Annotated in this window: 49 protein-coding genes (2 of these 49 running past the window's edge); 27 read left to right on the top strand and 22 right to left on the bottom strand. The window is 67.8% G+C overall.

The annotated features are described in order from the left end of the window. Positions 1-719 carry the 5' portion of an adenylate/guanylate cyclase domain-containing protein gene (locus tag ACIG5A_RS21555; protein WP_397243944.1) on the bottom strand. Its footprint begins 802 nt before the window's first position, so the window shows 719 of its 1,521 coding nt (coding positions 1-719); the start codon lies at positions 717-719; the stop codon falls past the left edge of the window. 182 nt (positions 720-901) lie between these two features. On the opposite strand from ACIG5A_RS21555, the gene ACIG5A_RS21550 reads away from it, so the two are divergent. Then, positions 902-1,921: a helix-turn-helix domain-containing protein gene (locus ACIG5A_RS21550; RefSeq protein WP_397242609.1), complete on the top strand. Its 1,020-nt coding sequence runs from the start codon at positions 902-904 to the stop codon at positions 1,919-1,921. A gap of 10 nt (positions 1,922-1,931) precedes the next feature. Here ACIG5A_RS21550 and ACIG5A_RS21545 read toward each other — a convergent pair whose 3' ends face one another. Beyond that, complete coding sequence (locus tag ACIG5A_RS21545; RefSeq protein ID WP_397242607.1) at positions 1,932-2,801, bottom strand: alpha/beta hydrolase; 870 nt, start codon at positions 2,799-2,801, stop codon at positions 1,932-1,934. A 565-nt stretch (positions 2,802-3,366) separates the two neighbouring features. Here ACIG5A_RS21545 and ACIG5A_RS21540 point away from each other — a divergent pair. The 7 genes from ACIG5A_RS21540 to ACIG5A_RS21510 all read left to right on the top strand — a co-directional run bounded on the left by ACIG5A_RS21540 (position 3,367) and on the right by ACIG5A_RS21510 (position 9,421). Then, positions 3,367-4,539, top strand: a complete 1,173-nt coding sequence (locus ACIG5A_RS21540; protein WP_397243942.1) for an AI-2E family transporter — start codon at positions 3,367-3,369, stop codon at positions 4,537-4,539. After that, the gene (gene macS / locus ACIG5A_RS21535; RefSeq protein WP_397242605.1) at positions 4,517-5,698 is read left to right on the top strand and encodes a MacS family sensor histidine kinase; all 1,182 of its coding nucleotides are present in this window, start codon (positions 4,517-4,519) and stop codon (positions 5,696-5,698) included. Before ACIG5A_RS21540 ends, macS begins: the two co-directional genes overlap by 23 nt. 220 nt (positions 5,699-5,918) lie before the next feature. Further along, positions 5,919-6,551: a response regulator gene (locus ACIG5A_RS21530; protein ID WP_397243940.1), complete on the top strand. Its 633-nt coding sequence runs from the start codon at positions 5,919-5,921 to the stop codon at positions 6,549-6,551. Positions 6,552-6,674: 123 nt separating this feature from the next. After that, a complete protein-coding gene (locus ACIG5A_RS21525) occupies positions 6,675-7,349 on the top strand; it encodes a DUF1707 domain-containing protein (RefSeq protein WP_397243938.1) in 675 nt (224 codons plus the stop codon). 107 nt (positions 7,350-7,456) lie between these two features. After that, positions 7,457-8,134 (top strand): HEAT repeat domain-containing protein, encoded by a 678-nt coding sequence (locus tag ACIG5A_RS21520; protein WP_397242603.1) that lies wholly within the window; start codon positions 7,457-7,459, stop codon positions 8,132-8,134. Beyond that, a complete protein-coding gene (locus ACIG5A_RS21515) occupies positions 8,128-9,126 on the top strand; it encodes a MerR family transcriptional regulator (protein WP_397242601.1) in 999 nt (332 codons plus the stop codon). Before ACIG5A_RS21520 ends, ACIG5A_RS21515 begins: the two co-directional genes overlap by 7 nt. A gap of 115 nt (positions 9,127-9,241) precedes the next feature. Continuing rightward, positions 9,242-9,421 (top strand): hypothetical protein, encoded by a 180-nt coding sequence (locus tag ACIG5A_RS21510; RefSeq protein ID WP_397242599.1) that lies wholly within the window; start codon positions 9,242-9,244, stop codon positions 9,419-9,421. 54 nt (positions 9,422-9,475) lie between these two features. Here ACIG5A_RS21510 and ACIG5A_RS21505 read toward each other — a convergent pair whose 3' ends face one another. Both ACIG5A_RS21505 and ACIG5A_RS21500 read right to left on the bottom strand, forming a co-directional pair. Further along, complete coding sequence (locus ACIG5A_RS21505) at positions 9,476-10,030, bottom strand: hypothetical protein (RefSeq protein WP_397242597.1); 555 nt, start codon at positions 10,028-10,030, stop codon at positions 9,476-9,478. Between the two features lie 116 nt (positions 10,031-10,146). Then, positions 10,147-11,274, bottom strand: coding sequence for an alkene reductase (locus ACIG5A_RS21500; protein WP_397242595.1), 1,128 nt, complete (start codon positions 11,272-11,274; stop codon positions 10,147-10,149). A gap of 64 nt (positions 11,275-11,338) precedes the next feature. Here ACIG5A_RS21500 and ACIG5A_RS21495 point away from each other — a divergent pair, with 64 nt between their 5' ends. Continuing rightward, entirely contained in the window at positions 11,339-11,710 is a 372-nt protein-coding gene (locus ACIG5A_RS21495) for a MerR family transcriptional regulator (RefSeq protein ID WP_397242593.1), read from the top strand. 5 nt (positions 11,711-11,715) lie between these two features. On the opposite strand, the gene ACIG5A_RS21490 is transcribed toward ACIG5A_RS21495, so the two are convergent. Beyond that, positions 11,716-12,909, bottom strand: coding sequence for a helix-turn-helix domain-containing protein (locus ACIG5A_RS21490; protein WP_397242591.1), 1,194 nt, complete (start codon positions 12,907-12,909; stop codon positions 11,716-11,718). A 149-nt stretch (positions 12,910-13,058) separates the two neighbouring features. Between ACIG5A_RS21490 and ACIG5A_RS21485 the strand changes: the two genes are divergently transcribed. The 4 genes from ACIG5A_RS21485 to ACIG5A_RS21470 all read left to right on the top strand — a co-directional run bounded on the left by ACIG5A_RS21485 (position 13,059) and on the right by ACIG5A_RS21470 (position 16,457). Then, entirely contained in the window at positions 13,059-13,517 is a 459-nt protein-coding gene (locus ACIG5A_RS21485; RefSeq protein ID WP_397242589.1) for a hypothetical protein, read from the top strand. A gap of 144 nt (positions 13,518-13,661) precedes the next feature. Next, on the top strand, positions 13,662-15,611 hold the full coding sequence (locus ACIG5A_RS21480; RefSeq protein WP_397242587.1) for a DUF2339 domain-containing protein: 1,950 nt from the start codon (positions 13,662-13,664) through the stop codon (positions 15,609-15,611). A gap of 116 nt (positions 15,612-15,727) precedes the next feature. Next, positions 15,728-16,195, top strand: coding sequence for a type II toxin-antitoxin system Phd/YefM family antitoxin (locus ACIG5A_RS21475; protein WP_397242585.1), 468 nt, complete (start codon positions 15,728-15,730; stop codon positions 16,193-16,195). Continuing rightward, the gene (locus tag ACIG5A_RS21470; RefSeq protein WP_397242583.1) at positions 16,188-16,457 is read left to right on the top strand and encodes a Txe/YoeB family addiction module toxin; all 270 of its coding nucleotides are present in this window, start codon (positions 16,188-16,190) and stop codon (positions 16,455-16,457) included. Before ACIG5A_RS21475 ends, ACIG5A_RS21470 begins: the two co-directional genes overlap by 8 nt. 20 nt (positions 16,458-16,477) lie before the next feature. Here the strand turns inward: ACIG5A_RS21470 and ACIG5A_RS21465 are convergent, their stop codons facing one another. The 4 genes from ACIG5A_RS21465 to ACIG5A_RS21450 are packed head-to-tail and all read right to left on the bottom strand — an operon-like array spanning position 16,478 to position 22,556. Next, the gene (locus tag ACIG5A_RS21465) at positions 16,478-19,654 is read right to left on the bottom strand and encodes an MMPL family transporter (protein ID WP_397242581.1); all 3,177 of its coding nucleotides are present in this window, start codon (positions 19,652-19,654) and stop codon (positions 16,478-16,480) included. Beyond that, complete coding sequence (locus tag ACIG5A_RS21460; RefSeq protein ID WP_397242579.1) at positions 19,655-20,377, bottom strand: NYN domain-containing protein; 723 nt, start codon at positions 20,375-20,377, stop codon at positions 19,655-19,657. After that, entirely contained in the window at positions 20,374-21,186 is an 813-nt protein-coding gene (trmB, locus tag ACIG5A_RS21455) for a tRNA (guanosine(46)-N7)-methyltransferase TrmB (protein ID WP_397242577.1), read from the bottom strand. The genes ACIG5A_RS21460 and trmB overlap by 4 nt, the downstream gene beginning before the upstream one ends. 59 nt (positions 21,187-21,245) lie before the next feature. Then, the gene (locus tag ACIG5A_RS21450) at positions 21,246-22,556 is read right to left on the bottom strand and encodes a lipase family protein (RefSeq protein ID WP_397242575.1); all 1,311 of its coding nucleotides are present in this window, start codon (positions 22,554-22,556) and stop codon (positions 21,246-21,248) included. Between the two features lie 183 nt (positions 22,557-22,739). Here ACIG5A_RS21450 and ACIG5A_RS21445 point away from each other — a divergent pair, with 183 nt between their 5' ends. The 4 genes from ACIG5A_RS21445 (at position 22,740) to ACIG5A_RS21430 (ending at position 28,391) form a co-directional block, all read left to right on the top strand. After that, entirely contained in the window at positions 22,740-23,522 is a 783-nt protein-coding gene (locus ACIG5A_RS21445) for an SDR family oxidoreductase (protein ID WP_397242573.1), read from the top strand. A 51-nt stretch (positions 23,523-23,573) separates the two neighbouring features. Further along, positions 23,574-24,677: a hypothetical protein gene (locus ACIG5A_RS21440; RefSeq protein ID WP_397242571.1), complete on the top strand. Its 1,104-nt coding sequence runs from the start codon at positions 23,574-23,576 to the stop codon at positions 24,675-24,677. Next, a complete protein-coding gene (locus ACIG5A_RS21435; protein ID WP_397242569.1) occupies positions 24,664-26,280 on the top strand; it encodes a hypothetical protein in 1,617 nt (538 codons plus the stop codon). The genes ACIG5A_RS21440 and ACIG5A_RS21435 overlap by 14 nt, the downstream gene beginning before the upstream one ends. Positions 26,281-26,558: 278 nt before the next feature. Continuing rightward, entirely contained in the window at positions 26,559-28,391 is a 1,833-nt protein-coding gene (locus ACIG5A_RS21430; protein WP_397242567.1) for a phosphoenolpyruvate carboxykinase (GTP), read from the top strand. Between the two features lie 168 nt (positions 28,392-28,559). On the opposite strand, the gene ACIG5A_RS21425 is transcribed toward ACIG5A_RS21430, so the two are convergent. The 5 genes from ACIG5A_RS21425 to ACIG5A_RS21405 all read right to left on the bottom strand — a co-directional run bounded on the left by ACIG5A_RS21425 (position 28,560) and on the right by ACIG5A_RS21405 (position 34,520). Further along, positions 28,560-29,336: a hypothetical protein gene (locus ACIG5A_RS21425; protein ID WP_397242565.1), complete on the bottom strand. Its 777-nt coding sequence runs from the start codon at positions 29,334-29,336 to the stop codon at positions 28,560-28,562. A 161-nt stretch (positions 29,337-29,497) separates the two neighbouring features. After that, the gene (locus tag ACIG5A_RS21420) at positions 29,498-29,797 is read right to left on the bottom strand and encodes a YrhB domain-containing protein (protein ID WP_397242563.1); all 300 of its coding nucleotides are present in this window, start codon (positions 29,795-29,797) and stop codon (positions 29,498-29,500) included. A 49-nt stretch (positions 29,798-29,846) separates the two neighbouring features. Continuing rightward, on the bottom strand, positions 29,847-30,200 hold the full coding sequence (locus tag ACIG5A_RS21415; protein ID WP_397242561.1) for a hypothetical protein: 354 nt from the start codon (positions 30,198-30,200) through the stop codon (positions 29,847-29,849). 9 nt (positions 30,201-30,209) lie between these two features. Then, positions 30,210-33,065, bottom strand: a complete 2,856-nt coding sequence (locus ACIG5A_RS21410; protein WP_397242559.1) for a hypothetical protein — start codon at positions 33,063-33,065, stop codon at positions 30,210-30,212. A gap of 702 nt (positions 33,066-33,767) precedes the next feature. Continuing rightward, complete coding sequence (locus ACIG5A_RS21405) at positions 33,768-34,520, bottom strand: phosphohydrolase (protein ID WP_397242557.1); 753 nt, start codon at positions 34,518-34,520, stop codon at positions 33,768-33,770. Positions 34,521-34,629: 109 nt separating this feature from the next. Between ACIG5A_RS21405 and ACIG5A_RS21400 the strand changes: the two genes are divergently transcribed. Further along, the gene (locus ACIG5A_RS21400; protein WP_397242555.1) at positions 34,630-35,574 is read left to right on the top strand and encodes a GlxA family transcriptional regulator; all 945 of its coding nucleotides are present in this window, start codon (positions 34,630-34,632) and stop codon (positions 35,572-35,574) included. A gap of 233 nt (positions 35,575-35,807) precedes the next feature. After that, entirely contained in the window at positions 35,808-36,002 is a 195-nt protein-coding gene (locus ACIG5A_RS21395; protein ID WP_397242553.1) for a hypothetical protein, read from the top strand. A gap of 1 nt (position 36,003) precedes the next feature. On the opposite strand, the gene ACIG5A_RS21390 is transcribed toward ACIG5A_RS21395, so the two are convergent. Then, entirely contained in the window at positions 36,004-37,449 is a 1,446-nt protein-coding gene (locus ACIG5A_RS21390) for an aldehyde dehydrogenase (protein ID WP_397242551.1), read from the bottom strand. A gap of 210 nt (positions 37,450-37,659) precedes the next feature. Here ACIG5A_RS21390 and ACIG5A_RS21385 point away from each other — a divergent pair, with 210 nt between their 5' ends. Further along, on the top strand, positions 37,660-37,962 hold the full coding sequence (locus ACIG5A_RS21385) for a hypothetical protein (protein WP_397242549.1): 303 nt from the start codon (positions 37,660-37,662) through the stop codon (positions 37,960-37,962). Between the two features lie 8 nt (positions 37,963-37,970). On the opposite strand, the gene ACIG5A_RS21380 is transcribed toward ACIG5A_RS21385, so the two are convergent. Next, entirely contained in the window at positions 37,971-38,768 is a 798-nt protein-coding gene (locus ACIG5A_RS21380; protein WP_397242547.1) for a methyltransferase domain-containing protein, read from the bottom strand. Positions 38,769-38,870: 102 nt separating this feature from the next. Between ACIG5A_RS21380 and ACIG5A_RS21375 the strand changes: the two genes are divergently transcribed. Further along, positions 38,871-40,040: a glycosyltransferase family 4 protein gene (locus ACIG5A_RS21375; RefSeq protein ID WP_397242545.1), complete on the top strand. Its 1,170-nt coding sequence runs from the start codon at positions 38,871-38,873 to the stop codon at positions 40,038-40,040. Between the two features lie 253 nt (positions 40,041-40,293). Here ACIG5A_RS21375 and ACIG5A_RS21370 read toward each other — a convergent pair whose 3' ends face one another. Continuing rightward, positions 40,294-42,384, bottom strand: a complete 2,091-nt coding sequence (locus ACIG5A_RS21370; RefSeq protein WP_397243936.1) for a hypothetical protein — start codon at positions 42,382-42,384, stop codon at positions 40,294-40,296. Positions 42,385-42,706: 322 nt separating this feature from the next. On the opposite strand from ACIG5A_RS21370, the gene ACIG5A_RS21365 reads away from it, so the two are divergent. Beyond that, entirely contained in the window at positions 42,707-43,933 is a 1,227-nt protein-coding gene (locus tag ACIG5A_RS21365; RefSeq protein WP_397243934.1) for a polysaccharide biosynthesis protein, read from the top strand. A gap of 225 nt (positions 43,934-44,158) precedes the next feature. Next, the gene (locus ACIG5A_RS21360; RefSeq protein WP_397242543.1) at positions 44,159-44,506 is read left to right on the top strand and encodes a VOC family protein; all 348 of its coding nucleotides are present in this window, start codon (positions 44,159-44,161) and stop codon (positions 44,504-44,506) included. A gap of 68 nt (positions 44,507-44,574) precedes the next feature. Here the strand turns inward: ACIG5A_RS21360 and ACIG5A_RS21355 are convergent, their stop codons facing one another. After that, complete coding sequence (locus ACIG5A_RS21355; RefSeq protein ID WP_397242541.1) at positions 44,575-45,714, bottom strand: DUF3068 domain-containing protein; 1,140 nt, start codon at positions 45,712-45,714, stop codon at positions 44,575-44,577. Positions 45,715-45,917: 203 nt separating this feature from the next. On the opposite strand from ACIG5A_RS21355, the gene ACIG5A_RS21350 reads away from it, so the two are divergent. Further along, the gene (locus tag ACIG5A_RS21350; RefSeq protein ID WP_397242539.1) at positions 45,918-47,126 is read left to right on the top strand and encodes an acyltransferase family protein; all 1,209 of its coding nucleotides are present in this window, start codon (positions 45,918-45,920) and stop codon (positions 47,124-47,126) included. A gap of 256 nt (positions 47,127-47,382) precedes the next feature. Here the strand turns inward: ACIG5A_RS21350 and ACIG5A_RS21345 are convergent, their stop codons facing one another. The 4 genes from ACIG5A_RS21345 to ACIG5A_RS21330 all read right to left on the bottom strand — a co-directional run bounded on the left by ACIG5A_RS21345 (position 47,383) and on the right by ACIG5A_RS21330 (position 54,292). Then, complete coding sequence (locus tag ACIG5A_RS21345; RefSeq protein WP_397243932.1) at positions 47,383-51,984, bottom strand: alpha-(1->3)-arabinofuranosyltransferase; 4,602 nt, start codon at positions 51,982-51,984, stop codon at positions 47,383-47,385. Between the two features lie 103 nt (positions 51,985-52,087). Then, the gene (locus ACIG5A_RS21340; RefSeq protein ID WP_397242537.1) at positions 52,088-52,258 is read right to left on the bottom strand and encodes a DUF2613 domain-containing protein; all 171 of its coding nucleotides are present in this window, start codon (positions 52,256-52,258) and stop codon (positions 52,088-52,090) included. Positions 52,259-52,525: 267 nt separating this feature from the next. Beyond that, positions 52,526-53,623: an isochorismate synthase MenF gene (locus ACIG5A_RS21335; protein ID WP_397242535.1), complete on the bottom strand. Its 1,098-nt coding sequence runs from the start codon at positions 53,621-53,623 to the stop codon at positions 52,526-52,528. 189 nt (positions 53,624-53,812) lie between these two features. Continuing rightward, the gene (locus ACIG5A_RS21330; protein ID WP_397242533.1) at positions 53,813-54,292 is read right to left on the bottom strand and encodes a universal stress protein; all 480 of its coding nucleotides are present in this window, start codon (positions 54,290-54,292) and stop codon (positions 53,813-53,815) included. A 125-nt stretch (positions 54,293-54,417) separates the two neighbouring features. Between ACIG5A_RS21330 and ACIG5A_RS21325 the strand changes: the two genes are divergently transcribed. The 3 genes from ACIG5A_RS21325 to ACIG5A_RS21315 all read left to right on the top strand — a co-directional run. Next, positions 54,418-55,926 (top strand): ADP-ribosylglycohydrolase family protein, encoded by a 1,509-nt coding sequence (locus ACIG5A_RS21325; protein ID WP_397242531.1) that lies wholly within the window; start codon positions 54,418-54,420, stop codon positions 55,924-55,926. 221 nt (positions 55,927-56,147) lie between these two features. After that, positions 56,148-57,305, top strand: a complete 1,158-nt coding sequence (locus ACIG5A_RS21320) for a glycoside hydrolase family 3 N-terminal domain-containing protein (RefSeq protein ID WP_397242529.1) — start codon at positions 56,148-56,150, stop codon at positions 57,303-57,305. Between the two features lie 91 nt (positions 57,306-57,396). Further along, positions 57,397-57,423 carry the 5' portion of a TetR/AcrR family transcriptional regulator gene (locus ACIG5A_RS21315; RefSeq protein ID WP_397242527.1) on the top strand. Its footprint extends 573 nt past the window's final position, so only the first 27 of its 600 coding nucleotides appear in the window; it begins with the start codon at positions 57,397-57,399; its stop codon lies off the right edge, out of view.

The following is a 57,423-nucleotide window of genomic DNA, read 5'->3' as shown; positions in this document are numbered from 1 at the left end:
TGGCGCACCGGATCGGAGATGCTGGAACCGGTCAGCATGGACAGCGCGAGCGCCTGCATGATGACCACGCCGCAGAGCAGCAGAATCGCGATGGCCAGCGATTCGGCGGAGAACTGCACATCCGAGGAGATCTGGGTGACGCACAGCAGCACGATCGCGATGGTCGGGGCGAAAGTGCCCATGCCCCAGGTCATCGCCATCCTGGTGCCGACGCCCGCGGTGAGCGTGTGATCGAAGCTGCCCTCGGTGAGCGCTTGGGCGGCGACCGGGCGCAGAATGCGTTCGCCGAGCATGTAGGTGAAGCCGAACACGATGGTCGCGGCCATACATTCGGTGACGATGACCGCGCCGGCGAGCTTGGGTGCGCTGGTGATGATCAGCGCGGCGAGCACGGCACCGCCGATCAGCCACAGCACCAGATGCAGAATCGCCTGCCGCAGCGGTGCGTGCAGGGCGGCCATCTGCTCTTGGCGGCTCGGTGGCCCGCCGCGCATCTGCCAGCGCATCACCGGGCGCAGCATCAGCGCCGAAGCGGCCATGCTGAGCAGGCCGCCCGTCGCGAAGACCAGGCCGGGAATCAGCAGGCCGGTGCGCCGGGCATCGGCCGCCTCGCCCGCCGGGGTCGGCAGCCCGTACTGGATGAACGCCCACACCAGGACCGCGCCGAAGGCGTTCGCCAGCAGCATTGATGCCAGGTACAGCGGCCAGCGCGTTCGCATGGTCTGTTTGACCGCTTCCAAAGGCGCTGACACGGTCACCAATCTAGCTGTCCCACGCTGCGGAGGTTTCCGCGCGCAACTGAGAGGCGTTGCCTGTTCAGCACGCGTGCCGACGGTTTGGCCTTGTGGCCGGACCCCAAATTAGAAACCGTGCGGTCTGAAATATTCGCTATGCTCCGGCGATGATCGACGGCACCATCCCGCTGCGCACCGCCACTGTCCTGCGGGAAACGGCGGTACGGGTGGGTGCGACGCCGTGGAGCATCGCGCGTTTCCCGGAGCTGGATCCGGCGCGGCCTGGTGATGAACGGGTGCGGGTGCCCATCGAATCGGCGTGGCGGATGTGGGAACTGATCGGGGCCACCGGGGGGCCGGGAGCCGGGCTGTGTGCGTCCGCGGCCGCCGATCGCGGTGTGCTCGGCGTCTGGGACTTCCTGTTCACCAGCCGGGCGACTCTCGCCGAGAGCCTGCGCGTGGTCATGGACTTCCGGTCCGCCGTGACCGATCCGGCCGTCGAATGGCAGGTCATCGAGAACGGTGGCCTGCTGACGGTGCGGGTCGGGGTGGCCGTGGAATCCGATCCCGTCTTCGTGCCGGTCGAAGAGTTCGTGCTCGCGCTGATTCTGCGCCGCGTTCGCGAGGCCACCGGACGGGACCTCACCCCGGTGCGGGTCGCGTTCACCCACCGCGTCACCCAGCGGCGTCGTGACCTGGTCGATGAATTCGGTACCGGGCATATCGATTTCGGCGCGCCATACTCCGAAATCACCTTCGTGAACGCGGCCGCGGTACCCACCAGTGGTGATCCGGTTTTGGGGGATGCGTTGTGCCGGTATGCGGAGCTGCTGCTCACGACGTCCCGCACGGTTCCGAACTGGCGGGACAGGCTGCATGCCGCCATCTCGGATGCGCTGGCCTGCGGTGAGGCCGGTCTCGAAGGCGTCGCGCAGCGTCTGGCGATGAGCCCGCGCACCCTGCAACGCAGGCTGGCGGAGACCGACACCACCTGGAGTGCCGAGATCGAGCAGGTCCGCCATCAGTACGCCCGGAGCCTGTTGCGTGACACCAGACTTCCGGTGCAGGCGATCGCCACCCGGATCGGCTACACCGACGCCCGTACGCTGCGGCGTGCTTTCCAGCGCTGGTCCGGTCAAACTCCCGACGCCTTCCGCAAACAAGCGGCCGGGAGTTTCACCGGTTGAGTGCTGGGGGTCAGCGGCTCAGCACCGAGCGGAACAGCTCCGCCGCCACATCGGCCGCGGGGTTGATCAGCTTCGGGTCGTCGTAGAAATCGATCTGCCCGATCGACTCCAGCCACAGCTCCGACTTCTCACCGGGCACGGTCGCGAAGAACTTGCGCGCGAACGGCGGCACCAGTGCGTGCTCGGAATGCACCATGGCGTACGGCACCGCGATGCGCGCGGCGGCCTCCATGGAATCGAAATCGCCGTAGGCGAACGACGCCACGGCATACCCGTTGGTGTAGTTCGGCACCGCGCCGCGCGGCGTCCCGTAGAACTCGTAGGCTTCCCGCAGCGGCATCCCCACGTCACCACCGTCGGGCGCCACCGCCGGAATGGTCTCGGACTCACCGGTTTCCCGCCATTGCGCCTCGGCGGCCCGGCCACGCTCCAGCACTGCCGGGTCCGGCGGCATGGCGGAGGTGTCGGAGTAGAACCCCGCGACACCGGTGAAGGCGAGAATCCGCGGATCGTCCGCGACTGCGCGGGCCATGTACCCCGCGCCCGCGCACACACCCACCGCGACCACTGGCAGCTGCGCGGTCCGCTCATCGGTGGTCAGCGCGGTGACCGCATTCCGGATGTCCTCGGCCTTACCGAACCCGTTCTCGAACTGCCGCGGCTGCCCGCCGCTTTCACCGAAGGTCCGATGATCGAACGCGAGCGCGGCGAACCCGCGCTCGGCCAGCGCCGCCGCGTACGCTCCGGCGGCCTGTTCCTTCACCGACGTCAGTGGACCGCTGGTGACCACCGAGGCGATCGGCTCCCCGGCGGGTAGGTGCAGCAGCCCGACGAGCTGATCACCGTTGCTGGTGAAGGTGAATTTTTCGGTTCTCGTCATCGTGATCCCCTCGAACTTGTGTCGACTCCGAGAACCCTAGGGCGGCCCGCGCCTGTGACATCGGACAATCCGAGCCACACCGGGGACGATCCATGCCTGCAACACCAACTGGAAACAGTCCGGCCGTCGGTCAAGCAGCTCACCGGGCTTCGGGACGCGCCGAGGCATTCCCGGCCGGAGCGGTCGAGATTGTCCGGGTACTGGTCGTGGGAGAGCAGCACCACGTCCACGGGCCCGATCCCGGTGGCGGGCACCGCGGGGCCGGTCAGTTTCGAGAGGATGACACCGCCTCCGCCCACATAGCCGCCGGGCTCGTCGAAGGTGGGGTCGGTCACCCAGACGAGGTCGCCGTATCCGAATCTGATTGTGGGACCGCGCGTGCCAATCCAACCGTTTGGAACAATCGGCGGATCGCTACGGTTGCGGACGGACATTCGTCCGGCTGCGCCGTATTCTCGCGATGGTGAGCAAGCCGAAGGCAAGTACCCCACGGAACGCCATCGCAAACCGGTCGGCGGCCGACGGGCGGCATCCCGCATCGGACGCGGTGCATCCGCTGGTGCGGATGGGCGCGGAATGGTGCTGGCGGCTGCTCGTCATCTTCGCCGCGGTGCTCGCGCTGTGGATGATGGTGCAGAAGCTGGCGACCGTGGTGGTGCCGCTCGCCATCGCCCTGCTCGCCGCCGCTCTGCTTGCGCCGCTGGTGGATTGGATGCAGCGACTAGGCGTGCCGCGGTCGGTGGGGGTGTTCGTCGCGCTGGTCGGCTCGCTCGGGCTGGTCGCCGGGATCATGACCTTCGTGGTCGAGCAGTTCGTCGCCGGTGTGCCGCAGCTGTCCGACGAGGTCACCAGCAGCATCCACAAGGTGCAGGACTGGCTGATCAACGGCGCGCCGCATCTGAGCAATGAGCAGATCCGCAATGCGGGCGATCAGATCGTCAAGACCATCCAGTCCAATCAGAACGCGCTGACCAGCGGCGCGCTGACCACCGCGACGGTGATCGGCCACATTCTCACCGGCCTGTTCCTGACGTTGTTCATCCTCATCTTCTTCCTCTACGGCGGCGATCAGATCTGGCACTTCGTCACCAGGCTGGTGCCGACCCCGCATCGGGAGAAGGTGCGCACGGCCGGGCAGCTCGGGTTCGGCACGCTGGTCGGATTCGTCAGGGCCACCGTCGCGGTGGCCGCCGTCGACGCCATCGGCATCGGCGCGGGCCTGGCCATACTCGGGGTGCCGCTCGCGCTGCCGCTCGCCTCGCTGGTTTTCGTCGGCGCGTTCATCCCCATCATCGGTGCCTTCCTGGCCGGATTCATCGCGGTGTTCATCGCGCTGGTCACCAAGGGCCTGGTCACCGCGCTGATCGTGCTCGGCATCATCATCGCGGTGATGCAGCTGGAAGGCCATGTGCTGCAGCCGCTGCTGCTCGGGCGCGCGGTGAGCATCCATCCGCTGGCTGTGGTGCTCGCCATCACCGCGGGCGTGGTGCTCGGCGGTATCGGCGGCGGTCTGCTCGCGGTGCCGTTCGTCGCGGTCATGAATACCGCCATCCGGTCGCTGCTCGCCGACAGCCCGGAGGAGATGTACGGAGAGTTGCAGACCGGGGAGGGACTGTACGACGCCGAACCGGACGAACCGGAACCCGGCCGATTCGATGTCGCGGCGACGCTCGCCGCCGAAAGCGACAGCGCGAGGCTGGACAAGGACGGATCCGATGACGTGGCCCCGAAGGGCTGAGCTGAGCCCGGACGACGCGGCGACCGCACCGCTGTGGCGGGCGGTGCAGGCGCTGCGGCTGGTGACGCTGGTCTACGCGGTCGGCCAGCAGGTCGCCTCGGTGCCGTACTACCAGAATCAGCGGTTGAGCTGGGTGCTCATCGCGTTGATGGCGGTGTGGTCCGGGCTGTCGGCACTCATGTTGTCGCAGTGGCACTTTCCCGATGTCACGCGATTCCGCGGCTGGGTGGTGCTCGGCGATCACGTCGTTGTCATCGCGTTGATCGCCTCGACCAGGCTGGTCGCCGACTACGACTGGTATCACGGGCATCAGACGCTGCCGACCACGCTGTGGGCCGCCAACGCGGTGATCTCGGCGGCCATCCTGCGCGGGCCGGTGCTCGGCGTCGCCTCCGGGCTGCTGATCGCGATGGTGATCGTCACGGTGCGCGAGCAGTGGGGCCAGGACGTGTGGGCGGATGCGACCGCGCCGGTGCTGGTTTCGGTCGGGCTCGCGCTCGGCCTGGCCGCCAACACCGCACGCCGCGCCCAGGAGCAGTTGCAGCGCGCGGTCCGTATGGAGGCGGCCAACGAAGAGCGGGAACGGCTTTCGCGCGAGGTGCACGACGGCGTACTGCAGGTGCTGAGCTACATCAAGCGCCGCGGCAGCGAAATCGGCGGGCCGACCGAGGAATTGGCGCAGCGCGCCGGGGAACAGGAAGTGGCGCTGCGGATGCTGATCTCCGAACAGGGCGAACGCTCGGATTCCGGTGCGCCGGAGGTGGATCTGCGCCCGCTGCTGACCGTGCACGCGACGCCGACGGTATTCGTCTCCACCCCTGGTGATCCGGTGACCATCGGGCGGTGGGCGGCGAGCGAGCTGGCCGCCGCGGTGTCCACCGCGCTGTCCAATGTCGCGCTGCACGCCGGACCCGATGCGAAGGCCTATGTGTTGCTGGAGGATACGGGTGACGAGCTGATCGTCAGCGTGCGTGACGACGGTGTCGGCATCGCGCCGGGCCGATTGGACGAAGCGGAGGCGGAGGGGCGGATGGGGGTGTCCCGGTCGATCGTCGGGCGGATCGCGACGCTCGGCGGTACCGCGGTGCTGCTCACCGAGGACGACGGCGGGGTCGGATTCGGCACGGAATGGGAGTTCCGTGTACCGAGGGCGACCTAGGCGATATGCCTCTGGCCTGGCACGATGAGAAGCGGACCTGGGACAGGGCAGTGCGGATGCCATAGGAGCGACGAGGCGCGACCGGCGCGCGGCAGGTCATCGCGCCGACATGCGCACGAGTTCTGGTGCGATATGGGCGGTAGCGAGACAGGGGGCGGACCGTCCCCGAGAGGCAGGAGTCGTGGTGACCGATAGCGAAGCGGCCGAGGGTATTTCGGTGATGGTGGTGGACGACCACCCGATGTGGCGCGACGGAGTGTCCCGCGATCTCGCCGAGGCCGGGTTCGTGGTCGCCGCCACCGCGGACGGCGTCGGAGCGGCGACCAGGCGTGCGGCGGCGGTCCGGCCCGCGGTGGTGCTGATGGATATGCAGCTGCCGGACGGTAACGGGGCGCAGGCCACCGCCGAGGTGCTGCGGGTTTCGCCGGACAGCCGGGTGCTCGTGCTCTCCGCGTCGGCCGAGCGCGCCGATGTGCTGGACGCGATCAAGGCGGGCGCCTCGGGTTATCTGGTCAAGAGCGCGTCGGCGACCGAGCTCATCGACGCCGTGCGCGCCACCGCGGCGGGGCAGCCGGTGTTCACCCCCGGATTGGCCGGGTTGGTCCTCGGTGAGTACCGGCGCATGGCGACCGCGCCCGCCGAACCCGATGAACCGCACCGGCCCGCCCTCACCGAGCGGGAAACCGAGGTGCTGCGCATGGTGGCGAAAGGCTTGTCCGCCAAGCAGATCGCCTCCCGGCTCAGCCTGAGCCACCGCACCGTGGAGAACCACGTCCAGGCCACCCTGCGCAAACTTCAGCTCGCCAACCGGGTGGAGCTGACGCGCTACGCCATCGAACAGGGACTCGAGTAGCCGCGGGAGCACGGACGCGATCGAGGGTGAGAATCCGGGATTGCCCCGATGCCCGGCGGTGGATTGCTCGGTAATCTCGAAACCATGGGTGGCCCCGAAGTATCCAATGGCGGCCCGGGCGCGGTGGGCGACCGGGAGCTGCGCGTATCCGATGCCGAGCGTGAACACGTCGGCCAGCTGCTGCAGCGCGCGGTCGGGCTCGGCATGCTCTCACTCGGTGAGTTCACCGAGCGGATGGATACCGCGCTGGCCGCCAAGACCCGTGGCGAACTCAACGCCGTTCTGATCGATCTGCCCGGTGTCCGGTTGATCGGCCAGCCCGCCGCGCCGCGCACCGCCTTCGTCAACAATGCCGCGCCGTTCGCCAAGGGCAGGCCGCCGGTATCGCACATCCCGCCGCCGCCCGCGCCGCCGCGCGGCGCCGGCAACGTCATCCGCAGCCGCCTCTCCGGTGTGCACCGCCGCGGCCCGTGGCAGGTGCCGCCGACCCTGCACCTGAACACCTGGCTGTCCGGCGTCACCCTCGATTTCACCGAGGCGATCATGTCGACCCAGGTAGTCGAGGTGTACGTCGACGACTACTGCAGCTCCCTCACCCTCGTCGTCCCCGCCGAGGCCACCGTCGACCTCAACGCCCTCGACCTCATCGGCGCCAGCGTCAACAACAAGGTCCGTACCGGCCCCCCGATCGGCCCACTGCACCTTGTCGTCCACGGCCGCCTCCGCCTCGGCTCGATCACCGCCAAACACCCGCTCGCCACCCACTGGCGCAGAATCCTGTTCGGGCCGGGCGTGTGATGAACACGGCCGAACAGCGCACGCCACTTGGACCGCGCCTCGTCCGGCTCGTGCGCTTGACCTTGTCACTGTGACAAGGTCTTCACTGTCTGTCGGAGGTGGTTTCCATGAACCCGACACAGACGAATCCAGTGAATACACGAGTGCTCGGCGCGCTGGCCGCCGGGGATGCTTCGACGCGGCTGAAGGCGGCCCTGGCAATAGGCACGCACCCCGACCCCGGTTTCGTCGACGTGCTCATCGCGCGGTGCGCGATCGAGCCGGACTTCTTCGTGCGCGACATGCTCACGTGGGCGCTGACCCGTCTGCCGTCTCGGATCACGGTTCCGAAACTTCGTGCGGAACTGTCGTCCGAACTCCCGCAGGCCCGCAGCCAGGCGTTGCACACACTGTCCAAGATCGGTGAATCGAGCGCGTGGCCCGCGATCACGCGGTCGTTGCTGAACGACACCGACGACGAGGTCGCGCGCAGCGCATGGCGCGCTGCTGTCGTTCTCGTGCCCGACGCGGAGAAGGAGAAGCTGGCCGCGGAGCTGGCCACGCAATTCGGCCGCGGGGACCGGGAGATACGGTTGAGCTTGAGCCGTGCCCTCGTCGCGCTCGGCGACATGGTCGAGCCGGTTCTGCACGCGGCGATGGCAAGTCACGACCCGGCGGTGCGCGCGCATGCCGCTGCCACGGAGCGGCTCCTGCACGACCCGGATGCCGGATTCGACCTCGCCGTCGCCGACGCGAGACGGGTCATGGTGCTCGGGCCGGATCGGGAGGAGACGACCAGGTGCTGATCGGTGAGGTGGCGCGCCGCTCAGGGGTGAGCGCACGCATGCTCCGTCACTACGACGCCCTCGGACTGGTGCGGCCGACCGGCCGCACCAGGGGTGGCTACCGGGAGTATCGCCCCGCCGATATCCGGCGGATCTTCCACGTGGAGAGCCTGCGATCGCTGGGGTTGTCACTGCGCGAGATCGGACGAGCGCTCGACGATCCGGGCTTCACCCCGGCCGCGCTGGTAGGCGACCTCATTCGAAAGACCGAGGAACGACTGAAACAGGAGCAGGAGCTCCTCGAACGGCTCCGCGCGGTCGATGCGGCCGAGTCCGCCGGCTGGCGCGATGTTCTCCGCATCGTCGAGCTATTGAACGGACTGGGTTCGGAGAGTGCGGCGCGACGGCAGCAGGCCGTTCTCGCACCCGCCGCGGATGTGCCGATGCCCGCCGAGCTGCTCGGCGAAGCGGTCCTCACCGAGTCCGATCTGAATGTTGCCGGTGCGCTGCGGTGGGCCCTCGCGCGGACCGGCCGCGACGGTGCGGCGAGCGTGGCGTCCGGCCTGCGCTCGGACGACGTCGACATCCGGCGGCGCGCGGTCCTCGCCCTCGCCGAGCTGCCGGGCGACGACGTGACCAAGGCGCTCACGGACGCGCTCGCGGACGCGGACGCGACGCTGCGCAGATACGCGGCACTCGCATTGGGGGCACGCGGCGTGACCCGAGCGGTGCCCGCACTGGTCGGCGTGGTGGTCGAGGGCCCCAACGATGTCGAGGCGGCCGAACTCCTCGGCGCCATGGCCGGCGACCCGCAGTGGGCCGACCGCATCCTCAGTGCGCTCGTCGGCGAACTCGCCTCGCCCACTGCGGATTCCGCGATGCGGATGCGACTGACGCAGGCGCTGGCCGAGATGCCGGGCACCAGCGCGCTGGACACCTTGCGGCAGCTGACCCACGACGACAACCGTGCCGTGGCCATGCTCGCCACGGCCCTGGTGAACAAGCTCATCTGACGGCCGAAGGCCCGGTCCCGCTGGTGTTTCGTCGGCGCGCCGGTAACGACAGTGGCGGCGGAAGCGCTGAAAGGCTATGAGTAACAGGGCGTCTCCGCGTCCCCACGAGTCAGATGTGCACCTGAGTGTGTTCGTCCAGGACGCACGATTCGACTTCGCCGCCTGCCTCACTGCCGCACTGTTGTTCGTCCAGGACTACCGCGAGCGCCACTATCCGGACGCGGTGAACGTCCTCCCGGGCGATACCACGGGGTTGCCGCGTCTGCCCAACGAACGGCTGTTCCTAGAGCCGTGATCGGCAGTTCGCGGGATGGGCTCACACCGGTGGTTCGAGCAGGGAGTGGACGAGTCAGCTGGTGGCCGGTTCGAACAGCGCGCGCAACTTCTGGTCGATGTTCTGGACGTTCTGCAGGTTCTTGCCGTAGTCGACGACCGTGCTCGGCACTCTGGGGCGGCTCTCGATGCGAACCTCGCAGCGGCCCTGGTCCTGGGGAAGCACAGTGACATCGAGCTTCTCGCCGAAGCTCTTCCAGGTGAGTCCTGTCCGGGCTTCGATGCGGCCCCGTACCGGATCCCGCTGTTTCACCGTGGCTCCGCTGGCCTCGATCACCCGCACCGCGGCATCGAACGCCTCGTTCGCATCGGACGCCAGCACGATGGAAGCGTGCTGGCGCACCGGTCCGTACGCGGCATCCGGAACCCCCGCACGACGGGCCGAGATGACGTGCCAAGACCCCATCACCACGGCCATGAACACCCCGAAGATCAGACCGGCTACCACCCCTGCGACGACCGCGCCGCCCGGGTCCTTCGTGGAAAACCATTCTTCCAGCCCGCTGAGGACACCGAACAGCGAGCCGGTTGCCAGAAAGACCCGACCATAGAAACGCAATGAATCACGCATCATCGGACCCTAGCCACTGCCACACCCGGCTGACCCGCCGGATCTTGTTGGGCCACCGATATCGTGGGCACCGGACGAGGGCCGCCGCCATCGCGGCGACGGCCAGTCGCCGGCGTTCAACGGGTTTCGCCGGTGCGACGAGGAGCGGTCGCGAGGGTGGGGTAGTCGGTGTAGCCCTCTTCGCCGCCGACGTACATCAGATGCGCGTCGCGGACCTCGTTCAAGGGGGCGCCGGTGCGCAGGCGGGTGATGAGGTCGGGATTGGCGAGGTAGGAGCGGCCCAGCGAGATGAGGTCGGCGCCCGCGCCGAGGAGGCGTTCGGCCTTTTCGACGCCGCCGTCGGCGGGGAGGGGGACGCCCCAGCCGAGGTTCGGGTTGGCGATCAGGGTGCCCGGCCAGATTTCGCGAATCCGGTTGAACAGCGGCTGATCCGGGTCGGCCCAGACGAAGTGCAGGTAGGCGAGGTTCTTGCCGGCCAGTGCGGTGACGAGGGCGGGGTAGATCGCCTCGGTATCGCCTTCCTCGATGCCGTTCACGGTGTTTCCAGGGGAGATGCGCACGCCGACGCGCTCGGGGCCGATGGCGGCGGCGACGGCCTCGACCACCTCGACGGTGAACCGGATGCGGTGGGCGACCGAGCCGCCGTATGCATCGGTGCGCTGGTTGGTGTTGTTCGCCAGGAACTGGTGCAGCAGATAGCCGTTCGCGCTGTGCACCTCGACGCCTTCGAAGCCCGCCGCGATGGCGTTGCGGGCGGCGTTCGCGAAATCTTCGATGGTGGAGTGGATTTCGTCGATGCTGAGTTCGCGTGGGCGCACCGCGTCCTGATGACCGGTCGGCGTGTGGACGGTGTCGGGCAGCGCGATCGGCGAGGGCGCGACGGGAGTCAGGCCGCTGTTGTCCGGGTGGCCGACGCGACCGCCGTGCTGCAGCTGCAGGAACATCCGGCCGCCCTCGGCGCGGACCGCGTCGGTGACCGTGCGCCAGCCCGCGATATGCGCCGCGGTGTAGATGGCCGGGATGTTCGCGTAGGTCTGCCCGACCCGGTTGGGGGTCGCGGCCTCCGCGATGATCAGGCCCGCGGTGGCGCGCTGAGCGTAGTAGGTGGCCATGATCGGTTGCGGCACACCGTCGGCGGCGGCGCGATTGCGCGACATCGGCGCCATGACCAGGCGGTTCGGCAGGTCCAGCGTGCCGAGCCGAGCGGGAGCGAAGAGTGCCGAGGTGGTTGCTGTGTTCGTCATGCGGGTACGGTAAAACCTGACATCAATGTCAGAATCAAGTCCTGCGGCAAACGACGAGGTGGCGATGCGAATCGGGGAATTGGCCGGACGCACCGGAGTCAGCGTACGATCGCTGCGCTACTACGAGGAGCAGGGCCTGCTGCTGTCCGAGCGTACGGCCGGCGGCCACCGCGACTACGCCGAATGGGCGATCGATCGCGTCATCCATATCCAGGAACTGTTCGCCGCGGGCCTGTCCAGCAAGAAGATCTTCCAGCTGCTCCCCTGCATGCGCGACATCGACGGCGGCGCCAACGAATTCGCCACCCCGGAGCTGGTCGAGGAGCTCGCGGGCGAGCGCGACCGGATCAACGGCACCATCGCCGACCTGATTCGCTCCCGCGACGTACTCGACGAGGTGATCACCAGGGCCGCCGAACGTTTCACGACGGCCTGAGCCGATCACATATTGACGCCGAGGCGGGTCGCGAAGGCGCGCAAAGGAACTCGTCGGTCGTGATCGAGCAGTTCGGAGACGACGTGGCGCGGCAGGGTCTGGTACTTGATCCAGTCGGCGCCGCCGACCCGCTCGGCATCGAGCAGCGTGGTCAGCGCCCGCTGATGCTGACCGGTGCGGGTGAGCGCGACGGCGGTATCGGTGAGGTGCCTGGCGCGCGAGGCCTGTGGGAGCCCGCCGCCGTTGCGCGGCATCGACTTCGCCGCCGCGAGCGCCTCCGGATACCGCTCGGCGGAGACGTTCACATCGACGGTCTGCATGACGACCTGCGAAGGTCCGAAATAGGTTTCGTAATCCCGGCGATCGGTGCCGACGCGCAGCGCGACCTCACCGGCCGTCTCGAGGAGCGACAACGCCTCCGGCACATTCTGTTCGCGCCCGGCGGCGGTGGCGCTCAGCAGCACGAGCGCACCGTAGGTCGACAGTTCGGCGGGCGCGGCATCGCCGGCAGGCGCCACCTGTTCCGCCGCGCGCAACGCGACTCTGCGAGATTCGTTGTATCGGCCCTGCACCAGCAACTGCCAGGCCACCGAACCGCGAATAGTGGCGAGCAGCAACGGGTCATCGCCCTGCTCGGCCGCCGCCAGCGCCTGCCGGATGGCCAGGAACGCCGGATCGGTCTGGCCGAGGTGCACCAGCGTGCAGCCGGTGACCCAGTACATCCGGGCCAGCAGTTCACTCGCGGGTGCGGCCGCGCCGTTGCGTGCGGCGTGCACGGTGGCCCGCAGTTGCAGGAGCCCCGACGGCAGGATGGTGCTGAGCAACTCGTAGCGCCCCGCCCAGTACGCACCCCACGCGTAATCGACCGCGCGTTCGCCTTCTTCGAGGCTGATCGCCGCATCGTCCTCGGTTTCGCCGAGTAGATCGTCGACGGGCGTCAGCGCCCGCCGGATCGCGACGATGCCCGCGTCCGGATTGCCGGAAGGTATCCCGGCCCGCTTGCCGATCAGATCGGAGATATCGACATCCAGTGCGCGCGCGATCTTTTGCAGGCTGGCGATGGACGCCGTTTGCCTACCCCCCTGCTCGAGCTTGCGCACCAGATCCACGCTGACACCGGCCTGGTCGGCGAGCTGACGTTGCGTCAGCGCCTTGCCGCGAAATAGCCGGATGCGCACCCCGATAGACGAATCGTCCATGTACCCAATTCCTTTGTTACATCTGGGTTTCAGGGTACGACGCTAAGTGATCGTGCCGACCCGAAGTGGGACATTGCGTACGACTCGTTGGCTGCCGGTTGGAATACCGTTGCCTTTCTGCAACTTTGAGAACGCAAAGGGCGGCGGCAATGTTCGAGACATGTCATACCCCGCATGAGATCGCGCACCTGCTTCGACACCACTATGGATTACCGGTCCAATTACTCGGTGGCCGACCCGTTCTCACCACGGGTTCCCTCATCGGCGCCGTGGTGATGCCCGCCGAGCTGGGTCGCAAGGTGCTGGCCACGCTGGATCACAAGCACGCCGCACCGGTCGTCGCCGATCCGAGCGAACGAACATGGACCTTCCTGGTGAACCCGCCGACCCCGGCGATCGCCGTCGACGTCGCGGTCCGCCGCTGCCTTGCCGGTCACCACGTGACCATCGTCCCCAGTGGCCGTCAGCTCATGCTCCCCGCCACCGATTCCAGCCTCGGCTGGCACTGGGCGGGTGAGTCGGCGCCCGGCACCGTCCGCATGCCGCCGCGCGCGGCCGTCATCGCCGCCGTCCACCGGGTGACCAGCCTCGAGGCCACCATCCCATGAACCGCCTGTCGCGATGGGCCCCCACCCGGATGGCGGGTGGGGGTCGATCGTCAGGGTCTACCTGCTGATTTCGGGTAGATATCGGCGAGCCGCCGGGGGTTTCTACTCATGTTCCGGCGGGCCGTCCGAACGACCATCGATGCCATGACTACATCTATCGACCCGGCGCTGATTTCGCGGTTGTCCGGTGAATTCACTGCGCTGGGAACGCAGATGGGTGTGCTGGGACGGGATCTCGAATTGCTGCGAGCTCAGGTCGCGGCCGGTTCGGCCGCGGCACAGACCGTCTCGACCGAACCTGCCCCCGCCCATATCCCGATCCCGCCCGTGGCCGCGGCGCCACAACCTCCCGCACCGGTCTATGTGCCGCAGTACGCACCGCCGCCCGGATGGCCCGCCGGGCCGCAAGGCGGACCCGTGGCACCGCAGCGGCCTGCGCTACCGCGGCAGATGCCGATGGGCGCGCCCGCACCCGGCATGCGGCCACCCGTGCGCCGGGAGCCGCGCACGCCGTGGTGGCAGCGCGAGGGCGTGATCAGCCGGATCCTGGCCGTGGCCGGCGTGACGGTCACCCTCATCGGTGTCGTGATGCTGCTCGTGCTCGCCGCGCAGGCCGGTCTGTTCGGTCCGATCCCGAGAGTTGTTGCCGGGGTGCTGTTCTCGGCGGTGCTGGTCGGCGCCGGGATGCGCGTATTCGGGCGCACCGGCGGCCGGGTCGGCGGTATCGCCCTGGCCGGGACGGGTATCGCCGGTGCGTACCTGGATGTCGTCGCGGTGACCACGATCTATGGATGGCTGCCCGAGGTCTTCGGTCTGGCCGTCGCGCTGGCCGTCGCGGCGGGCGGCGTATGGCTGGCCATGCGGTGGCAGTCGCAGCCGCTCGCGGTACTCGTCGTGCTCGGCGCCGCGCTGTTGTCGCCGGTGGTGACCTCGCAGCTGGTGCTGCTGTCCTTCCTGATCGTGTTGCAGCTGGCTTTCCTTCCGGTGCAGTGGCAGCGGGACTGGCCGTACCTGCACGTCACGCGCACTGTGCCCGCGGTACTCGCCGCCTTCTGCTTCTTCGCGATCGCCGGATCGGGTCACCCGGAACGCAGTCAGCTGTACTGGCTGCTCGCCGCCGCCATCGCGATCGCGGCGATCGGTCTGTCCGGCACGCTGGCGGTGGTGCGCAAGCGGGCCGGCGATGTCACGGCCACCGTGGCATTCGGTCTGTCGGCGCTGCCGCTGCTCGCGGTTCCCGCCCTGTTCGAGCGCCGCACGGCGGTGATCGTGGCACTGGCGTTCGCCGCGGTGCTGCTGACCGTCGCCGCCGGCGCCGTGCTGCCGAAACTGCGTGCGCTGGTTCGGATTCCGAACCACACCGCGGTGGTCGCCGCGGTCGCCGGAGCGTTCGCGCTGCTGGAGGCCTGCTTCACGGTGACCGACGTGCAGACGGCGCCTATCGCGTTGTTCCTGGTTGCGGTCGCCTTCCTGGGCGTCGCGGGACAGCTCCGGTCCAAGGTCGCGGCCGGTATCGGCGGGGCATACGCCCTGCTGGGCGGATTCGTGTTCATGGCCGGGACCACGCCCGATGTCCTTGCCTCCCAGCACCGTTCGATGCAGGAGTTGGACATCTCGACCGTGCTGGCCGCGGTACTCGCCCTCGCCGCGCTCGCGGCGGGCGTGTGGTGCATCCGCAAGCAGTCGAGCACCTTCGGCAACACCGAGGAGTCGCTGCTGTGGATCGCCGCCACCGCCTTCGGCCTGTACGCGGTTACCGCGACGACGGTGTCGATCGGCGTGGCCACCGGCTCCCCCGACGGCTTCCTCATCGGCCACAGCGCCGCGACCATCCTCTGGATGATCACCGCGACCGCCGCTCTCCTCTTCGGCCTGCGCATGCTCGCCCGCTCCGCCGCCGCGGCCCGAATCGCCCTGGCCTCGGGTCTGCTCATCACCGCCGCCGCCCTGGCCAAACTCTTCCTCTTCGACCTGGCCACCCTGGACGGCCTGGTCCGCGTAGCCGCCTTCCTGGTAGTAGGCGTCCTCCTACTCCTCGCCGGCACCCGCTATGCCCGGGCGTTCGCGGAGGCGAACACGAAGCCGACCGTATAACCACATACCCGAGGCCCCGCCCCTGTTTCCGAGGAGCGGGGCCTCGGCATACGTACAACAAGTTGTACAACTATAGCTGTACACTATGTTGTACGACTACTGAAGGGCGAGAGCTGATGCCTGCGCTACCGATTTCGAACGTTCGCCAGGACCTTTTCGGACTCGTGAAGAGGGTCAATGATGATCACGACCCAGTGACAGTGGTGACCAAGACCGGTGAGAATGCGGTACTGGTGGCCGAGTCCGACTGGAGTTCGATCATGGAAACGCTGTATGTGCTCCAGACACATGGCGGCGCGCAACTCCTGGCTTCAGCCGATGACGCCCGCGACGGCCGCACAGAGGCTCACGTCCTCTTGGATCCGGACGACGAACCCGACACGGTCCCTTCGGCCCAGACGTTGTGGGCGATCACCGAAAAGTTGGAGAAGTTGTTCGGTGACTACGCGGATGCGACCAAGAGCGACGATCGTTTCGAGAACTTTGCGCGGGAAGTGCGGGCGCTCAGGGCTCAGGTCGAGAGCATCTTGACGCCGAGCGAGCCTGCGACCCCACGTCGGACGAAGGCACGACGGCGTGCCTGACCGGAAGTTGACCTTCACCGCCCAGGGGTGGCGGAGTTACTCGGCATGGCTGGCCCGGGACCGCGCGGTGTTGCGGGCAGCGAACAAGATGATCAACGCCGCGCTCGCCGACCCCTTCGATGGGATCGGCAAGCCCGAACCCTTACGGCATCAGCTCGCCGGGCATTGGTCGAGGCGAATCACTCAGGAGCATCGGCTGATCTACTACGTGACCGATACCGAGATCGCGATCGTGCAGGTGGGCGGCCACTACGACAGCTGACCGCGTCGCGCTCGGCCAGGCTACTCCTCGTCGCGGCGGCGGAGGAGTTCGTTGACGCTGACGGTGCGGCCGTCGCCGCTGTGGTGGCGGCCCTCGTCGCGGTTGCCGATGCGGCGGCGGGAGGAGCGGAGTTCGGCCATCCAGTTCTCGATGCTGCTGCGGTTGGTGTCGGGGCCGTTGTCCGGTTCCGGGGTTTCCGAGGCGGCGTGGTGGGTCGGGCGGTCCGGCTCGGCCGGGGGTTCGGCGCTTTGGGGGGCCGGGGCCACCGGGGTGGGTGTCGGGGTGAACGGGGGCGGTGGCGTGACTCGCGCGGTCGGCTCGGCGGGGCGTATGCCGGAGTCGCCGAACATGGGGCTCGGCGGCTGCGGGCGCGCGGTGAAACCCGTTGCCTGGGTAGGCGGTACGACCCGGGGGGTCGGGTCGGACGGTGGTGTCGCCGTCGGCGGCATGATCCGGGACGGCGGGGCGGTCGGCGGCGGGGTGACCCGTGTGGTCGGGTCGGCCGTCGGGCCCGGCGTCGACAGGGGCGTGGGCGGCATCGGCGAGGGCGCCACCGTCGGCGACGGTGTGACCGAGTTCGGCGGGACCGCACGGGCGGTGTAGTCCGAGGCGGTGTCCCCGGATCGGGTCGGCGGGAGCACGCGAGCGGTGTAGTCCGGCGCCGAATCCGCGGACGGGGCCGGTGGGGCGACGCGCGCGGGGTACTCCGTCGGACGCGGCGATTCCGCGATCGGCGGCACGGCACGCGCATTCGCCTGCGGCGCACCGGGATCGGTCGGCGCGGGGCGCGTCGGTTCCGTCGGTGTCGCGCGCGGGCTCTCGGAAACCTGCGGCGGCATCGGCCGGGTCGGATCGGGCTTGGGCAGCAGATTCTTGCTGTCCAAGTGCACGGTCGGCGCCGCGGACTCGATCTCCTGGATGGTGCGCGGGCGGCGCGGCGTCTTGCGGGTCGTGCCGATCGCGGGCATCACCGTGGTGACCGGGTCGGTGATCGGGGTGGTCTTGACCAGGTCGACGAGTTCGCCGCCGCCGGGCAGTTCGTCGTCGAGGACGGGCTCGCCGAGGCCGATCTTCTGCTGGACCTTCTTCATCCAGGCGGGCGCCCACCAGCAGTCGTCGCCGAGCAGCTTCATGGTGGCGGGCACGAGCAGCATGCGCAGAATGGTGGCGTCGATGAACAGCGCGGCGACCATGCCGTACGCCAGGTACTTCATCATCACCAGCTTGGAGAACGCGAACGCGCCGGTGACGACGAGCAGGATCAGCGCGGCCGCGGTGATGATCCGGCCGGTCTGCGCGGTGCCGATGCGCACCGCCTCGGTGGTCGACGCGCCCTTGGTGCGCGCTTCGACCATGCGCGACAACAGGAATACCTCGTAGTCGACGGACAGACCGTAGATCACCGCGATGATCAGCACGAGCACCGGCGACATGATCGGCTGCGGCGTGAAGTTCAGCAGGCCTGATCCGTGTCCGTCGATGAAGATCCAGGTCAGGACGCCGAGCGTGGAGCCGAGGCCGAGCGCGCTCATCAACGCGGCCTTGATCGGCAGCACCAGTGAGCCGAAGGTGAGGAACATCAGCACCATGGTCACGAGCAGGACGAGCCCGATCATCCATGGCATCCGGGACAGCAGCGCGTCGATGCTGTCCTTCTGGATGGTCGGTTGCCCGCCGACATAGACCTTTACGTCATCGGGCACGTCCATCGAGCGCAGATAGTTGATGGTCGCGTCCGGGTCTTCCGAATCCGCCAGTGTCGCGGAGGTGCGGAAGACGCTGCGGTCGATGGTCGACTGGGACGGCACCTCGAAGGTGCCGGCCAGACCGGGCGCCTTGTCGGCTTCCTTCCACACCTTGCCGACGTTGTTGCTGTTGTCGGAGACGAACACCAGCTGGATCGGATCGGATTTGCGCAGCGGGAAGATCGAGTCGAACTTGGCCTGCGCGAGCCGGGTCGAGTCGTCCGGCGGCAGGTAGCGCTCGTTGATGCCGCCGAACGCGAGGTTCTTCACCGGAATGATGAGCAGCAGCAACAGGATGCAGATCGGGATGGCGATCTTGAGCGGGTGCTTCATCACCCAGCGGGTCGACTTGCCCCAGAAGCCGTTCTCGATGTCCTCGGCGGTCTTGGTCTTGCGGAACTTCTTGAACCCGAGCATGTCGACGCGCGGGCCGAGGATGGCCAGCATCGCGGGCAGGATGGTGATGGCGGTGATCGCGGCGAGCGTCACGGTCGCGATCGAGCCGTAGGCGATCGACTTGAGGAAGCCCTGCGGGAACAGCAGCATGCCGCCGAGGCTGGCGATGATCATGGTCGCGGAGAAGATGACAGTGCGGCCCGCGGTCATCACCGAGCGGCGCACCGCGGCTTTGGTGTCGTATCCCTCCGCTAACTCTTCGCGGAATCGGCTGACTATGAACAGCCCGTAGTCGATCGCGAGGCCGAGGCCGATCATCGACACGACCGGTGAGACGAACGAGTTGACCTCGGTGAATTCGGTGACGAACCGGACGATGCCCCAGGCGCCGATCACCGTGAGACCACCGACGATCAACGGCAGCGCGGCGGCGACCACGCCGCCGAAGATGAAGAACAGCAGGATGGCGACGGCGGGGATGGCCAGCATCTCCATCCGCTTCTGGTCCTGCGCCATGGTGTCGTTGAGCGTGCCTGCCACCGCCTGCAGGCCGGCGACCTGGACGTCGACACCCGGAATGGCGAAGGCGTCCTTCACCTTCCGGTAGTTGCGCACCATGTCGGTGTCGTTGTCGCCGACGATGGCGACCGAGGCGAAGGCGTACTTGCGATCCTTCGAGCCGAAGGTCGACGGCACTTGCGCGCTGTTGTCGACCTTCCAGTAGGTGCCGTTGACCTTGCTGATCTCGTTCGGATACTTCTTCGGCAGCGCGTTGAGGCTGTCGATGATCTTGCGACTCCACTCGGGGTCGTCGATCGTCTTTCCGTCGGGCGCCGAGTACAGGACGATGACGTCACTGTTGTGATCGCGCCCGTAGGCCTCGTCCGAAATGCGAGCTGCCTGAGCCGATTCGGACGTAGGATCGTCCCACCCGCTGGAGCTGAGGTGATCTTCCAGGCCGAGACCGTAACCGCCGAGCGCCAACAGCGCGGCCACCACCGCGCCGATGACGGCGAAGCGCAGTTTGAAGACCAGATCGCCCCAGCGTGTGAACACTTAAGCGACTCCTTGCGCAGGGCGAGAGGTGAGCAGCGCCGACAGCGGCCGGAACGGCTGCAGCCATGCGCCCTCGTCGGGCAGCGAGTCGAGGCTGACCCTGGGCAGCGGTTCACGGAACACGCCCGGGATGTCCTCGAGATCTATGAACTCGAGCGTATCGGATGTGACGGCCCAACTCGCGTGCTCGCGGAAGCCGAGCACCTGAACCGGCACGCCTGCGGCGGCCAATTCCTCGAGCGGTTCACGGAAGGCCTGGCCGTCGGCCGAGGCGACCATGATGCCGGCCAGGCCGACGCCGCGCCTGCGTAGTTCGATGTGCGCGAGCATGTCCGCGTCGACATCGGAGTCCTCGTCGATCTTGGGCTTGGCGAACACGGCGTAGCCGACGTTGCGCAGCGCCTCCACCCACGGCCGCACCACATCGGCGGTGCCCGGCGCGATATTGGTGAAGACGGTGGCTTCCGGCTCGACCCTGGTCACGCTGCCCACCGATAGTTCGGCGGTGCGCGCGAGCAGCCAGCGGCCGAGCGCGTCGAAGCGCGGCCGGTAGGCGGCGGTCGGCCGCCCACCGAGGATGGCGCCGAGGCCCATGTCGAGGTTGGGGGCGTCCCAGACGAGCAGGACACGACGAACATCGGGCGTGGCGCCGCTCAGACCTTCCGGTCCCTGCACCTCCCCGGCAACTTCGACCACCTCGTGGGCCATCTCACTCACGCTCATACTCCGATCTTCCCCCATATGAGCTCGGTGATGGCGCTACCAGCACGATGTGCCTTGCCTTCGAATTTCGTGACGGGCCGTTCGAAGCCGATCGGCGCGGTGTCGCGATGCTCGGCGCTGATGCCGCCCGTGGCCTCGTTCAGGCCGATGAGCTGGGGTTCTGCCCCGCCGACCGCCGCGATCTGCTCGGCGTACTCCGCGTGATCGGTCGCGACGTGCAACACGCCGCCGGTGCGGAGCCGACTCGCGATCAGCGCGACGGTCGCGGGCTGCAGCAGCCTGCGCTTGTGGTGGCGCGCTTTCGGCCACGGGTCGGGAAAGAAGACCCGCACGCCAGTCAGCGATTTCTCGGCAATCATGTTTTCCAGGACATCGACGGCATCGCCGCGCAGCAATCGGATGTTCGGGATGCTTTCGCGCTCGATCCGCTGGACCAGTTGGGCCAGGCCGGGCTGGTACACCTCGATGCCGATCAGGTTCAGGTGCGGCTCGGCCTGTGCCATCGTGGCGGTGGCGGTCCCTGTGCCACAACCGATCTCGATGACCAGCGGGGCCTCGCGGCCGAACCAGGCTGCGGCGTCGAGCGGTTCGTCGGCGACCTCGCGGCCGATGGTCGGCCACATCCGGTCCCAGGATTGCTGCTGGGTCGCGGTCAGTGCACCCCGGCGCGAGCGGAAGCTCGTCACCCGTGGGTACAGGCGCGAGCCGGAGTTCGGGCGGGTGCCGTTGTCGGTCTGGGCCGGTGCTGTGGACGGCGGGCCCGGAACCGACTCGGCAGTGTGGTTGGCGGCGTCGTTCACGGCGTCCATTGTCCAGCATCGACCGATCTATGCGGCAATCGACCGCACCGTGTGGCTCCGGCGGGCGGTCAAGCGGCGCGTACGCGGGGGATCGTCGCCACCGGCTCCGTCTCCTGGCGCAGCGGCCTGCCCAGTGCGACCAGCGCGGCGGTCCTGGCCATCTCCCACAGCCCGCGGATACCGGACGGTGATGCGACGACCGACCACACCGTCGAGTCGCCCGTGTCGCCCACCGGTTGCCCGGCCAGCCGGTCGGCGAGCCAGTTCAGGCTGATCGGGGTGGTCAGCACCAGTCCGGAGAAGTGTTCGCTGAGCCGATCGCGGACGTAGGTGACCGCCGCGCCGCCGCGGCGGTAGCGGTCCACCTGGCCGTCGACGCCGTCCATGTGGATCACCTGGTCGTGTACCGGCTGCACGACGAGCAGCGGGCAGGCCGGGGTGGAGTTGCCGAGGCGCAGATCATCGAACATGGCCTGAAGATCCGGAGCGGCAAGCACTTCCGCGAGCGGGCGGGTCAGGTAGTCGTCCATCTTCTTGCCCGCGAGGGCGAGGATGGCGATCAGTGGTGTCGAATTCTCCGCGCGGGCGACCAATCGGTGGCCGTCGCGGGTGAGTTCGTTCTGGATCATCGCGCCGAGCGCCGGATACAGCCTGCGCAGCGCCGCGATGACGATGGCGGGCAGACCGGCGTAGTGGGATCCGTTGAGCCGCACGAACACCTGGCCGGGATCGCCGACCGGCGCGCCCAATGCCGCCCCGACGATATCGATTTCGGGCGCGTAGGTCGGCGCCATCTCGACCAGCCATGAACCGGCCATGCCGCCACCGGAATACCCCCACACCGCGACCGGCGTCTCGGGCCGCAGCCCGAGCGGCGCGAAGCGCAGTGCGGCGCGGATGCCGTCGAGGCCGCGGTAGCCGGGCTCACGCGGCGCGCCGAAATTGCCGCGCGGCCCTTCGTGATCGGCGATGCTCACCGCCCAGCCGCGGCGCAGCGCGTTGGCCACCAGCAGCCATTCGAACTGGGTCGCCGAGCCGAGCGCGCGGGCGCCGAGCCGCAATGAATAGGAGGGCGAACACTTTTCGGAGACCGCGTCCATCGCGGTCTGGAAGGCGAGCAGCGGCCGCGCCTGCCGCGGGTCGGCGTCGAGCGGCAGCAGCACGGTGGTGACCGCGGCCTCCGGCGTGCCGTGCAGATCGCAGCTGCGGTAGAGCAGCTGCCATGCCGAAACCTGCTGGGGGACAAGTCCGAACAGGGCGAGGTCGACGCGGCGGCTGCGCAGGATGGCGCCCGCCGGTTCGGCGGCGAAGTGCTTGGGTGGCCGGTAGAACGGATCGGTGCTCGGTAGCGGCGGCTTGCGCAACACATCCATGTCCATCGCATCCTCCCTGATCGACTCCGGCGCCGGGCGGTTCGCATCCATCCGCGCAGGCCGGTCGACTGCGATCGAAATGCCAAGCCGCGCACCATGTGTGGTTGCGGCCATCCCCGCAGAATACGTAACTCGAGCCAGCTCGGGGAAGCCCACCTTGGTGGCGGTCTACCGCACTAGACTGCGGACATGACCAGACCGTCTGTGTTCATCACCGGCGCGGCGGCGGGCATCGGCCGGGCGACGGCCCTGCTTTTCGCTGCGCAGGGGTATCACGTCGGCGCCTATGACATCGACGAGGTCGGGCTGACCCGGCTCGCCACCGAGATCACCGGCGCGGGCGGCATCGTGCGCACCGGCGTGCTCGATGTGACGAACGACACGCACTGGGGCGAACAACTCGCCGATTTCCACGCCGGCGCGGGCCGGTTGGACATCCTGATCAACAACGCGGGCATTCTGCGGGCCGGTCCCTTCGAGTCGATCCCGCTCGCGGTGCATCAGGCGCTCGTCGATGTGAACCTGACCGGCGTCATCGTCGGCACGCATACGGCCTTCCAGTTCCTGAAATCGACGCCGGGGGCGCAGGTGGTGAACCTCTGTTCGGCCTCGGCGATCTACGGCCAGGCCGAACTCGCCAGCTACGGCGCGACCAAATCCGCGATCAAAAGCCTCACCGAGGCACTCGATCTGGAATGGGAACGGCACGACATCAGGGTGATCGCGGTGTGGCCGCTGTTCGTGGCGACCGCGATGGTCGACGGCGTGGAAACGGGCACCACCAAATCGCTCGGTGTCCGGCTCACCGCCGACGATGTGGCGAACGGCATCTGGGACGCGACACGCAAGCGCGCCAGGCTGCCCAAGGTGCACTACGAAATCGGTACCCAGGCAAAGTTGTTCGCGCTGGCCGCCAAGTACGGGCCGAACTGGGCGGTGCGCACCGTCAACAAATACTTCAGCGACAGCTGACCGCCCGCGGCGAATTCTGACAGAATTGCGCAGCGTAAAGGGGGTACAGCCATGTCGACAGACACCGCACCGGCGACGCGCGGCCGCGACGCGCTCGATCAGCTGCTCGCCGACCTGAGATTCGGCGGCGGCCAGGACAGCAGGATCGGCTACGCCGCCGAGGTCGCGGTCGCGGCCTGGCGCAAACCACCGCGCATCCAGGTGACCGGCCGGGCCAGGACCGGCCGGACCACGGTGCTGCACGCGCTGGCGCTGATGTCCGCGGTGGAGACCGAACCGGTGGACGAGCCGGGCGCACCCGATCCGGTGCTCGACGCCGACATCGTCGTCTACGTGCTGTCCGGCGCGCCGACGCCTGCGGACGAGCGCGCGCTCGCCGCCCTGCCGCCGCAGCGGACCGTCGCGGTGCTGAACAAGGCCGACGCGATCGGCTACCGCTGGGCCGACGCCGTCACCGCCGCGGACCGCTGCCGCAGGGAACTGCGGGTGCCGACGCTGCCGGTGGTGGCCTCGCTGGCCGTGCGAACCAGGTCGAGCGCGCTGACCGAGCCTGAACTGGCCACCTTGCGCAGGCTGGCCGCCGCCGATCCGGCGCTCACCCTCTCGCCCGACCTGTTCACCGCGCCGGGCCCGGATCAGGCCGAACGTGAGGAACTGCTGAACCGCTGGGACCTCTACGGAATCGCGTGCGCGCTCACCGCGCTCCGCCACGATCCCGCGCTGTCGCCGCAGTCGTTGCTGCAGGTGATGCATGCCGTCAGCGGGATCGATGAGCTGCACCGGCTGCTGCACCGCCGCTACGAACAGGTCGCGGCGGCGCGCGGCGGCGAACTGCTCGACGAACTCACCCGCCTGGCCGCCCGCGCGCTCCCCGGCGATGGCGGCAATGCCCGCGAGCTGCTGGAGGACTATCTGGCCTGCGACGATGCCCTGTGGATCGGGCTGTGCGCCGGCCTGGCCACTCCCGAGGTCGCCCACCTCGCCGCGGGCTATCCCTCCCCGTCGCCCGATGACGCCGACGACGCGATGGCGCGAGCGGCCCGCTGGCGCGCCGTCGTCTCCAGCGATATGCCGCCCACCGCGCGCCGCGCTGCGCTGCGGGTGCACAACGGCTACGTCCGACTATGGGAGCGGATGAGTAGTGCCGGACTCTGACCCGAATGCCGCACGGCCGGGCCCTGGCCACGAGGCGCCGGTCGCGGCGGCTCGGCCGGATTCGAGTTCGGCGCCGTCGCACGGTGACACGGACGATGGTGCGCGGACACCGGTTTCGGGTTCGCTGACGCCGGAAGTCGCGGCGGTGGTCCAGCGGTGGAATCCACAGGGGATGGCGCTGCTGCGGGCGATGTCCGGGAACGGGGCCGGGTCGGTGGTATTGCTGTTCGGGCCGGATGACGCGAACACCACGCTGCTGCGGACGGAGCTGGCGCGGTTCGAGCCGCATATCGACCTGAGCGAGCCGAGGACCGATGCCGAGGCACTGGTCGAAAGCACCGTGCCAGGGGCGGCGTCTGGAATCGCGTCCTCCGGGATGGCGCTGGTGTTGCTCGACGCGGGCAGTACGCTCGGCGCCGACACCATGCATCTGCTGCATCGGTTGCGTGCCGATGACGCGCGAATCCTGCTCGCCATGAACGGCATCCACGCCCACCGGGACTGGCGCGCGGTGCGCGAGCGCGATCTCGCGCTGCTCGCCGGGCACGGCATCACCGACCTCGACATCATTCCGGTCTCCGGACGGCTCGCGGTGGCCGCGCGCACCTCGGGTGACGCCGGGCTGCTCGACCGCTCCGGCATCGGCGGACTGCACGCCATGCTGGCCGCCGCGACCACGGATACGGGCGGCGCCGACCGGCTCGCCGCCGTGACCGCGCGCGTACTGGCCGATACCCGAGGACGAATCCGCGAACAGATCGCCGCACTGCGCTCCGGCGCCGAGGTCGCCCGGCTGCGCGAGGAGCGGGCCACGCTGCTCGCAGGCCGCGACGGCGGCCGGACCACGGCCATGTCGGCGCTGCGCGGCCAGCTGCACCTGGCGCGGGTCGACCTGATGACCGATGTCGGCACCAGGATCAGGGCCGCGCACACCACCGCCCGCGGTGAGCTCGACCGGCTGCGGCGCCGCGAGTTCGGCGGCTATCCCGAACGGCTGCAGCTCCTCGTGAACGAGCTGACCGGCGAGCTGGACACGGCGATCGACCACCGGCTCGCCGAGCTCGCCGAGCGGATGGCTCCGGCCGACGCGGTGGTGCGCCGCCGTCGCGACCTGGCCCCTCGGGTCGGGCCGGATCCGGAGCCGAGGCATCGGGGTGTCGAGGATCACCTCATGATCGCGCTCGGCGCGTCGGCGGGTGTCGGGCTCGGCCGATTGCTCGTCGCGCCGTTCGAACTGGTGGCGGAACTCGATGTCGCGAGCGTCCCGGTGACGCTGCTGCTCGGCGCGGGCGCGGCGGGCTGGGTGGTGCGCACGCGCGGCCAGCTCGCCGATCGCAACCACGTCCGGCAGTGGGTCGCCGACACGCTGGTGAATGTGAAAGCCCAACTGGAGCAACGGATCGCGACCGCCTTGGTGGAAACGGAGACCGTGCTGTCCGAACGTGTCGTCGCCGCGAGCACCGCGCGGGTCGTCGAATCGGATCGGCGGGTCGCCGAATTGGAGGCGGGCCTGCGCAGGCTCGCCGCCGAGCAACCGGCACAACTGGCCGCATGCGAACGCGATATCGAATGCGTCGACCGCTGGATCGCGAATGTTGGATAGGTCACAAGAATGGACGGCCGTGGTTCGTCGCATAGTGGCCGGGGAACAGACATTGTGAGCAACCCGATTCCGTATGGGGAGTCACATCGCGTTAACCTCTAAGCAGGAACCTGGGCGTTCGCTTCGTCCGTGTACGCCGTCCAGCCGGGGCGCGCGTTTCGCGGTCCGCAAGTGGGCGCCTTCCCGCCAATGGTGGCGCTCGGTGTGTTCGCGCTGGTCAGAGGGTGGTCAGCCCAGGCGGCGGCGCATCGTGAACCGCCCATCTCAGGAGAGTTTTCATGACCTCAGCGACCATTCCTGGTCTTCGTGATTCCGACGGTGAAAAGCCGACCGAGCACAGCGAACTACTCGCCTGGGTACAGGAAGTCGCAGAACTCACTCAGCCGCAGCGAGTGGTCTGGGCGGACGGTTCCGACGAGGAATGGGAGCGGCTGACCAACCAGCTCGTCGAGGCGGGCACGTTCAAGCGCCTCGACGCGAAGAAGAAGCCGAACTCCTTCCTCGCACTCTCCGATCCCTCCGATGTGGCGCGTGTCGAATCCCGCACCTACATCTGTTCCAAGACCGAGGCCGACGCCGGTCCGACCAACAACTGGGTCGACCCCGCCGAGATGCGCGCCACCATGACCGAGCTGTACCGCGGCTCGATGAAGGGCCGCACCATGTACGTGGTGCCGTTCTGCATGGGCCCGCTCGGCGCCGAGGACCCCAAGCTGGGTGTCGAGCTCACCGACTCCGAGTACGTCGTCGTCTCGATGCGCGTGATGACCAGGATGGGCGCCGCCGCGCTGGAGAAGCTCGGCACCGACAAGCCGTTCGTGAAGGCGCTGCACTCGGTCGGCGCGCCGCTGGCCGACGGCGAGGCCGATGTGCCGTGGCCGTGCAACGACACCAAGTACATCACCCACTTCCCCGAGGACCGCGAGATCTGGAGCTACGGCTCCGGCTACGGCGGCAATGCGCTGCTAGGCAAGAAGTGCTACTCGCTGCGCATCGCCTCGGCCATGGCCCACGACGAGGGCTGGCTGGCCGAGCACATGCTGATCCTCAAGCTGATCTCCCCGGAGGACAAGGCGTACTACATCGCCGCGGCCTTCCCGAGCGCCTGCGGTAAGACCAACCTCGCGATGATCCAGCCGACGATCCCCGGCTGGCGTGCGGAGACCCTTGGTGACGACATCGCCTGGATGCGCTTCGGTAAGGACGGCCGCCTCTACGCGGTGAACCCCGAATTCGGCTTCTTCGGCGTCGCGCCCGGCACCAACCACAGCTCCAATCCGAACGCCATGGCGACCGTCGAGGCGGGCAACACGGTCTACACCAATGTCGCGATGACCGACAGCGGCGACGTCTGGTGGGAAGGCCTGGAGGGCGAGCCCGATCACCTGATCGACTGGAAGGGCAACGACTGGTACCTGCGGGAGACCGAAACGCTTGCCGCGCACCCGAACTCGCGGTATTGCACGCCGATGTCGCAGTGCCCCACCCTGGCTCCGGAATGGGACGACCCGCAGGGCGTGCCGATCTCGGCGATCCTGTTCGGCGGCCGCCGCAAGACCACCGTCCCGCTGGTGACCGAGTCCTTCGACTGGCAGCACGGCGTTTTCATGGGCGCCACCCTGTCCTCGGAGCAGACCGCCGCCGCCGAGGGCAAGGTCGGCACCGTGCGCCGCGACCCGATGGCCATGCTGCCGTTCATGGGCTACCACGTCGGCGACTACCTGAACCACTGGATCAACGTCGGTAAGAACGCCGACGCCAACCAGCTGCCGAAGATCTTCTACGTCAACTGGTTCCGCCGTGGCGAGGACGGCCGCTTCCTGTGGCCCGGCTTCGGTGAGAACTCCCGCGTGCTGGAGTGGATCGTCGGCCGCATCGACGGCACCGCCGAGGCGCAGCCCACCGCGATCGGCAACGTGCCCACCGCCGCCCAGCTCGACCTCGAGGGCCTGAAGGTCGACGCCGACGACGTCGACGAGGCACTGAAGGTCAACGCCGACGAGTGGCGCAAGGAAATCCCCCTCATCGAGGAATGGTTCGAGTTCGTCGGCGACAAACTCCCCTCCGGCGTCCGCGACGAGTTCGAGGCACTCAAGGAGCGCTTGGGCTGAGTCCAGCAAAGATCAACGCCCACACCGGCTTCGGTGTGGGCGTTTCTTTGTCAGGAGACCTGAAGGGGCCGCTCCTCGCTGATCGGCTTTCCGTCGCAGTCTGTCTCGGTGTAGTCGATCTGGTATGGCAGGCAGGGTGCTGACCGCGCTTCACTTCTTTGCGCGAGGTTATTCGATCCGATCTTCTCGCAGTTGAGAGATCGCGGCCTGCACCTGCTCGTCGCCGATGGTCGCGAGGTACGTGCCGAAGGATCTGCTTTCTGGCGACATGCCCTGCGAAGCAATTGGTGTGAGACGAATGAGGGTGCTCGGTGAGCTGTCGACTCGAGCCAGTTCGTATCCGAGTTGAACGGCCAACTGCTCGTCGACGGTCGTCATCGACCTCGCCAACTCCGCCAGTTGCGCACCGAGATCGAAGGCCGGAGGCTTGCCCTGGGTCAGTGCTGCGATGCCGCGTCGCACGGTGGCGGCTATTTCGTCACGAGCACTGCCGGCGGTGCTGTTGTCGATCGCGGCCGCGAGCTGCCAATCGAAATAGAACTGGTCTGCGACGCCGATCAGCGCGACCAGGGCGGTTGCGCGTTCCTGCTCGGTGGAATTGTCTGTGGCGAAGTCGCCACTGATCCGCACGGCGCCCGCAAGCTGGGAGAACGTCTCATCTACAGAGAATCGGCGATCGATCAACTCTCTGTACCAGACCGTTTTGTCGCCTGCCTTCGTCGCTTCGGCCACCGCGCGATAGCCCGCGGGTTCCGCCCACGACGTCAGCGCGCAGCAAGCGAGAAAACGGTCGTATGGCGTGTTCGACGCGTCCTGGAGGATCGCTGTCAGCGGTGCGATCCGTTGCCGGTAGCGAGGGTCATCGAGGGCGTCGAGGATGACATCATCCGGATCGTCGACAGCGGTACCGTCGAAATCTGTGTACAGCAGATCTCGAATCGACATGTTCGGCATTGAATCCCCTGTTCTGTAGGACAAGATTGCTGCAACGTGGCGTTGTCCCGTAACGATTTTGGTCTCTTCGTTTGTTGGGCCGTCACCTCAGAGCAGGGGTAGGCCGTAAGTGGGGGGCTTGCCTCCTGCGGCGCTGACGCACCGTCGAATAACTAAGATCGCCCCGACTTCCGCCACAGCTGTAGTTCCTCGGGTAGGTCGCGTGCCGTGCCGAGAAAGAAGGGTGGGGTGCCATCTTTTGGAACCGTGATGGGCCCCATGAGTATTTGTTTGAAGAAGTCTCCAGTTCTCAAGAATTCTTCGCTGTTCCAATTGAACACCCAAACGTCGCCGTGATCCTCGTGCTCAGGGACGTCGAACTGACCGTCGAAAAATATCACTTTATCATCGATGTCCTGCTGGACCTTCGCGAGCAGTTCGGCAGCCCTCGAACGAGCAATCTCTAATTCCATTGATCCACTTCAGCGTCGTTCCAACCGCAATGCCCCGCACGTCGGGCCACTAAGAGATCTGAATGGTCTTCTCCTCGCTGAGCGACTTCCCGGCGCTGTCTACCTCAGTATAGTCGATCTCGTGATCGAGACCTGATTCTCGACAGATGGTTGCGAGTGAACGTAGTCGGGCTACGGAGTTTGTTATCGGACCGTCAATGCTACCCTCCAGCAGATAGAATGTATCGTCGCCGAGCGGCGCCTCATGACAGTAGACATAAAGTGAATCATCTTCATAGGATTTCTCGAATGCACCGTACTCGTCTTCCATTCTCAGGTCAGTGCCCAGCCAGCGACTCATTGCCGACTCGACAGCTTCACGATTGCTCGTCTCCAATATGCCAGCGAATTCTATGCGCTGCATGACCCCTCTTTATTGGATGCGCAAGGCGGGCAATGTGTCGAACTCGCCGTGCCGAAGTGCTACTGATAGTGTTTCGATATTCAGGTCGGGATGAGATTGCTGCATCGCCTTGGCGGCGTCTCGTAACGAATTGAATCCCTTCGTTTTCGAGTTGAAGAGACCTTTCAAGGTCGCGAGCATGAACGTCTTTGCATCTGCATTGTACATGCTCGGGTTCGATTTTATGTGCTGCGCTAGTTCGACTAACTCGGAGTGTGAAAGTTCTTCGAGTTGGATCGGCGTACGGGGTGTGGTGGCGGTGGGCTTCAGTGCCACTTTGCCTTGAAAATTTCCGATCAGCATGCTGTCGAATTTCTGTTCGCTGACAAAAATTGCGATATCGATGTCCCGCGCCGCTGGTGTGCGCAGTGAAGATCCTTGCACAAAGATATTCTCCGTCGACAGCCCGGCCCTTTGTGTATTACCGAGCAGCGCGGTCTTGAACCCCTCGTATTCGGCCAAACTTGTGAATCGGTAAGGGTATCCGCGGGGTTGGACGACATTGACCCAGTTATTCATCTGCTCGATCAATTGCCGAGATGTTATCGGCTTCGCTTCCCGTGAGGCTATCCTGATCAAATCCTCGATCGTTTTGTTGTCAAGGCCGAGTCGCTTTCCGTTCCATATTACACGGGCAGTCTCGGCACGAGAATACGAAAAGCTGAACCTCTCTGCGTCGGCGATGCGCGAGCTGACATTTCCGATTATGGAAGATTGGTCCTTGATGGTCGATGCGGCGGCCTTGATGGCTCCTGTCAATTCGCTGAAGTGCGGTAGCCGGGGGAGGCCTGCGCCGATGGCATTTGGTAGCCATTCAGTGCTGGCTCGCGCGATGTTTGCTACGCCGGTAAGCGCGGAGCGCCCAAGCGTTCCCGCGCCTGTTAGTGCGGCGCGGCTGGCGGACGCGACCGCGGCGAGCACGGGGCGTCCGATGATCTCGGCGCCGGTGAGGGCGGCGCGGCCGACGGTTTCCGCTCCGGCGAGTGCCGCGCGGCCGGTGGCGGCGAGGCGGGTGAAGATCGGTGCCAGGGGGAGCGGGACGAACAGGGTTGCGAGACTGACGATGTCGACGGCAGCCCAGATGACTTCGCCTGGGGTGTGGCGTTTTTCGGGTGGTGGCTGGTAGGGCACGAACGTGACGCCCTTGGACGTCGCGATCGGATGTCCGAGTGAGATGATCGGTCCGACAGCGTATTCGCCGACCACGTCGCTGAGCACGTTCCAGGAGTGGCCGATGCCCTTGGCCATGGATTCGAGGAGGCCGGGGAATTGGAACAGTTCGCCTGATCTGTTCCATTCGGGTAGTTCGCCCGCCTTGGTTTCGTGAGACATGACCTCCGGTGCGTTGGCGACCTGGTAGAAGGTGGTGGCCTTGCCGTCGGCGCCGATGACGACACGCAATGAGGTGATGCGCAGGTCGGGGAATCTGCGATTGATGAACTCCTTGCTCGCGAAGAAGGTGGTCGCACCGTCGACCAGCTGGAAGGTGCCGAGATCGGTGCCGTCTTTGTCGGTGTACATGCCGCCGGTGACGACACCGTCATGGGTCGTGAATCGCTTTCTTATGCCGTCCGGTGTTGTGACATACCCGAATCCGGGTTCCCACGGCGAGAGTGGGATGGTCTCTTCGGATTCGGTGCCGTTGTTCCCGACAGACCTGACGTGGATTTTGTTGTCGATGACAGGTCCCGTCCAGGAGATGCCGTCCTGGGTGCGGGTGGTGGTGAACTGGTTGGTCTCGCTGAACTGGACGGTTTGCGACCAGGGGCGATCTTGGCCATCGCTACCGCCGTGGTGCTCTTCGATGCCGATATCGCCACCTTGGAAGCGCAGGAGGCGGGTCTCGACGTCGCCGGTGGTGTCGACGTAGGCGGTGACCCCTGTTGTGTCATAGGTGTCGACGCGTGGCGCCGTCTGATCGGGTTCGGTGATCGTGGTGTGGGTCCACGGCCGATCGCCGCCATCGCTGCCGCCGCCCTCGGTGACCTCGATGAGGCGGCCGTTGCTTTGCAGGAATCGCCAGTGCCGGTAGCCGAACTCATCGATGTACAGCGAGCCCTGGGTGCCGTTGCCATCGGTCCACTCCGCGGGTTTGCCCATGCGCTCCGGGGTTGCGATGCCCTCGGGCAGGATGCGTTCAACGCGGCTGGCGTCGAGTTCGGCCTGCGTCGGGGCCGTTGGCGCAGTGGTTACGGTGGCTTCGGCGGTGACGGTGGTACTGGGGCCGCCGGCCGATGTAGTGGTGTCGGGTTTTGGTTTGTTGACCTCGGTCAGCAGCCATGGCAGTGACCCCACCTCAGTAGTGGGTTGCTGGATCGGGCCGGTAGTGCCGAGCATCTGCTGGATCAACGGGTCGGTGGACTGCCCGAGTGTGTCGTTGACCGGTGCCGCCGTAGTGGGTGCGGTTGTTGTCGGCGCTTCGGTCGTGGGCGCGGTTGTTGTCGGTGCGGTGGTGGCTGGTCCTGTTGTGGTCGGTGCCGTTGGAGCCGGATTGGTGTCGGGTTGGGGCGAATTCGGCTGTGTTACGCCTTGATTCGGCTGCGTAGAGTCCTGCGGCAGCTGTGTTCGACCGTTCGGATGCATCTGGTTCCACTCGGCCAGGCGATCCTTGTTGTCTTGGATCTGCTGCTCGGGCGATACCGATGGGGCTCCGGGGCCGGTGACCGCGCTGACGGGTTTGACGACCAGGCCTTGGCTCGGGCCGACCGCTGTGGCATCAGGGCCGATCGGCGCCATCGAGTCTTGGGTGATCGTCTGCGCGAACGGTTTCAAGTCGTTACGGGTATCGATGCGGCCGACCATGCGGGCGGACGAGTCGGGCGTCATTCCGTGGTAGGTGTAGGTCCTACCGCTGGCTGGGCGACTATCCGTGGTCGAGTCAGATTCTGCGGCCAGTGCAAGCGAGCTACGCCACGCGGCGCCCCGAGCACTCCAATCCTGATCCACAGCCAGATCACCTGGCCTGCAATGGAAGCGGTATGTAGGAGCGCATGCTCTGCGTAAAGTCGGTCATATCGGGTCACCTCATGTAGCTGGCTACGGTCGAAGGGCCGACCTGGGCAATGGATCGCGCTCGATACGCAGAGACATTCACCGCCATGAGGTCCGCGCTCAGAGCTGGTGCAAAAGAACACAGGCGGGTACTGGACGCAGCAGCGGCAGCAAAGAAGGGCCAAAGCTGCTGCATCAGTGAGCAGGGTGCGTGGACGCTGCGCGTATGCCGGTGGCACAGGGACGATCTCGTGATTCGGTCGGCGCGGAGACCTGGATACAGAGCAGGCCTCGATCTCATTGGAGATCGAGGCCTGACCAGGGTTGTTGCCGAAGTTGCCGCAGGACAACGAGTCCCGCGAATGCTATTGGTACTTCCGCGAATGCGATTGAAGGCGCAGCTATAGCGCTGCGACCATCTTCACCTTAGTCAACGAGTCTTGTCAACCCCACTGGCGCTTCCGGCTTGTTCACTGCCTGGACGAGGTGTGGAACGCCGCATGCTCCTACGAGGGTGAATTGTGGGGCGTGTCTTCCTTATTCGGGGAAGGGGGCGAAGCGGATGAGTTGGCGGAAGGCGGCGGTGGTGACGAGCCAGTGGGTGCGGCCGTCGGGGACGGCGGCTGATTCGGTTTTCATGGCGGCGCTCATGTGGCGTTTGAATTCGTGGCGGGGGTGGCGCAGTAGGAGTTCGGTGACCCATTCGGGGTTCAGGTCGCACATTCTGGCGCCGAAGACGTCTACCGCCGCGCCCGCGGAGACGAAGCCGAGGTCGCCGAGGTCGTCGGCGACGCCGATGGTGATGTGGGCGGCGATGGCCGCGCCGATGGTTTCGGCCTGTTCGGGGGTCGCGCCCTCGCCGAGGACGAACTTCATCGCGCGTTCGGCTCCGGTGACGGCGAAACAGCGTCCCGGCGTGGGATGTTCGAGCTGGAGGTCGTGCAGCAGGCAGGAGACGTAGGCGAGTTCGTCGTCATAGGGGACGCCGTCCAGTTCGGAGAGCGCTCTGCCGAAGAAGTAACTGCGGTAGGAATGTTCGAGCACGTGCTGGGTAAGGCATTCGCGTGCTTCGGTTTCCGCCGCGCGGGCGAGTTTCGAATCGGGCAGGCGCAGGTCGGTGAAATCGACTCGGCCGTTGCCGCGGCGGTGCAGCGCCAGTCGGACCTGATCGGTCACCAGACGCGGCAGACCGGCGAAGAGTTTGCCGATGAGCGCCCTGCGCTGGCTGCCGGACAGGTTGCCGCCCGTGCCCGTCGCCCATGCCCAATCGATACCTGCTGGACCGCCCATTCCGAACTCCTTCAGCTGTCGATGTTCTGGATTCAGTGAACTGGTCGTGCGCGCGAGACACGAGTGGCAGGCATGCCAGTAATGCTCGGATTCATGCCAAACTCATGGCATGAAGAGGGTTGTCGCGCTGGCGCTCGACGGGGTCATCTCCTACGACCTGGCCTGCGTCGTGCAGGCCTTTCGATACTGTCCAGGCAAGGACGGGGAACCCCTTGGCTTCCAACTGGATACGTGCGGTGCACGCGCGGGCGCGGTGAATTCGCCGGACGGCTTCTCGCTGTACGTGGAGCACGGGCTCGAGGCGCTGGCCGACGCCGATGTCGTCGTGGTGCCGGGGCGGGTGCCCGGCGAGGTGCCCGAGGAGGTCGCCGCGGCGTTGCGGGCGGCTGCGGCGCGGGGCGCGATGATGGTGAGCATCTGTGTCGGCGCGTTCGTCCTTGCCGAGGCCGGGTTGCTCGACGGTCGCCCCGCCACCACGCACTGGGCATTCTGCGACGACTTCGCCCGGCGCTTCCCCGCGGTCCGGCTCGACCCGGGCGCGCTGTATATCGATGACGGTGACGTGCTCACCTCGGCCGGGCTCTCGGCCGGGTGGGATCTGTGTTTGCACATAGTGCGCCGGGAACTCGGCGCGGCGATCGCCGCCGATCTGGCGCGCTGGAATGTGCGCCCGCCACATCGCGAAGGCGGTCAGGCGCAATACATTCCGGCCGTGGTGCGCGGCAACGACATGCACGACAGCCTGGCCGCGACGCTCGACTGGGCCGCGGCGAATCCGGCTGCGGCGCCTGATGTCTCGGCCCTCGCCGGACACGCGCTGATGAGCGAGCGCACGTTCATCCGCCGTTTCAAAGCGGAACTCGGTACGACACCACGTCGTTGGCTCGAGGCGCAGCGCACAGCGCGGGCCCGTGAGCTGCTCGAAACCACCGAGCTACCCGTGGAAGTCGTTGCGGCGCATGCCGGTTTCGGTAGCGTGACGGCGCTGCGCGCGCATCTGCGCACCGCGACGGGCACCACGCCCGCTGGATATCGCCGATCGCTGCGCCACTGAATCCCCAGTTGCCGCCGTTTCCTCCCCGGTTGAGGCCGCTGACCTGCGGAAAGGATGCCCAGAGTGCGAGGTTTGCCCCGGCGTGTCCTATGCTCAGTGTGTTGTTCGTCTCATGACCGACCAGTCCGATTGCTAAACGTTAACTGATCGACTGAACTACTTCCCTATCGACTCGTGACCCCGCAGGTTTCGCGGCGAAACGAAGCGATCGACGCGTGAGAGGTGGTTGGCGCATGACCGATCTCGAGACCGGTGCTTCGGTCGCACCGCTGGTGGCGGGCTTCCAGCTGGCGGCCGCCAGTACGCCGTTGCGCCGCGCCGCGGGCCGGTTACAGGCCGTACTGCCGCCGGGCTGGCGCGTCGAGGTCGTCGACGCGCCAGGGCGCGACGGTCAGCCCGTCCTGCGGGTGGTCATGCCGGGCGAATGACCTAGCTGGTCCAGCCCATCGGCATGAGCACCGACTTCTGCTCGCAGAACGAATCGAGTCCTTCGGGCCCGTTCTCCCGGCCGAGGCCGGAATTCTTGTACCCGCCGAACGGCGAGGACGGATCGAAGGCGTACCAATTGATCGCGAAGGTGCCGGTGCGTACCTTCGCCGCGATCTCGGCGCCGTGCTCCACATCGGTGGTCCACACCGAACCGGCCAGCCCGTAGACGGAGTCGTTGGCGATGGCGACCGCCTCGTCCTCGGTCTCGTACGGGATCACCGAGAGCACCGGGCCGAAGATCTCCTCCTGCGCGATGGTCGACTTGTTGTCCACATCGGCGAAGATCGTCGGCTCGACGAACCAGCCGCGCTCGACGCCCTCCGGGCGGCCGCCACCGAGCACCAGGCGGGCGCCTTCCTCTTTGCCCTTGGCGATATAGCCCTCGACGCGGTCGCGCTGGCGCTCGGAGATCAGCGGTCCGAGCTGCACGCTCGGATCGGCCGGATCGCCGGTCTTCATCGTGGCGACGTGCGCGACCAGCGCGTCGAGGATTTCGTCGTAGCGGCTGCGCGGGGCCAGTATTCGGGTCTGCGCGACGCAACCCTGCCCGCTGTTCATCAGGCCGGAGAACGCGAGCACCGGAATGCTCGCGGCAACGTCCATGTCCGGCAACAGGATTGCCGCGGACTTGCCGCCGAGTTCGAGCGAGACGCTCTTGAGTTGCCCGGTCGCGATCGCGCCGATCTTGCGCCCGACGGCGGTGCTGCCGGTGAAGGTGACCTTGTCGACGCCGGGGTGCGAGATCAGGTACTCCGCGGCCTCGGCCTCGGCGGGCAGTACGGACAGCACGCCTTCGGGCAGACCGGCCTCGGTGAAGATGTCGGCGATGATGTTGGCGGTCAACGGAGTCAGCGGCGCGGGCTTGAGAATGATGGTGCAGCCGGCGAGCAGGGCGGGCGCGAGCTTGTTCGCGGCGAGGAAAAGCGGGACATTCCAAGCGGTTACGGCCGCGACCACACCGCGCGGTTCGCGTGACACCCGCGAGGTGCCGAACAGGCCGGTACGAGTTTCATTCCAGGGGAACGACTTTGCCAATCCGGCGTAGCTGTCCAGCGCGGCAACCGCGGGAATCTGGTTGAGCGTCAAGCCGATCATCTGGGTCGCGCCCATCTCGGCGGTGAGTGCGGCCAGCAAATCCGCGGAGCGCTGCTCGATCAATCGGGCGGCACGGGTCAGTACCTGCGCACGTTCCTGCGGCGGGGTGGACGGCCACGGCCCGGAATCGAAGGCCTTGCGCGCGGCGGCAACCGCGGCGTCGACGTCGGCGCGGTCGACCACGGGGACGCTGCCCACCGGCTCGACCGTGACCGGTGAGATGACCTGGAGGCGCTCGGAGGTGGCTGGCGCGGTCCACTGGCCGCCGATGAACAAGCTGTCGTAATGCATGAGAACACGTTACAGTTTTGTGGTCCGATTGTCTGTAACATGTTTCAGTTCGCCCCGGTGTGGGCCCCTCTGAGCTGGGCGAATTCCAACCTGTCGGTTCGCTTTTCGTAGAACGCACTATTGCGTTCTGTTGCTGCGAAGAGGATGCTGTAGCTACTGATCAGCTCGCTCGATTCTTTGAACCGATACTGCAATTGGGGAGTCGGAGTCATGGCGGTGCAAGTAGTCGGCCGGTCGCTGATGACCAGCGATCAGACCGAACATCAAGCGAAGAGCGTTGGCGCGGGCGGGTGGGTTGTTTCCTTCCTGCCGGGTCGCACGCTGACGATCGAGCAGGCCACGGCGGCCATGCAGGCCGCGGAGGCGGTCGCGGTAGTCGGTGAACTCGCCGACCAGGTCGGGCTCACCACGCTGGAGACGGTCGGGCTCGCCATCCAGGAATCGCCGTGGGTCGAGCGGATACACGGCGCCTGCGGCGGCGGACGCGGTTGGCGGCGCGGCTGGCTGGAGTAGTGCGCCGGCTAAGCCCGTTTCGTCGCAACGATCACAAGATTGCTTACCAGTAACTCACGCACCAGCGGGATGCGGACCAGCCACCAGGCCCAGCGCGGGTGGTAGCGGGGGAACAGGGTCCTGACGTCCGCCGAAGTCCGTGTCGCCCAGCGCACTCCATCCACCGCGCGCACCGCGAACATCGACTCACCGAAACGATTCTTCGGCTCCCTGCCATGCTTGCGCCGATACCGGCGCGCGGCGTACTCGCCGCCGAGGTAGTGCCACGGCCCGGTCTCGTGGCCGCCGAACGGCCCGAGCCACACCGTGTACGACAGCACGATCAGCCCGCCGGGCCTGGTGACCCGCACCATCTCATCGGCCATCAGCCACGGATCAGGCACGTGCTCGGCCACATTCGACGAGAAGCAGATATCCACCGCGCCATCGCGGAACGGCAGCGCCATCCCGGAACCGCGGACCGCGCCGGGGATCGACAGTCCCGCCGCGTGCAGCTCCGACGGATCCGGCTCCACCGGGATATAGCGCGCGCCCGCGCCGGCGAATTCGTCGGCGAAATAGCCGGGACCGCCGCCGACATCGAGGATGACCGCGCCGTTCAACGCGCGCCCGGATACATCGGCATAGAAGTCGGCGATCATTTCGGCACTGTCGGCCGCGATACCGCCGTAGAAATGCGCCGGATCGGTCTGCTCGTGCCGGAAGCTGCCGAGCAAGCGCAGCGACCGCCGCAATGTCGCGCGGCGCGCGAACCGGGCCGCGGCGCGGCCGCGACCGGTGACGGATTTCCCCTCGGCTTTCAGCACGGCGCCGAGTCTCGCACATGGCCGTGCCGGGGCGCAGGTTAGTGTGTAGCGCGATATACGTCACTCCCGATCAGGGACCGATCGACCGAGAGAAGCTCCACCGTGCGCGAAGTCCTCCTGCTCTGCTGGCGTGACACCGGGCATCCACAGGGCGGCGGCAGCGAACGGTACCTGGAGCAGGTCGGCGCGCAGCTCGCGGCGCGGGGGGTCAAGGTCACGCTGCGTACCGCCCGCTATCCCGGTGCGGCCAAGCGGGAGCGCATCGACGGCATCGAGATCAGCAGGGCGGGCGGACGCTACTCCGTATATCCCCGGGCGCTGGCCGCGATGCTGCTGGGCCGGATCGGCATCGGACCGCTGCGCGGCCTCCGGCCCGACGCGGTGATCGATACGCAGAACGGCATCCCCTTCTTCGCCAGGGCCGCGACCGCCGCACCCTCGGTGGTGCTCGTGCATCACGGGCATCGGGAGCAGTGGCCGGTCGCGGGCAAATTGGTCGGGCGGATCGGCTGGTGGATCGAATCCCGCGTCTCGCCGCGGGTGCACCGGCACAACCAGTACCTGACTGTCTCGCTGCCGTCGGCCGAGGAACTGGCCACGCTGGGTGTCGAACGGGCGCGGATCGCGGTGGTGCGCAACGGCGCCGAGCCGGTGCCCGCCGACGCACCCACCGGCGCCGCGGTGACCAGGACCGCCGAGCCGCGCATCGTCGTGCTGTCCCGGCTGGTGCCGCACAAGCAGATCGAGGACGCGCTCGCGGTCGTCGCGCAGCTGCGCACCCGTATCCCCGGCCTGCGTCTCGACGTGATCGGCGACGGTTGGTGGGCCGGCAATCTGAAGACCACCGCCCGCGATCTCGCCATCGCCGACGCCGTCACCTTCCACGGGCACGTCGACGAGCGCCGCAAACACGAACTGCTCGCCCGGGCCTGGGTGCACGTGCTGCCCTCCCGGAAAGAAGGATGGGGCTTGGCCGTCATCGAGGCCGCGCAGCACGGCGTCCCCACCATCGGCTACCGCAGCTCCCGCGGTCTCACCGACTCCATCGTCGACGGCGTCACCGGCCTGCTCGTCGACGACGCCACCCAACTCGCGGATGCCGTCGGCGACCTGCTCGACGACCACCCCGCCAGAACCGTCATGGGCGAGAAGGCCCGCGCCCGCGCCCGCGAATTCTCCTGGGAGCAAACGGGAAACGGTGTCTACGAGGTGCTGTCCGCCATCTCCCGCGGCACCCACACCTCCGGCCTGGTAGCCAACCCACCCGACTAGTCGCTCTGCGGAATCGGCCCGAGGTACCAGCAAACAACTCTCTCCTGGCCGATAGCTCGGCAAACCGACTGGGGCGCAGGCAAGTCCGTGTTGGATGCCGTGGTGCCGCGGAGGGTGATCGACTCCAGCGGTGGGTGTTGCCGTCGGCGACTCGGACGGAACGCGTAGCAATGCCGAAGCGTGTGTTGACGACCGATCCGGCGAGAGCACTGCTGCTCCGGATCGGGCGCCGAGCACGAGGTAGCGATGTCGGTCAGGCGCGGCGGTAGGGGCGGATCGTGGCGAGCCCGGCGAGGAGCATTGCCGCCCAGAGGATGTGGGCCGCGTACGCGAGGTAGCGGTGCGATGCGGGGGCCGGTGGGCGCGCGGCGACGTCCGGGACGCGGTACAGGGCGAGCTGGGTGTCGGAGCACACCGGGTCGAGTTGGGCGAGTGTCGCTTTCGATGCACCCAATGGGCCGGGAGTGCGTTCGACGAGTACCCATCCGACACCGAGACGGCCCAGGTCCGCCGCCGAACCACCATGCAGCAATAGGTTTTCCACTTCCCGCGCCCGCACTCCTTCACCGGATACCGTGCGGCCGTGCACCGGAAGCTCCCCGGTCTGCAGCACATCGCGCGGCAGCATTCGCGGCGCGGGGTCGAGCACCGGCGCGCCGCCACTGTAGGAGAACTTCCGGAACATGCCACCGGGCAACACCGCGATATCGCCGGGCCCATCGATCCGCTCGGCAACCCGCCGCCACCCCTCCGGGTACCGCACCGCCCGCATCTCCCCACCGGCACCCCAGGCGAGATCGAACAGCGGCGCTGCCAGCAGCACGATGAACAACGTTGCGATCAACGCCCTTCCGGCTGTACCGCCCGGCCGATCCAGCTGCGATCCGGTGCTGGCCGTAGACGGCATCGGTGCAGATGCCGTCACCGGCTCCGATGCGGGGGAGTGATCACCCGGCACGTTGTTCGGGCTGTCTGGCGCATCGTGAAAGCTGTTGGGACGCGATCTGGTGAGGTATGTGGATAAAGCGCGGCAGCCTGCGGCGGCGCACAGGGCGTAGGCGGGCATTGCCAGTGCGACGTACTTCTGGGTGTCGCGCAGTAATCCCGCGCCGGGCACCCGGATCACGAGCCACTCCAGGAGTTCCCGGCCCCACTCGGTTGCGCCCAGTGCGGGGAGCAGGATCGCGGCCGCGGCCAGTGCCAACAGGATTCGGCGGACCCGGAGACCTGCGCGCGGATCGCCTGTTGCGACACCGCGAAGACCCGTTGCGACGATGGCGAGCAGAACCAGCGTGCCGATGAGCGCGAGAGGTGTTGTGCGCGAGCCGGGTACGGCGTCGGCGTTCCAGATCCCGCCCAATCCGGCCAGGCTGCCGAGGGTGCCGAGACCGGGTTCGGCACGGGCGGCGAATGCGGCGATCCCGGCGGGATCGGAGGGTTCGGCGCCCGCGCCGGACAGCGCGGTCGCCATCAGCCACGGGGCCGATGCCGCAGCGAGAAGTGCCAGCGCCCCAAGGAGATTCCGCCGCCCGATCATCAGCAACCCGACACAACCAGCAAGTAGCGCACCCGTCGGAGTGAGCCCAGCCGCTGCGAAACATCCACCGAGCGCCACCCATGCGCGGACGACATTCGGGTGCGCATCCAGTCGTCGCCAGGTTACGCGGGCGGGGGCCGGATCCGGTGCGTCGATGCGACGCCGTGGACGGTGGGCCGGTTGAGCATGATTCGAATCGGCTGAGGACTCGGCGGTTCGAGGCCGGCGCCGCCAACTCGGACGGCGCGAGCTTGTGCGGGCCGAATCGGCCTGACCACCTGGCGAACCGGCGCCTGCTGGGCTGTGCTGGGGCGGCTCATCGTCTGTTGGGGTTTCGCTGGGGTGCGCGGCGCTGTCGTCGGCTCCGGGCCGCGTCGGTGGAGTGTCGCGGGTGGTGGCCTGCCGAATCCGTTGTGCGGCAAGGATGGTCCACGGCAGGGCGGCGTATCCGGTGAGCAGGCTCCAATGTCCTTGGAGGAGGCGTTCGGCCACGTAGGGGTTCCAGAGGGCGACGGTGGTTGCCACTAGTTGGGGGCCGAGGGGGACGTGCAGCAGCTTCCTGGCCAGTGCGGCCGCCCCGTATCCGGCGGCCCAGAGGGCGAGCAGCAGGATTGCCTTGACGATCAGTCCGCCGTCGAGGACCGGTGAAAGGACCGCGAGGGTCGCATCCTGCGGGACTGCGCGCGGCGCGGCGTCGCCCAGTCCGAGTGCCGAATCGGTGAGGTACGAGCGTGGCGTGCTCACCGCATCGCGCAGCAGCAGGTATCCGGGCCCGAGTAGTGGTCCGGCAATCACCAGCGCCAGCATCGCGCTGTACCCGCCGACGACGAATCGTCCCCGGTATTCCCAGCCACCGTCGTCCACGCCGAGCACCCTACGTATCAATCCCACCGCAACCCCACCCGCCCCGACCCGGGCGATTCTTCGCATGCGGAGCGAGAATCCGGCACGCGTGATCACGGCTGTGACGACGACGGGTTGGCTGTGACGACAGGCGGCGGCCGAGATAGGACGGTGTTCAGGCAGGTCCGAGGAGGGGGTGGCGCGGCGGGGTGGGACGATGGCGGGCGTGCCTGTTGTTCGTCGCCTTCCCGTCGTGGCGGACTTGACATTGGTGACGGCGGGGGCGATGACGGCCAATGTCGCGGGGTATCTGCTGCAATTGCTGGCGGGCCGCTGGCTCGGCGTCGGCGGATACAGCGAGTTCGCCAGCCTGCTGGCGGTGCAGTTGCTGTGTGCGGTGCCCGCGCTGGCGTTGCAGAACGTGGTGGCCAGGGAATTGGTGCGCGGTGCCGGTGTTGCCGCGCTGCGCGGGTTGCAGTGGCGGTGCGCGGCGATCGTCGCGGTGGCCGCCGTGGTGTTGGTTCCCGTCGTGACCGTGCTGCTGAACGTCGGTGTCGCCGCGGCCGCGGCCGCGCTTGGTGCGGCGCCCGCACTGGTGCTGCTCTCGGGCGAGCAGGGAATTCTGCAGGGTGGTCGGCGTTTTCGAGCGTTGGCCGTTGTGCTCGGTGCCGCGGGGATCGCCAGGGTGGTGCCCGCGCTCGCGGTGCTCGCGCTGGGTGGCGGCGCCGCGGGCGCGCTGTGGGCGGCCGCGTTCGGTATCGCGGTGGCCGCGGCGTTCGCCCGGTTCGTCGCGGGCTCACCGCTCTCGCGCGTCCGGTCCGCAGAGGCCGGGATCGTCGCAGGTTCGCGGTCCACAGGGGCGGAGATCGTCGCGGGTTCACGGGTGCGCTCGGCGGGGGCGGAGATCGGCGCGGTCGCGGGTGTGCTGCCGGTGCTGCGCGCCGCGCAGGCGCAGGCGGCGTTGATGGCGCTGTCCTCGGCGGATCTGATCGTCGCGCGGATCGTGCTCGACGAGGTGGATGCGAGCCGGTACGCGCTGGGGGCCATCGCCGCGAAGATCGCGTTCTGGCTACCGCAGGCGGTGGGTGTCGTGCTGTATCCGCGGATGGCTCAGCCGTCGCATTCGTCCCGCGCGGTGAAGGAAGCGCTCGCGGTGCTCTCCGGAATCGGCATCCTCGCGGTGGCCGTTGCCGCACTGGCCGCGCCGATCGCACCCATTCTCGCGGGCCAGGACTACGCACCGATCCAAGGCCTGCTCTGGCTGTTCGCGCTGCACGGCGCCGTCCTCGCGGTGCTGCAGGGCGCGCTGCTGTCCGCCATCGCGGCCGACCGTACCGCGCTCGCCGCCGCTACCTGGCTCGGCTTGGCCGTCGAAGTAACCGCGATGGTCACCCTCGCCCACTCGGTCCCCGCTCTCATCACCACCGCCGTGTGCGTCGCATCGGCGACCACCCTGCTGGTCGCAGCAGTTGTCCTGCACACCGCCGACCGGGGCCAGCGCCCGCGATCCTAGGCCGTCGCCTGAACCGCATCCCTTGTTCGGTACGCGTCATGCGAGTGCGGTCGCTGCACGCGCAGTTGTACAGCCGAGATCCCGGTCGACGAGGCCCTCCTGGTCGCGGCGGTGCTGCTCACGCCGTTCCCGGTTCGGTCGCGGTGCGGCGTCGGACGCCTATGCCTACCCGCAGTGTCGGCAACGTCCGCGACGGACGGTGCACGCGGATCTACGATCGAATGCATGATCACCGCCGTGCACACCCTGGTTTACGCGGAGGATGCGAACGCCGCCCGGGCGTTCTTTCGTGACGTATTGTGCTGGCCGAATGTGGACGCGCACGACGGCTGGCTGATATTCCGTACCGGCCCGAGCGAGCTCGGTGTGCATCCGGCGGAAGGTCCACCGCGGCACGAGATTTCACTGATGTGTGACGACCTGGCCGCGACGATGGCCGAATTGAGCGGGCGCGGAGCGGAATTCGCCGGTGAAATCGCCGACCGTGGATTCGGGCTCTGTGCCGAACTCCGGATACCCGGTGCGGGCACCATGCTGCTGTACGAACCCCGCCATCCCGTGGCATACGAATAAACGTGGCCGACAAATGAATTCGGCTCCCGCGCCGAAGCGCAGGAGCCGAATTCGAGGGCGTTTCGCCGCTACGGGCGCTTATTGATGTTGATCTGCTCGGTCGGCGGATCGAACGAATCGTTCGGGCCCTGCGGGCCACGCGGCGCGGGACGCCCGCTCGCGGCACCACGCAGGCCGCCCGCGGGAGCGGCGCCGCCGCGCAGGCCGAGCACGACGCCGACGATCAGCGCGATCGCACCGAGCACGCCGAACACGATCGGCATGGTCCGGCCGTACAGCGACAGCTTGTCGATGTTCTTCTTGGCCACCGCGATCTGCGATTCGATGGTGTTCTCGTCGAAGACGATGTGCGACTTCAGCGCGGTCACCTCGGGCTTGTCACCGGAGCGCGCGTAGAACAGGTGGATCTGCTCGCCGCCCTTGATGACGGTGCCGGTCTTCGGCTCCACCCACAGGTCGCGGGTGTTGGTGTAGAAGCGGGTCATCTGCACGTCGCCGTCGCCCTCGACGCCCCACTTCTTCGCGGGCAGGGTCAGCCGGTTCGTCGGTGCCTGCACGACGTCCCACACGTTGGTGACCGGGATGGTCTGCTGGAAGTGGTAGACCTTCATGTTGTTGATCTCGGTCTCTTCGATGTAGTTGATATCGAAGGTCTTGCGCGCGTTGACATCGAAGTACGGGTAGCTCTTCTTGTCGACGCCGATCGGGAACCGGTACTGCAGACCGGTGTGCTGCACCGGTTCTAGCAAGCTCTCCATCTGCTTGTTCACGGTCACCGCGATCGCGCCGTTGGGGTTCTTGGCCACCGGCTCACCCGACTTGCGGTCGATGGTGACGCGGTCGATGGTCGCGGTGAGCAGGCCGGTGTCGCCCTGCATGTCCGTGCGCCGCAGCGTCTGACCGGCCTGCACGGTCATTTCGGTGCTGTCGGAGGGTTCTTCGACGGTGAGGAAGCGCTGCGAGATCAGCTTGACGTTGCTGTCCACCTTCGCGGAGCCCTCGGGTGAGGTCAGCGATTTCGCGTCCAGTACGAGGCTTTCCTCGCCGGGCACGCTGTTCGCGATGGTGGTGATCTCGAGGTCCAGAGGAGTCTTGGCCAGTTTGCCGACGGTGTAAGCAGGGATCATCACCGCGATGGTGATGAGCAACGCGCCGAGCCCTACGAGCAGGCAGGCCACCGTCCTTCTGGTTCCGGCACTCAGTGCCATGCAAAGTCTCCTCGTCGTAGAACACAGGTCGTTCGGCCAAGCACTGCGGGCACGCCGCGGCACTCGTGAGCCCCGACACTAACAGCCCCATGTCGTACCATGCGGTGCCGAGGCCGGAAACGGCCCAGAAATCGCCCGAGTCTAACGCGGAAAGTGAAACGCGGAGTTCTCATTTGTGTATCGGCCGGGCAGACTGGAGCCCCATGACCGCCACCCTGCCCGCGCGACCGTCCGCGCCCGCCCGGCCGCGTGGATTCGTCTCCGCATTAGAGGGGATGCGCGGCATGGCGGCACTCGGCGTCATGCTCACCCATGTCGCTTTTCAGACCGGAGCATCCGGTACGCCGGTGTTCGGGCGGATCTGGAATCGGTTCGATATGGCGGTCGCGGTGTTCTTCGCGCTGTCGGGATTTCTGCTGTGGCGCCCGCACGCGACGGCCGCGCGCGGGTTCGGTTCGGCGCCGTCCGTCGGCTACTACCTGCGCCATCGCGCGGCGCGCATCCTGCCCGCGTACTGGGCGGTGGTGTGCGTGGTGCTCGTGCTGCTGCCGAGTGCGGCAGGCACCGCGGGCGTGCGGGTGTGGCTGGCGAATCTCGGTCTGTTGCAGGTGTTCGTGCCGCTGACGCTCACCGACGGGCTGACCCAGATGTGGAGCCTTTCGGTCGAGGTCGCTTTTTATCTGGTGCTGCCGATCCTGGCCTTCGCGGTGGTTCGACTGCGGGGCCGTGCGGCGCGCTGGCGGGCGCCGGTGATCCTGGCGTTCGGTTTGCTGTGTCTCGGCTGGAATTTCCTTCCGGTGCCGACTCCGGACGCGATCCATGCCGACAATTGGCTGCCCGGATATCTGCCGTGGTTCGCGGCGGGCATGCTGCTCGCGGAGCTGGTCGACAATAGCCATCTGCTATCACGATGGCGGCGAGTCGCCGGAAACCAGCCGCTGATGTGGGGCGTCGCGCTCGCCGCATTCCTGTTGTCGGCCACCGAACTCGGCGGGCCCGGCGGCTTGGACCGTGCCGAGCCGTGGCAGTACGCGGCGAAGATCGGTCTCGGCGCGATCATCGGGTTCTGCCTGCTCGCACCGCTCGTGCTGCGCACCGACAACCCGCCGCACCGCTGGCTGGAATCCCGGGTGGCCGCGACCATCGGCCGCTGGTCCTACGGCATCTTCCTCTGGCACCTCGCCGTGCTGTCGATCGTCTTCCCGGTCTTCGGCATCCTCCCCTTCCGCGGCAACTTCGCCTACGTCCTGATCCTCACCCTCGCCATCACCCTCCCGCTGGCCGCCGCCAGCTACGCCCTCATCGAAGAACCCATCCGCCGCTACGCCCGCTCCCGCGACCGCGCGAAGTCGTCGATCAGTGCGGACAACGCGCCGATCGCGGCGCCCGGCCCGCCCGAATCGCACATCTGACCCGCGCATCCCCGAACGGACCGGGTGGCGGATACGCCGCGCACCTTTCGTGCGGCCGCGCACTGACTATCGCGAAAATTGGTGCGCGGCACCGTAATCGGCGCGCAGCCAGGCAGTCAGAGCGCTGTCGCGACTTGCCGCTGCGGTTCAGTTCCTGTGCGCGGGTTCAGTACTGCGGGGCGGCGCACTCGCTGTGCCGCCGCGCGCTGATTATGGCGAGATGTCGTGCGTGGCGGCGCAATCGGTGCGCGGCAGTTCAGGAGCGGGGCGCGGTGGCGGAGTCGCTCGCCGGGGCAGGGGCGCCCGCCGGTCGATTTCTGCGTGCGGGGAGGGCGGCGATGCCGACGGCGATGACGGCGATCAGTGCGGGGAGTTGGGCCCAGAGGGAGCCGCCCATGTAGCCGCCGGGGGCGCGCCACGGGCCGGTGGACAGGGCCGCAGCCGATAGGAAGGCGCCGATGCCTGCCAGGATTACCAAGGCTTTTGGTGCGATGTGTGGCGCGAACCTGGCCGCGGCCGCGCCTGCCAGTGTGAGCACGGTGCCGACCGGGCCCGCGATGAGCGTGGTGGCGGCTGTCAGTCCGATGATGCCGATGAGGCGGGTGCCCCACGTCCTCGGAGTGACATCCGGCTGGGTAGCCGTCGGCTGACGGTCGGGGAGGGTGCGAGCCGATGCCGATGTGCTACGCGCTGCGGTGGGGTCAGTTGAGTGTGTCGTGAGCAGTGATGTTTCGTCTGTCGTCGTCACGGTGTCGGTGGCGGGCGTATCGGCGACAGCTCGGTCGGCAGTGCTGGCTGCGTTCATATCACCTGCGGAATCCGCAGGGTGCTCAGGGGTTTTCGTGCGCCGACGCCAGGGGATGGCAAGTGCTGCCAAAGGGATAAGGAGGAGGAGGCCGCCGAAGATGCCGAGGCGGTACCAGCGGTCGGTGGGGAAGGAGATGGTCACCGGGCCGCCGGCGTCGGGTGGGAGCACCCATGCCTGTTGCCAGCCGTCGACGACGATCGGGGTGAGCAGGTGGCCCTCGGCGTCGTGGGCCTGCCAGCCGACGTTGGTGCTCAGGGGGAGAACCAGCAGGCGGGTGGTGCTCGGTCGCGGGGCTCCGGATTCGGGTGCGGTGCCTGGTTCGGTGGTGGATCGAGGTGCTGCGTCAGGGCGGGGGTCGGTGTCGGAGGTGTCCCCGCTGGTGCGGTTCAGGCGGAGGCGGTCGACGGAGAAGAGGTCGGTGGGGGCGACGGTGACGTCGGCCCGGCCCTGCGGGATGTCGAGGGTGGGGAGGGAATTGTCTTGGGGGGCTTCTGGATCGGTGCAGACCCGGGCGCGGATCGGTGCACCGGAGCGGAGTTCGCCCGCGGTGGCGGTGACCGTGGTGCGCAGTGTGCGACCGCCGAGCGCGATCACCGGGCCCTCGGCGCACGGGATGGTGATCTCCCGGGACAGCGGTGCCGGCTCGGGATAGTCCGGGCCGAGCACGTTCACCTCGGCGAGGCCGGGAGGCTGGGTGAGGACGAAACCGAGTGCGGTGCGGTCGAGGACAGGCTCCCAGGTCTGCATGCTGAGTTCGATCCGGTCGGTCACCGTGGGGTACAACGAGATTCGGACCGGACGACCCCGTTCGTGGTCGCCGAGTTCGCGCACCTGTGGGCCGTTGCCGAGGTTGACCGCCACCGAGGTCGGCGACGCGGGCAGCCCGCCGAGCGACGTCGTCAGCTCGAGCCCCGTCACCAGCGTCGGCGCGGGCAACTCGATGGTGAGTGTCGGTTTGCCGCCTGCCACTCGGCGCACCGAATTCTCCGGTGCCGTCCAACTGGTGCGCGGATCGCCGTCGGTCGCGGCGAACGCGGCGCCGCGCAGATCGCCGACGTCGGCCTGGCCGCGGGCGACGGGCCTGCTGTGGTCGGTGAGCAGCGCCTCCAGCGCAGGGCCCTGCCTGGTGCGGACGGTGAGTTCGGGCATGACCGTCGTCGGTTCCGGCGCCGACAGCGTGCGCTCGAACGTGCCGGGCTCTTCGGGCGCGAGCGCGAGTCCCTTACTGCACCGCACCCGGTCCGGCGCGTCGAAACACGCACTGCGCCCGGGGAATTCCTGTCCGAGGTCCCAAGCGCGGACCTGCACACCCTGCGGTGTCGGCGGTAGCACCGTCCGATGCCGGATATCGACGCGGACCGGTGCGTTCCGGTCGGAGTAGTCGTCCAGCGCGAGCTCGCTGATGCCGAATTGCCCACCCCTGGTGCCGTCCTCGGTGCGCGATGCGGTGATCTTCAGCCAGCCGGTCCTCCCCGGCGGCAGCGAAATGGACACCGGCGCACCGGGTTCGGTGATTCGCGCGGATACCGTGCCGTTCTCGGTGCTGACCGCGACCCACTTCACCGGATCGCCGATCGCGGCCGCGCTGGTGGTCAGGCGCAGCAGCCCGGCGCTGATCGGCCGGTCCAGATCGAGCCGAAGCCATTGGCCCAGTGCGCGTTCGGCGCCGTTGCTGATCCACGCCGTCGACGGATCGCCGTCCACGGCGGCCGCGGTGGAACTGCCAGGTGCCGCGCCGCCGAGCTGGGTCGCGTCGGCGGCCGAGCTGGACGCGGTGAGCGTCGCACCGGACCATTCGCCGCGCACCAGTTCGGCGCCGGGCACCGGATAGTCGGGGACCAGGTTGTGGGTGCGGCGGGCGTCGTCGGGTGCGCGCAGTGCCGAGTTGTGGTTGTCCACCCGGCCGAAGTCGGCTTCGCGGTCCATCGGCGTATCGGTGACGACCACCGGCCCGATCGTCAGCCCGGCCCTGGTCGCGTCGGCGGCGAGCAAGGAAGGCGCGGAAGACATCGCGTTGTCGCGGTGCAGCCGTTCCAGCGACTCGGGCCCGCCCTGCACCACGGGAACGTCGGCGAGCGGAACGGTGTAGGCGCCGGGGAACGAATCGGGAGCGCCACTGCCGCTGCGCACTTCGGCAGCGGTTCCCGGCGGCCGCACATCGACCCGGTAGATCTCGATCGCGGGATATGCGGGCCGAAGGTCACCGTCCGCGACGAGGTCGTCCGCGAGGACGGCGGGCTGAATCGGATCACCGAACTCGGCGACCTTGCGCAGTCCCGGCGAGCCATCGATGGCCTGGTGCGCGAGCATCGGCCGGGTCGAGCGCGAGGTGTCCGGATCGAGATCGTTGCGCAGCACCAGGATTCCGATGCCCTGCCCAGCCAGCGTCGCGGCCAGCCCGTCGGACGGCCTGCCGTCGGCGATGAGGCGCTGCACCGAATCCATCGCGCGAATCGTGCCCGGCGGGTTCAGCGGGACCGCGTCGCGGACCGCCCACGGTGTGCTCGCCAGCGCCTGCATGGGTTCGTCGCGGGTCAGGCCCCACACCTGGCTGCCGAAGGGTGCGCCGGGCACGATCAGCGCGCGAGTGTCGGCGGCGTTGTGCGCCAGCCAGTCCGCGGTCTGCTGCCAGTAGGCGGGTACCCCGTCGTAGGCGCCGCGCGGCGCGAGCTTGCCGGTCCAGGCCAGCGAGGTGGACAGTGCGAGCGCGGTCAGGATCAGCGCGGCGACGGCCACCGATCGATCGCGTTCGGGATGTGCGAAGGCGTTGCGCCACACCCGCATCGGCACCGACGCGGGCAGCGGCACCCGGCTCAGTAGGTGAGCGAGCCCGAGTACCAGCGGAATTCGGATCAGCGGCTCCAGCTTGTGCACGTTGCGCAGCGGCGCGCCACCGGAATCGAGGAAGATGCGCACCGATTCGGCGAACGGCCCGCCCAGCTGACCCGCGTAGCCCGCGCAGATCCCGATCAGCCCGACGCACAGGATCAGCGCGAGCCGCCCGCGAAACGGCATGGACCGCATCGCGAGTCCCGCCATGCCCGCCGCGGCGAGCAGCCCGGTCGCCAGCACCGCCGCGGGCTGGGTGACCAGTACCGCGCCCGCGATCCGCTCGGGTGAGACGAACGGCGTCCAGCTGTCGGTGCCGCGCAGCACCTCGGCCAGCGAGGCCCACTGCGTCGTCACCCCCGACGATTCGATGTAGTCGAGGAACGGCGGGCTCACCTTGCCGAGCAGCAGCAGCGGCACCGCCCACCAGAAAACGGCGAGCACCAGCAACGGAACCCACGCCCTGGTGAACCGCCACCACCGCGCGTCCGGCCGATACGACCCCCACCACAGCAGCGCGGGCAGAAACGCCGCAACGGTCGCCACCGCATTGACCGACCCCATCAACGCCAGCGCCAGCGCACTGCCCGCGGGCGTGGCCGCCCCACCCGACTCCCGAATCCGTTGCAGCAGGCCGGACGCGCGGGAATGCCGGTCAGGATCGACAGGTGAATTGCCCGGGGGTGGCCCAGTACTGGTGCGGTGTTTGCGGTAGGCGACGCCGAGGGCGGCTGGCGCCAGCAGCACCCAGGGGGCCAGCATCATCGGCAGCGTCTCCGAGGAGATCGAGCCGAGGGTGGTCAATACACGCGGGGACAGGGCGAATGCCGCGGCCGCGATGATGCGGGAGCCGCGGGTGCCGATGCCGAGTGTCTGGCAGAGCCGGATGATGCCCCAGAATCCGGCGAGCAGCAGCAGCGCCCACCAGATCCGCTGCGTCACCCACGCGGGCACACCGAGCAGATGCCCGGCGGAGAAGAACGCGCCGTGCGGGAAGAAGTATCCGTACGCCTGGTTCTGCACCTGCCCCATCGGGGCTTGGCTGCTCCACAGGTGTGCGGCGCGGTCGAGAAAACCCAGCGGATTCTGCGCCAGGTCATATTTGGTATCGGCGACCGTACGTCCGGGCGACTGCGGAAAGGTCAGCAGCAGCGCCGCGACAACGGTGCCGACGAACCAGCGTCTGCCCAGCGGTGCTCGCGACGGGCCCGGAGGCGGCAGCGAAGCGTCACCACGCAGGGCACCGCGAGTACCGCCAATTGAATACAGCGGAGCCGTGGCAGAGGAGCCGAGCGAGTCGGCGGAGGAGTCCGAGGTCAGCGGATCAGCGACTGCCGTACTCAACGTTGTTGAGTAGCGAGGAGTCCTTGTCACCGCTGCGGTCGACGCTCGGCACGGAGTTCTGCTGCGCCGCCAGCGTGATGCCGAACACGACGACAGCGCCGAGCACAACGCCGACGACCGCACTCGCGGCAGCGGGAACAGCAAACTTCATCGCGCACTCCAATACATCGACGCAAGGCACATTCCGGGTCAACCTAGCAGCCCCCGCGCGATCCGCGTGCGTTCAGCCCACAGATTCGCCGTTCACATCGACAACCGGGCCGACCGCGCGGACCGCATCATGCCCTGGCGTCATGATGAGTGGCGCCGCCCATACCGACGCCACGAGCGGCCCGCGTGCACACCGGACAGGATGCTGCGTTGACTTCGGCCCCGGCGCCTCCGCGGGGCATATCGATAGCGGTGTCGGGAGCGGGGGTCAGCCGTGTGCGGGGATCGCGCAGTGCAGTGCGCCGAGGAGGGTGCGGAGTTTGGCGGTGGTTTCGTCGAGTTCGGCCTGCGGGTCGGAGGCCGCGACGATGCCGCCGCCGCCGAAGGCGCGAATCGAACGGCCGTCCGCGGACAGTTCGGCGCTGCGGATCGCCACCACCCAGGCGCCGTCGCCCGCCGCATCGCACCAGCCGACGGCACCGCCGTAGAAGCCACGGGCCTCTTCCATATGGCTGATGGCGTCGAGCGCGAGCTCGGTCGGGGTGCCGCAGACCGCCGGTGTCGGATGCAGCAGCAGGGCCAGGTCGAGTGCGGTGGTCGCGGGATCGCGCAGGCGTCCGGTGATCGGGGTGGCCAGATGCCAGACCTCGTTGGTGCTGATCAGCTCTGGGCCGGGCGGGATCACCAGATCGTCGCAGACCGGGCCGAGCTGGTCGCGGATCCATTCGATGACGAAGGCGTGCTCGTCACGATTCTTACTGCTGGCCAACAGTTCTCGCGCCTGCGCGGCGTCGGCCGCCGGATCGGCGATGCGCGGCAGGGTGCCAGCGAGCGGCCGCAGCGTCACAGTGTCGCCGTGCCGAGCGACGAGTACCTCGGGCGTGGCGCCGACCAGGGTCGCGCCCGGCCTGCCCGCCGGTGTCAGATCGACGGCGAAGACGTTCGCGTTGGGGTGGCGGGTGAGCAGGTACGCCGCGGTCAGCTCGGGATCGAGCGCGCTGTCCGCCTCGGCGAGCACCGACCGGGCCGCGACCACCTTGCGCAGCGGCTGCCCCAGGTCGTTGAGCTGCTCAACCAGCTTCGTCACCCGCGCGATATGTTCTGCGGGACTTGGTATTTCGGTGACCACCCGCACCGCGGGCAGTTCGGGCAGCGCCGCGGGCCGCCACGGCCCCGCGGTGTGCTCGGCCCGCTCCGGCACGCACAGCGCGGCCGGCAGTCGCGGATCGAACGGCAACGCGCCGACGATCAGTTCCGCGGTCCCCGCCCGCACCGCCGCCGCGGCGCGCCGCGCGTCATCGAAGGCAACCCGAATCCCGGAAGCCCGCAGCACACCATCGGGCTGAGCGAGCAGAAATCCGTACATATCCCGACCCTAGCCCCGCCCGAACACCCCAACCCGCTCTAGCGACCGAAGTCTCATCCTGCCCTCCGGCCGGCACTCAGCGCCTCGCAGATATCGAGCGCAGTCGAATGGTCCTCGAATACGGCGTGTCGCACGGCCATTTGACTGCGCCCGACGATCGGGCCGGGCCTGGAAAGCCAGTGCCTATTACTAGTGGGTGGGGTGTTTGCCGGGTGGGACCAGGAGGACCGGGCGGTGGCAGTGCTTGAGGACGGCGTCGGCGACGCTGCTGTGCAGGAGGGCGCGGATGCCGGTCGCGCCGCGGGTGCCCGCGACGATGATGTCGACGTCCAGATCGTCGGCGCATTCGACGATGGCGTTCCAGATCGTCGTCGTGCATTCGGCGGTGCGCGCCTCGGCATTGAGCCCCGCGAGTTTGGCCAGCCGGACGCCCTCGGTATTGATGGTGCGCGCGTCGACGTAGGCGACGTCCTCGATCTCCTCGTCGGGCACCCATTCTGGTTGCATCACCCCGGACAGCCCGGATAGTCGGGCGGCTTGACGCACCATGGGTTCCCACGCGGTGAGGACGACGGCTCTGTTCGCGGTGAGGAATCGCCCGGCGTATTCGATGGCCCGCTTGGCGTTCTCGGACCCGTCGTAGGCAATGAGCATCAGATCGCAGGGCATGCCGACCTCCTGTGGGAGTCTCATGGCTACTTGCCAAGGTTACTCGGACAACGCGCCCCGCGTGTCGCGCCGCGCGCGGATAATCGGCCGCACGGGGGCTGATGACCAGCGGAAACCGGGGCACGATGAACGAAGCGATCGAAGGGACCCTGTTCGGTGTCCTCGATGCCGATCCACGCGCCCTGCTCTATTACGAATGGCGGCAGCGACTCGAATCGGGATATGTCGTCGAGGCATTCGGCGCCGACGTGCACCGCCTCGCCGCAACCAGATCCGCCGACCCGGCCGCCTGCCTGGCCCTGCTCGACCGCATCGAACGCGCGCCACGGCACACCGGATGGAGCTGCGACGAACCCGAGATAGACGGATCGTCCCGGGCGAGTCGGCACCGGCCCCCGCCGTCGAGCGGAGCGCCGACCGCGCTGCCGCCGATTCCAGCGCGGCAGCGATACTCATCGAATCCGGATGTCCCGCCGCCGGGTACTGGACTGGTGCGGCTGAATACCACAGTGGCGCAGAATGATTCGCGCTCCTTCGGCTCAGCGAGATCCGGTTCGCTTTCGCAGTCTCCATCGGGTGCCGACGAACTCTTCGATCGCATTCACGGCGGCTGGCTCGGTCGATGCGTCGGGTGCGCGCTGGGTAAACCGTTGGAAAACGGATTCGTCTGGACGCCGCAGCGGATTCGCGCCTACCTCGAGCGCGCCGGCGCCTATCCACTGGTCGACTACGTACCTGCGCTGCTGTCGCCGTCGAAGGAATTCCCGCTGAATCCGACCTGGCCGATCTCGGCGCGCGGATGCATAGACGGATCCCCACGCGACGACGACGTCGACTACACCGTGCTCGGATTGCACCTGCTGGAGCGGCGCGGATTCGGCTTCACCACCTCCGACGTGGCCACCGCGTGGCTGGAACTGCTGCCATTCCGCCAGACCTACACGGCGGAGCGCGCCGCGTACCGCAATCTGATCAACGGCCTGCGCCCGCCCGCCACCGCCCTGCATCGAAATCCGTACCGCGAGTGGATCGGCGCCCTCATCCGCGCCGACATCTACGGCTACACCAACCCGGGCAACCCGACCCGCGCCGCTGAACTCGCGGCCCGAGACGCCCGCCTCTCGCACACCGCCAACGGCATTTACGCCGCGATGTGGGCCGCCGCACTGGTATCCGCGGCCTTCACCACCGAAAATGCCCGCACCGCACTGGAAGTCGCGCACCGGCATATCCCGCCCCGCTCGCGGCTTGCTATCGCACTCGCCGAGGTGCTCGCGGACCACCGCGACGGCCTCGGCTGGGAACAAGCGACGCAAGCCATCCACCAGCGCCACGACCGCTACAACTGGGTACACGCCATCCCCAACGCCTGCCTGATCACCGCGGGACTGCTCTGGGGCGCAGGCGATTTCACCCGCACCATCGCCCGCACCGTCCAGTCCGGCTGTGACACCGACTCGAACGGCGCGACAGCGGGCTCGGTAGCCGGAATCCTCAACGGCGCCACCGCCATCCCACGCCACTGGACCGAACCGCTACACGACACCCTGCACACCGCCGTCTTCGGCTACGACGGGACCAGCATCACCGCCCTGGCCCGCCGCACCCACGCCTTAGCCCTACGCTCCGGGTGATTCTGCCCGCGCTCGAACGGTTCGGTATGACTCGCGCGCCGGTCAACTCTATTGCGGCAGTCCGGCGTTGGGTAGCCGATCATTCGCGTGCTCGGCTGGGGCGAGCCGTTGACTCGAAGCGGTCATTGCGCACCGATCTCGACGTGGCGAATCGGGATGTTTGCGGCGGTGGGAGGTCCCATGGGTGTCGGTATTCGGCGGGCGCACTACGGTGGTGTCCCATGCGGAAGACGCCTCTCGTCCTGCTCGCACTGTTCGCCGCGGTCGCGACCGCCTGCACCGGTGGCGGCACCAACGACACCCCGACCTCACAGGCCGGGGCGGCCGAGTCGACGTCGGCGGCGCCGGGAACAACGCCGGTGCAAGCCGATTGCGCCCCCACCTACCTCGGGCAGTTCACCACCCGGCAGAAGTTGGCGCAGCTGCTGACGGTCGGCGTGACCGGCACCGCGGACGCCGCGAACATCGTCAAGACCGAACAGGTCGGCGGCGTCTTCATCGGCGGCTGGACCGATCGCGCGATCTTCACCGGCAAACAACTCGATCAGGTCAAGGCCGCGGCCAAGGTCCCGCTCATGGTGACCATCGATGAGGAGGGCGGCCGGGTCTCCCGGGTGAAGGACCTGATCGGTGTCGCGCCGTCGGCCAGGGCGACCGTGCAGGCGATGAGCGCCGACGAGTTCTACCAGGCCACCCTGGTCCGCGGCCGCAAGCTGAAGGACCTCGGGGTCACCGTCAACTTCGCCCCCGACGTCGACGTGAGCAGCCAGCCCGACGATTCGGTCATCGGCGACCGCTCCTTCTCCGCCGACCCCGACGTGGTCACCCGCTATGCCGACGCCTACATCCGCGCCATGCGCGAGGTCGGCGTCGGCACCGTCATGAAGCATTTCCCCGGCCACGGCTCCGGCTCGGGCGATTCGCACACCGGCGCGGTCCGCACGCCGCCGCTGGAGCAGCTGGAGAAGGTCGACCTGGTGCCGTTTCGCAACCTGATCGGTTCCGGCGCCGGCGTGATGGTCGGCCATCTCGATGTGCCGGGCCTGACCACCCCGAATGTGCCGACCAGCATTTCGCCGCAGGCCATGGCGCTGCTGCGGGAGGGCAAGGGCTATGGCGCCCAGCCGTTCCAAGGTCCCATTTTCACCGACGACCTGGGCGGCATGGCCGCTATCACCAGCCGCATGTCGATCGAGGAGGCGGTCGAGGCCGCGCTGGTCGCGGGCGCCGACAATGCACTGTGGATCACCACGGATGCCGTGACAAAGGTGCTCGACCGGCTGGAACAGGCCGTCGCGAGCGGTCGGCTGCCGATCGCCAACGTCAACGCGTCGGTGCTGCGGATGGCCGACTTCAAGGGTGTGCCGCTGCGCTGCTGAGCCCGGATTGATCGGCGACTCCTTGGCAAATCCGTCCCGCCGAACTTACCTTGGAGTAATATAGAAGCTTCACCATGTGGTAGGAGAGTGGATGGCCGGCGGAACGAAGCGACTTCCT

The sequence above is a fragment of the Nocardia sp. NPDC052566 genome (genome assembly GCF_044547285.1).
Classification (GTDB): Bacteria; Actinomycetota; Actinomycetes; order Mycobacteriales; family Mycobacteriaceae; genus Nocardia.
This window is presented reverse-complemented; position numbering and strand designations above follow the sequence as displayed.

Coding starts and splice junctions, on each gene's coding strand:
- ACIG5A_RS21440 (WP_397242571.1), top strand. CDS start 23,574: ATGTCGACAGACACCGCACCGGCGACGCGCGGCCGCGACGCGCTCGAT.
- ACIG5A_RS21430 (WP_397242567.1), top strand. CDS start 26,559: ATGACCTCAGCGACCATTCCTGGTCTTCGTGATTCCGACGGTGAAAAG.
- ACIG5A_RS21415 (WP_397242561.1), bottom strand. CDS start 30,200: ATGCAGCGCATAGAATTCGCTGGCATATTGGAGACGAGCAATCGTGAA.
- ACIG5A_RS21545 (WP_397242607.1), bottom strand. CDS start 2,801: ATGACGAGAACCGAAAAATTCACCTTCACCAGCAACGGTGATCAGCTC.
- ACIG5A_RS21335 (WP_397242535.1), bottom strand. CDS start 53,623: ATGTACGGATTTCTGCTCGCTCAGCCCGATGGTGTGCTGCGGGCTTCC.
- ACIG5A_RS21540 (WP_397243942.1), top strand. CDS start 3,367: ATGGGCGCGGAATGGTGCTGGCGGCTGCTCGTCATCTTCGCCGCGGTG.
- ACIG5A_RS21360 (WP_397242543.1), top strand. CDS start 44,159: ATGATCACCGCCGTGCACACCCTGGTTTACGCGGAGGATGCGAACGCC.
- ACIG5A_RS21405 (WP_397242557.1), bottom strand. CDS start 34,520: ATGGGCGGTCCAGCAGGTATCGATTGGGCATGGGCGACGGGCACGGGC.
- ACIG5A_RS21395 (WP_397242553.1), top strand. CDS start 35,808: ATGACCGATCTCGAGACCGGTGCTTCGGTCGCACCGCTGGTGGCGGGC.
- ACIG5A_RS21425 (WP_397242565.1), bottom strand. CDS start 29,336: ATGTCGATTCGAGATCTGCTGTACACAGATTTCGACGGTACCGCTGTC.
- ACIG5A_RS21370 (WP_397243936.1), bottom strand. CDS start 42,384: ATGCTGGCGCTGGTGATTGCCGGACCACTACTCGGGCCCGGATACCTG.
- ACIG5A_RS21480 (WP_397242587.1), top strand. CDS start 13,662: ATGACTACATCTATCGACCCGGCGCTGATTTCGCGGTTGTCCGGTGAA.
- ACIG5A_RS21485 (WP_397242589.1), top strand. CDS start 13,059: ATGTTCGAGACATGTCATACCCCGCATGAGATCGCGCACCTGCTTCGA.
- ACIG5A_RS21320 (WP_397242529.1), top strand. CDS start 56,148: ATGCGGAAGACGCCTCTCGTCCTGCTCGCACTGTTCGCCGCGGTCGCG.
- ACIG5A_RS21410 (WP_397242559.1), bottom strand. CDS start 33,065: ATGACGCCCGACTCGTCCGCCCGCATGGTCGGCCGCATCGATACCCGT.
- ACIG5A_RS21550 (WP_397242609.1), top strand. CDS start 902: ATGATCGACGGCACCATCCCGCTGCGCACCGCCACTGTCCTGCGGGAA.
- ACIG5A_RS21445 (WP_397242573.1), top strand. CDS start 22,740: ATGACCAGACCGTCTGTGTTCATCACCGGCGCGGCGGCGGGCATCGGC.
- trmB (WP_397242577.1), bottom strand. CDS start 21,186: ATGGACGCCGTGAACGACGCCGCCAACCACACTGCCGAGTCGGTTCCG.
- macS (WP_397242605.1), top strand. CDS start 4,517: ATGACGTGGCCCCGAAGGGCTGAGCTGAGCCCGGACGACGCGGCGACC.
- ACIG5A_RS21520 (WP_397242603.1), top strand. CDS start 7,457: ATGAACCCGACACAGACGAATCCAGTGAATACACGAGTGCTCGGCGCG.
- ACIG5A_RS21340 (WP_397242537.1), bottom strand. CDS start 52,258: ATGAAGTTTGCTGTTCCCGCTGCCGCGAGTGCGGTCGTCGGCGTTGTG.
- ACIG5A_RS21505 (WP_397242597.1), bottom strand. CDS start 10,030: ATGCGTGATTCATTGCGTTTCTATGGTCGGGTCTTTCTGGCAACCGGC.
- ACIG5A_RS21385 (WP_397242549.1), top strand. CDS start 37,660: ATGGCGGTGCAAGTAGTCGGCCGGTCGCTGATGACCAGCGATCAGACC.
- ACIG5A_RS21460 (WP_397242579.1), bottom strand. CDS start 20,377: ATGAGCGTGAGTGAGATGGCCCACGAGGTGGTCGAAGTTGCCGGGGAG.
- ACIG5A_RS21500 (WP_397242595.1), bottom strand. CDS start 11,274: ATGACGAACACAGCAACCACCTCGGCACTCTTCGCTCCCGCTCGGCTC.
- ACIG5A_RS21450 (WP_397242575.1), bottom strand. CDS start 22,556: ATGGACATGGATGTGTTGCGCAAGCCGCCGCTACCGAGCACCGATCCG.
- ACIG5A_RS21330 (WP_397242533.1), bottom strand. CDS start 54,292: ATGCCCTGCGATCTGATGCTCATTGCCTACGACGGGTCCGAGAACGCC.
- ACIG5A_RS21490 (WP_397242591.1), bottom strand. CDS start 12,909: ATGGACGATTCGTCTATCGGGGTGCGCATCCGGCTATTTCGCGGCAAG.
- ACIG5A_RS21365 (WP_397243934.1), top strand. CDS start 42,707: ATGACGGCCAATGTCGCGGGGTATCTGCTGCAATTGCTGGCGGGCCGC.
- ACIG5A_RS21495 (WP_397242593.1), top strand. CDS start 11,339: ATGCGAATCGGGGAATTGGCCGGACGCACCGGAGTCAGCGTACGATCG.
- ACIG5A_RS21355 (WP_397242541.1), bottom strand. CDS start 45,714: ATGGCACTGAGTGCCGGAACCAGAAGGACGGTGGCCTGCCTGCTCGTA.
- ACIG5A_RS21475 (WP_397242585.1), top strand. CDS start 15,728: ATGCCTGCGCTACCGATTTCGAACGTTCGCCAGGACCTTTTCGGACTC.
- ACIG5A_RS21400 (WP_397242555.1), top strand. CDS start 34,630: ATGAAGAGGGTTGTCGCGCTGGCGCTCGACGGGGTCATCTCCTACGAC.
- ACIG5A_RS21530 (WP_397243940.1), top strand. CDS start 5,919: ATGGTGGTGGACGACCACCCGATGTGGCGCGACGGAGTGTCCCGCGAT.
- ACIG5A_RS21390 (WP_397242551.1), bottom strand. CDS start 37,449: ATGCATTACGACAGCTTGTTCATCGGCGGCCAGTGGACCGCGCCAGCC.
- ACIG5A_RS21350 (WP_397242539.1), top strand. CDS start 45,918: ATGACCGCCACCCTGCCCGCGCGACCGTCCGCGCCCGCCCGGCCGCGT.
- ACIG5A_RS21325 (WP_397242531.1), top strand. CDS start 54,418: ATGAACGAAGCGATCGAAGGGACCCTGTTCGGTGTCCTCGATGCCGAT.
- ACIG5A_RS21420 (WP_397242563.1), bottom strand. CDS start 29,797: ATGGAATTAGAGATTGCTCGTTCGAGGGCTGCCGAACTGCTCGCGAAG.